This is a genomic window from Streptomyces sp. NPDC012508, assembly GCF_042902595.1.
Lineage (GTDB): Bacteria > Actinomycetota > Actinomycetes > Streptomycetales > Streptomycetaceae > Streptomyces.
Genome location: NZ_JBIBEO010000006.1, coordinates 451234 through 506768, shown reverse-complemented (window position 1 = coordinate 506768; position 55535 = coordinate 451234). Strand labels below are relative to the sequence as shown.

Annotated in this window: 52 protein-coding genes (2 of these 52 only partly in view); 18 read left to right on the top strand and 34 right to left on the bottom strand. The window is 72.5% G+C overall.

Features of this window, described 5'->3' with window-relative positions; translation table 11 throughout:
• On the top strand, window positions 1–41 hold the end of the coding sequence (pulA, locus tag ACFY8U_RS22995; RefSeq protein ID WP_389573283.1) for a pullulanase-type alpha-1,6-glucosidase. It extends 5266 nt beyond the left edge of the window; the window shows 41 of its 5307 coding nt (coding positions 5267–5307); the start codon falls outside the window, past its left edge; it ends in the stop codon at window positions 39–41.
• On the opposite strand, the gene ACFY8U_RS22990 is transcribed toward pulA, so the two are convergent.
• On the bottom strand, window positions 28–546 hold the full coding sequence (locus ACFY8U_RS22990; RefSeq protein ID WP_389572981.1) for a GNAT family N-acetyltransferase: 519 nt from the start codon (window positions 544–546) through the stop codon (window positions 28–30). The two genes, pulA and ACFY8U_RS22990, sit on opposite strands and share 14 nt — an antisense overlap.
• A 52-nt stretch (window positions 547–598) precedes the next feature.
• Here ACFY8U_RS22990 and ACFY8U_RS22985 point away from each other — a divergent pair, with 52 nt between their 5' ends.
• Window positions 599–931 carry a 5-carboxymethyl-2-hydroxymuconate Delta-isomerase gene (locus ACFY8U_RS22985; protein WP_389572978.1) on the top strand — a complete coding sequence of 111 codons (333 nt, stop codon included), beginning with the start codon at window positions 599–601 and terminating at the stop codon, window positions 929–931.
• Here the strand turns inward: ACFY8U_RS22985 and ACFY8U_RS22980 are convergent.
• Complete coding sequence (locus tag ACFY8U_RS22980) at window positions 916–1638, bottom strand: TetR/AcrR family transcriptional regulator (RefSeq protein WP_389572975.1); 723 nt, start codon at window positions 1636–1638, stop codon at window positions 916–918. The two genes, ACFY8U_RS22985 and ACFY8U_RS22980, sit on opposite strands and share 16 nt — an antisense overlap.
• Window positions 1639–1676: 38 nt before the next feature.
• Between ACFY8U_RS22980 and ACFY8U_RS22975 the strand changes: the two genes are divergently transcribed.
• Window positions 1677–1943 carry a hypothetical protein gene (locus ACFY8U_RS22975; protein WP_260226591.1) on the top strand — a complete coding sequence of 89 codons (267 nt, stop codon included), beginning with the start codon at window positions 1677–1679 and terminating at the stop codon, window positions 1941–1943.
• 19 nt (window positions 1944–1962) lie between these two features.
• Here ACFY8U_RS22975 and ACFY8U_RS22970 read toward each other — a convergent pair whose 3' ends face one another.
• The 4 genes from ACFY8U_RS22970 to ACFY8U_RS22955 form a co-directional block, all read right to left on the bottom strand.
• Window positions 1963–3054 (bottom strand): PDR/VanB family oxidoreductase, encoded by a 1092-nt coding sequence (locus tag ACFY8U_RS22970; RefSeq protein ID WP_389572973.1) that lies wholly within the window; start codon window positions 3052–3054, stop codon window positions 1963–1965.
• Window positions 3055–3056: 2 nt separating this feature from the next.
• A complete protein-coding gene (locus ACFY8U_RS22965; protein ID WP_361754384.1) occupies window positions 3057–3941 on the bottom strand; it encodes a metal-dependent hydrolase in 885 nt (294 codons plus the stop codon).
• Between the two features lie 79 nt (window positions 3942–4020).
• A complete protein-coding gene (locus ACFY8U_RS22960; RefSeq protein ID WP_389573280.1) occupies window positions 4021–5961 on the bottom strand; it encodes a hypothetical protein in 1941 nt (646 codons plus the stop codon).
• Between the two features lie 60 nt (window positions 5962–6021).
• Window positions 6022–6822, bottom strand: a complete 801-nt coding sequence (locus tag ACFY8U_RS22955) for a tyrosine-protein phosphatase (RefSeq protein ID WP_389572970.1) — start codon at window positions 6820–6822, stop codon at window positions 6022–6024.
• Between the two features lie 111 nt (window positions 6823–6933).
• Here ACFY8U_RS22955 and ACFY8U_RS22950 point away from each other — a divergent pair, with 111 nt between their 5' ends.
• Complete coding sequence (locus ACFY8U_RS22950; protein ID WP_361593379.1) at window positions 6934–7419, top strand: hypothetical protein; 486 nt, start codon at window positions 6934–6936, stop codon at window positions 7417–7419.
• Here the strand turns inward: ACFY8U_RS22950 and ACFY8U_RS22945 are convergent.
• Both ACFY8U_RS22945 and ACFY8U_RS22940 read right to left on the bottom strand, forming a co-directional pair.
• Window positions 7416–8861, bottom strand: coding sequence for a DUF1996 domain-containing protein (locus tag ACFY8U_RS22945; protein ID WP_389572968.1), 1446 nt, complete (start codon window positions 8859–8861; stop codon window positions 7416–7418). The two genes, ACFY8U_RS22950 and ACFY8U_RS22945, sit on opposite strands and share 4 nt — an antisense overlap.
• A 53-nt stretch (window positions 8862–8914) precedes the next feature.
• Complete coding sequence (locus ACFY8U_RS22940; RefSeq protein WP_389572965.1) at window positions 8915–9910, bottom strand: NAD-dependent epimerase/dehydratase family protein; 996 nt, start codon at window positions 9908–9910, stop codon at window positions 8915–8917.
• A gap of 197 nt (window positions 9911–10107) precedes the next feature.
• Between ACFY8U_RS22940 and ACFY8U_RS22935 the strand changes: the two genes are divergently transcribed.
• Together ACFY8U_RS22935 and ACFY8U_RS22930 are read left to right on the top strand one after the other, a co-directional pair.
• Entirely contained in the window at window positions 10108–10731 is a 624-nt protein-coding gene (locus ACFY8U_RS22935; RefSeq protein ID WP_389572963.1) for a hypothetical protein, read from the top strand.
• 45 nt (window positions 10732–10776) lie between these two features.
• Window positions 10777–12213 (top strand): PepSY-associated TM helix domain-containing protein, encoded by a 1437-nt coding sequence (locus ACFY8U_RS22930; protein ID WP_389572961.1) that lies wholly within the window; start codon window positions 10777–10779, stop codon window positions 12211–12213.
• Here ACFY8U_RS22930 and ACFY8U_RS22925 read toward each other — a convergent pair whose 3' ends face one another.
• The 4 genes from ACFY8U_RS22925 to ACFY8U_RS22910 form a co-directional block, all read right to left on the bottom strand.
• A complete protein-coding gene (locus ACFY8U_RS22925; protein ID WP_389572959.1) occupies window positions 12214–12753 on the bottom strand; it encodes a winged helix-turn-helix domain-containing protein in 540 nt (179 codons plus the stop codon). It abuts the gene before it with no gap.
• 359 nt (window positions 12754–13112) lie between these two features.
• The gene (gene glnII / locus ACFY8U_RS22920) at window positions 13113–14144 is read right to left on the bottom strand and encodes a glutamine synthetase (protein WP_389572955.1); all 1032 of its coding nucleotides are present in this window, start codon (window positions 14142–14144) and stop codon (window positions 13113–13115) included.
• A gap of 137 nt (window positions 14145–14281) precedes the next feature.
• Complete coding sequence (locus tag ACFY8U_RS22915) at window positions 14282–15451, bottom strand: hypothetical protein (RefSeq protein ID WP_389572953.1); 1170 nt, start codon at window positions 15449–15451, stop codon at window positions 14282–14284.
• On the bottom strand, window positions 15448–16875 hold the full coding sequence (locus ACFY8U_RS22910) for a hypothetical protein (protein ID WP_389572950.1): 1428 nt from the start codon (window positions 16873–16875) through the stop codon (window positions 15448–15450). The genes ACFY8U_RS22915 and ACFY8U_RS22910 overlap by 4 nt, the downstream gene beginning before the upstream one ends.
• A 191-nt stretch (window positions 16876–17066) precedes the next feature.
• Here ACFY8U_RS22910 and ACFY8U_RS22905 point away from each other — a divergent pair, with 191 nt between their 5' ends.
• Window positions 17067–17987 carry a Gfo/Idh/MocA family protein gene (locus ACFY8U_RS22905; RefSeq protein WP_389572948.1) on the top strand — a complete coding sequence of 307 codons (921 nt, stop codon included), beginning with the start codon at window positions 17067–17069 and terminating at the stop codon, window positions 17985–17987.
• 12 nt (window positions 17988–17999) lie between these two features.
• Here ACFY8U_RS22905 and ACFY8U_RS22900 read toward each other — a convergent pair whose 3' ends face one another.
• The 3 genes from ACFY8U_RS22900 to ACFY8U_RS22890 all read right to left on the bottom strand — a co-directional run bounded on the left by ACFY8U_RS22900 (window position 18000) and on the right by ACFY8U_RS22890 (window position 20629).
• Entirely contained in the window at window positions 18000–18674 is a 675-nt protein-coding gene (locus ACFY8U_RS22900; RefSeq protein ID WP_389572945.1) for a hypothetical protein, read from the bottom strand.
• Between the two features lie 116 nt (window positions 18675–18790).
• Window positions 18791–20176, bottom strand: coding sequence for a Mucin-2 (locus ACFY8U_RS22895; RefSeq protein WP_389572942.1), 1386 nt, complete (start codon window positions 20174–20176; stop codon window positions 18791–18793).
• Window positions 20177–20269: 93 nt separating this feature from the next.
• Window positions 20270–20629 carry an arsenate reductase family protein gene (locus ACFY8U_RS22890; RefSeq protein ID WP_389572939.1) on the bottom strand — a complete coding sequence of 120 codons (360 nt, stop codon included), beginning with the start codon at window positions 20627–20629 and terminating at the stop codon, window positions 20270–20272.
• Between the two features lie 159 nt (window positions 20630–20788).
• Between ACFY8U_RS22890 and ACFY8U_RS22885 the strand changes: the two genes are divergently transcribed.
• On the top strand, window positions 20789–21052 hold the full coding sequence (locus ACFY8U_RS22885; protein WP_361433559.1) for a hypothetical protein: 264 nt from the start codon (window positions 20789–20791) through the stop codon (window positions 21050–21052).
• A 131-nt stretch (window positions 21053–21183) separates the two neighbouring features.
• On the opposite strand, the gene glnA is transcribed toward ACFY8U_RS22885, so the two are convergent.
• The gene (gene glnA / locus ACFY8U_RS22880; RefSeq protein ID WP_361433289.1) at window positions 21184–22593 is read right to left on the bottom strand and encodes a type I glutamate--ammonia ligase; all 1410 of its coding nucleotides are present in this window, start codon (window positions 22591–22593) and stop codon (window positions 21184–21186) included.
• Between the two features lie 221 nt (window positions 22594–22814).
• Here glnA and ACFY8U_RS22875 point away from each other — a divergent pair, with 221 nt between their 5' ends.
• Window positions 22815–23282 carry an RDD family protein gene (locus ACFY8U_RS22875; RefSeq protein WP_361593353.1) on the top strand — a complete coding sequence of 156 codons (468 nt, stop codon included), beginning with the start codon at window positions 22815–22817 and terminating at the stop codon, window positions 23280–23282.
• A gap of 116 nt (window positions 23283–23398) precedes the next feature.
• Here the strand turns inward: ACFY8U_RS22875 and ACFY8U_RS22870 are convergent, their stop codons facing one another.
• The 4 genes from ACFY8U_RS22870 to lipB form a co-directional block, all read right to left on the bottom strand.
• Window positions 23399–24103, bottom strand: a complete 705-nt coding sequence (locus ACFY8U_RS22870; RefSeq protein WP_361593351.1) for a DUF4191 domain-containing protein — start codon at window positions 24101–24103, stop codon at window positions 23399–23401.
• Window positions 24104–24113: 10 nt separating this feature from the next.
• Window positions 24114–24326 carry a hypothetical protein gene (locus ACFY8U_RS22865; RefSeq protein ID WP_361433281.1) on the bottom strand — a complete coding sequence of 71 codons (213 nt, stop codon included), beginning with the start codon at window positions 24324–24326 and terminating at the stop codon, window positions 24114–24116.
• A 317-nt stretch (window positions 24327–24643) separates the two neighbouring features.
• Window positions 24644–25612, bottom strand: a complete 969-nt coding sequence (lipA, locus tag ACFY8U_RS22860; RefSeq protein ID WP_361433279.1) for a lipoyl synthase — start codon at window positions 25610–25612, stop codon at window positions 24644–24646.
• A 118-nt stretch (window positions 25613–25730) separates the two neighbouring features.
• Entirely contained in the window at window positions 25731–26540 is an 810-nt protein-coding gene (lipB, locus tag ACFY8U_RS22855) for a lipoyl(octanoyl) transferase LipB (protein ID WP_389572936.1), read from the bottom strand.
• Between the two features lie 298 nt (window positions 26541–26838).
• Here lipB and ACFY8U_RS22850 point away from each other — a divergent pair, with 298 nt between their 5' ends.
• A complete protein-coding gene (locus ACFY8U_RS22850; protein ID WP_389572933.1) occupies window positions 26839–28317 on the top strand; it encodes a regulator in 1479 nt (492 codons plus the stop codon).
• Window positions 28318–28401: 84 nt separating this feature from the next.
• On the opposite strand, the gene ACFY8U_RS22845 is transcribed toward ACFY8U_RS22850, so the two are convergent.
• Both ACFY8U_RS22845 and ACFY8U_RS22840 read right to left on the bottom strand, forming a co-directional pair.
• Window positions 28402–29757: an NAD(P)/FAD-dependent oxidoreductase gene (locus ACFY8U_RS22845; RefSeq protein WP_389572931.1), complete on the bottom strand. Its 1356-nt coding sequence runs from the start codon at window positions 29755–29757 to the stop codon at window positions 28402–28404.
• A 164-nt stretch (window positions 29758–29921) separates the two neighbouring features.
• The gene (locus ACFY8U_RS22840) at window positions 29922–30818 is read right to left on the bottom strand and encodes a TIGR01777 family oxidoreductase (RefSeq protein ID WP_389572928.1); all 897 of its coding nucleotides are present in this window, start codon (window positions 30816–30818) and stop codon (window positions 29922–29924) included.
• A 47-nt stretch (window positions 30819–30865) separates the two neighbouring features.
• Between ACFY8U_RS22840 and ACFY8U_RS22835 the strand changes: the two genes are divergently transcribed.
• Window positions 30866–31366 (top strand): GNAT family N-acetyltransferase, encoded by a 501-nt coding sequence (locus ACFY8U_RS22835; protein ID WP_361754444.1) that lies wholly within the window; start codon window positions 30866–30868, stop codon window positions 31364–31366.
• Here the strand turns inward: ACFY8U_RS22835 and ACFY8U_RS22830 are convergent.
• The gene (locus ACFY8U_RS22830; RefSeq protein ID WP_389572925.1) at window positions 31363–32076 is read right to left on the bottom strand and encodes a TetR/AcrR family transcriptional regulator; all 714 of its coding nucleotides are present in this window, start codon (window positions 32074–32076) and stop codon (window positions 31363–31365) included. The genes ACFY8U_RS22835 and ACFY8U_RS22830 overlap by 4 nt on opposite strands.
• An 89-nt stretch (window positions 32077–32165) precedes the next feature.
• On the opposite strand from ACFY8U_RS22830, the gene ACFY8U_RS22825 reads away from it, so the two are divergent.
• Window positions 32166–32951 carry an SDR family NAD(P)-dependent oxidoreductase gene (locus ACFY8U_RS22825; protein ID WP_389572922.1) on the top strand — a complete coding sequence of 262 codons (786 nt, stop codon included), beginning with the start codon at window positions 32166–32168 and terminating at the stop codon, window positions 32949–32951.
• A gap of 112 nt (window positions 32952–33063) precedes the next feature.
• Here the strand turns inward: ACFY8U_RS22825 and ACFY8U_RS22820 are convergent, their stop codons facing one another.
• Complete coding sequence (locus tag ACFY8U_RS22820) at window positions 33064–33582, bottom strand: DUF4240 domain-containing protein (protein WP_389573277.1); 519 nt, start codon at window positions 33580–33582, stop codon at window positions 33064–33066.
• 99 nt (window positions 33583–33681) lie between these two features.
• Between ACFY8U_RS22820 and ACFY8U_RS22815 the strand changes: the two genes are divergently transcribed.
• Window positions 33682–34599, top strand: a complete 918-nt coding sequence (locus ACFY8U_RS22815) for an SDR family oxidoreductase (protein WP_389572920.1) — start codon at window positions 33682–33684, stop codon at window positions 34597–34599.
• 38 nt (window positions 34600–34637) lie between these two features.
• Here the strand turns inward: ACFY8U_RS22815 and ACFY8U_RS22810 are convergent, their stop codons facing one another.
• The 6 genes from ACFY8U_RS22810 to ACFY8U_RS22785 all read right to left on the bottom strand — a co-directional run bounded on the left by ACFY8U_RS22810 (window position 34638) and on the right by ACFY8U_RS22785 (window position 44486).
• Complete coding sequence (locus ACFY8U_RS22810; protein ID WP_389572917.1) at window positions 34638–35600, bottom strand: helix-turn-helix transcriptional regulator; 963 nt, start codon at window positions 35598–35600, stop codon at window positions 34638–34640.
• A gap of 31 nt (window positions 35601–35631) precedes the next feature.
• Window positions 35632–38328: a pyruvate dehydrogenase (acetyl-transferring), homodimeric type gene (aceE, locus tag ACFY8U_RS22805; protein ID WP_389572914.1), complete on the bottom strand. Its 2697-nt coding sequence runs from the start codon at window positions 38326–38328 to the stop codon at window positions 35632–35634.
• Between the two features lie 327 nt (window positions 38329–38655).
• Entirely contained in the window at window positions 38656–39279 is a 624-nt protein-coding gene (locus ACFY8U_RS22800; RefSeq protein WP_361754462.1) for a GntR family transcriptional regulator, read from the bottom strand.
• Window positions 39280–39399: 120 nt separating this feature from the next.
• Window positions 39400–41181: a 2-oxoglutarate dehydrogenase, E2 component, dihydrolipoamide succinyltransferase gene (sucB, locus tag ACFY8U_RS22795; protein ID WP_389572910.1), complete on the bottom strand. Its 1782-nt coding sequence runs from the start codon at window positions 41179–41181 to the stop codon at window positions 39400–39402.
• Window positions 41182–41242: 61 nt separating this feature from the next.
• Window positions 41243–42631 (bottom strand): dihydrolipoyl dehydrogenase, encoded by a 1389-nt coding sequence (gene lpdA / locus ACFY8U_RS22790; protein ID WP_329121381.1) that lies wholly within the window; start codon window positions 42629–42631, stop codon window positions 41243–41245.
• Window positions 42632–42971: 340 nt separating this feature from the next.
• Complete coding sequence (locus ACFY8U_RS22785; protein ID WP_361433248.1) at window positions 42972–44486, bottom strand: leucyl aminopeptidase; 1515 nt, start codon at window positions 44484–44486, stop codon at window positions 42972–42974.
• 304 nt (window positions 44487–44790) lie between these two features.
• Here ACFY8U_RS22785 and ACFY8U_RS22780 point away from each other — a divergent pair, with 304 nt between their 5' ends.
• The 4 genes from ACFY8U_RS22780 to ACFY8U_RS22765 are packed head-to-tail and all read left to right on the top strand — an operon-like array spanning window position 44791 to window position 50507.
• Window positions 44791–46872: a hypothetical protein gene (locus ACFY8U_RS22780; RefSeq protein ID WP_389572907.1), complete on the top strand. Its 2082-nt coding sequence runs from the start codon at window positions 44791–44793 to the stop codon at window positions 46870–46872.
• A gap of 57 nt (window positions 46873–46929) precedes the next feature.
• Window positions 46930–48444: a GT4 family glycosyltransferase PelF gene (gene pelF, locus ACFY8U_RS22775; protein ID WP_389572905.1), complete on the top strand. Its 1515-nt coding sequence runs from the start codon at window positions 46930–46932 to the stop codon at window positions 48442–48444.
• The gene (locus ACFY8U_RS22770) at window positions 48441–49835 is read left to right on the top strand and encodes a hypothetical protein (protein WP_389572903.1); all 1395 of its coding nucleotides are present in this window, start codon (window positions 48441–48443) and stop codon (window positions 49833–49835) included. Before pelF ends, ACFY8U_RS22770 begins: the two co-directional genes overlap by 4 nt.
• Window positions 49836–49844: 9 nt before the next feature.
• Window positions 49845–50507, top strand: a complete 663-nt coding sequence (locus ACFY8U_RS22765; RefSeq protein ID WP_389572900.1) for a spherulation-specific family 4 protein — start codon at window positions 49845–49847, stop codon at window positions 50505–50507.
• A 20-nt stretch (window positions 50508–50527) separates the two neighbouring features.
• On the opposite strand, the gene cobS is transcribed toward ACFY8U_RS22765, so the two are convergent.
• Window positions 50528–51310, bottom strand: coding sequence for an adenosylcobinamide-GDP ribazoletransferase (gene cobS, locus ACFY8U_RS22760; protein ID WP_389572898.1), 783 nt, complete (start codon window positions 51308–51310; stop codon window positions 50528–50530).
• Window positions 51311–51386: 76 nt separating this feature from the next.
• On the opposite strand from cobS, the gene ACFY8U_RS22755 reads away from it, so the two are divergent.
• Window positions 51387–52169, top strand: a complete 783-nt coding sequence (locus ACFY8U_RS22755) for a hypothetical protein (protein WP_389572895.1) — start codon at window positions 51387–51389, stop codon at window positions 52167–52169.
• Here ACFY8U_RS22755 and ACFY8U_RS22750 read toward each other — a convergent pair.
• From ACFY8U_RS22750 to cobT, 3 genes are all read right to left on the bottom strand, one after another.
• Window positions 52094–52819: a hypothetical protein gene (locus ACFY8U_RS22750; RefSeq protein WP_389572892.1), complete on the bottom strand. Its 726-nt coding sequence runs from the start codon at window positions 52817–52819 to the stop codon at window positions 52094–52096. The genes ACFY8U_RS22755 and ACFY8U_RS22750 overlap by 76 nt on opposite strands.
• Complete coding sequence (locus ACFY8U_RS22745) at window positions 52816–54576, bottom strand: phosphatidylglycerol lysyltransferase domain-containing protein (protein WP_389572890.1); 1761 nt, start codon at window positions 54574–54576, stop codon at window positions 52816–52818. The genes ACFY8U_RS22750 and ACFY8U_RS22745 overlap by 4 nt, the downstream gene beginning before the upstream one ends.
• Before the next feature lie 116 nt (window positions 54577–54692).
• On the bottom strand, window positions 54693–55535 hold the 3' portion of the coding sequence (gene cobT / locus ACFY8U_RS22740) for a nicotinate-nucleotide--dimethylbenzimidazole phosphoribosyltransferase (protein ID WP_389572887.1). Its footprint extends 246 nt past the window's final position; the window shows 843 of its 1089 coding nt (coding positions 247–1089); its start codon lies off the right edge, out of view; its stop codon occupies window positions 54693–54695.

Genomic DNA, 55535 nt, shown 5'->3' with positions numbered 1-55535 from the left:
CGGTCCCGGCCCGCACGGTGGCCGTGTTCAGGGCCGGGTGAGCGCCTTCTCGAGCAGCGTGACCCCGTAACGCGTGCCGTCGGCGGCGAGCTTGCCGAGCTCCTCGCCGACGGCCGTGTAGCCCGCGGCTTCGTAGTACGTACGGAGCCGCGGGTTGCCCGTCACACAGTCCAGCCGGGCCACCGCCCTCCCACCGGCCGCGATCCGCTCCTCGGCATGCGCCAGGAGCGCGCGGCCGGCTCCGGCGGGGGCGGTCTCGCGGTCGGTCATCAGCCGGTGGACATAGCCCGCGACCGGGGGCTGCGGGCCCCACGCGGGCTCGTCCTCCCACCACAGCTCGTACGCCCCGACGGCCCGGCCCGCACGGCACATGAGCCACACCTCGCCGGCGGCCATCCGGGCCCGGAAGTGCTCGGCGCTCTTGTCGCCCGGCTTCCACTGGTCGATCCCGTTGCGGACCATCCAGCCCGCGGCCCCGTCGAACAACCCCACCAGCCGGTCCAGATCGCGGTCGTCCGCCTGCCGGAAGGTCACTTGTGCGTCCATGACGATCACCGTAAGGGTGTGGTCAGTCATCCTCACGACCGGGAGAGCCCTCATGCCGCAGATCACCGTGGACCACTCCGCGCCGCTCGACCGGCGCGGCTTCGCGCTCGCGCTGCACCCGCTCGTGGTGGAGAACGTCGACACGCGGATCGAGAACTGCAAGACCCGCTTCCGCGCGGTCGAGGAGGCCGTCGTCGGGGACGGTACGGGCGACGACGTCGTCGTCCATGTGGAGATCGCGGTGCTGCCCGGCCGCACGGACGAGACGAAGGCCCGTCTCGCGGAGGCCGTGGTCGCGCTCCTGCCCGCGTACATCAAGGAGCCGGGTTCCGCACGGCTCTCCGCCGAGGTACGCGACCTCGAACCCTCCTACCGCAAGGTCTGACCGCCCTGGGCCGACACCCGCGGCACCAGCGCCATGAGCCGGCCGACCAGCTCGCCGAACGGGCCGTCCGCCGGCTCGTCGGCGAGGATGCGGGTCAGGATGTCCGCCATCTCCGTGTCGTACGCCGCGCTCACCGCCGCGAGCGCCGCGAAGTCGTGCACCAGCTGCAGCTCCAGCTCCGCGCGGGGCACCCGGCGCCCGTCCAGCCAGATCAGCGCCGTCGACTCCGCCAGCGACACCCAGGAGCGGACGACCAGTTCGAGCCGGGCCGAGGGGCGCTCGACATCCAGATGGGCCAGGATCTGCTCGTAGGCGGCCTGCCGCACCTCGTCGATCATCGCGTTCGTCGTCGAGGAACCCACCGCGGGCCCGCCCCGCATCAGCGCCGCGAAACCCGGCCCGTGATCGTCGACGAAGTCGAAGAACCGGCCCATCACCCGCAGCAGCCGGGCGCCCAGCGGGCCCTGCGGCGGCTCGAGGAACCGGGCCGCCAGCTCGTCCGCGGCCCGTCGCAGCGCCGCCTCGTACAGGCTCTGCTTGCCGGGGAAGTAGTGGTAGACCAGCGGCCGCGAGATCCCCGCGGCCGCGGCGATCTCGTCGATGGACACCTCGTCGGGGGAGCGGTGGCTGAACAGCTCCAGGGCCACCCCGATCAGCTGCTGCTTGCGCTCCTCGACGCCCATCCTGCGGCGTACCCCGGTCGTCATGCGAACAGCCTAACGGGCGTCCGATACGCTCCCACGACATGAGCACCAACGGTTTGAGCCCGAAGCAGGCCCGCCAACTGCGGATAGCCGCCGCGTCCGTGCTGCTGGTCGCCATGGCGGCCGTGCTGGTGATCCGGCTGGCCAGTCGTACGTCCGTGCTCGTCGTCGGTGTGTACGGACTGGCCATGATCCTCTGCGGCGTCGTGATCGAGCTCTCCCGCAACGGCCGCACCCGCCTGGGCACGTGGCTCCTGGTGGGCGGCCTGGCCGCCGCGCTCGCCTTCGACTGGCTGATCCTCCCCTGAGGCAGGATCCGGCCCCCTTCTAGAGGTCGAGGACCAGCCGTTCCCCGGCGCAGCGGGAGACGCAGATCAGCATCGACCCGCCGCGCTCGGCGTCGGTGAGAAGCTCGTCCCTGTGGTCGATCTCGCCCTCGAGGACGCGCTGTTGGCAGGTCCCGCAGAAGCCCTGCTCGCAGGAGTACGCGACGCCCGGCAGCTCGGAACGGACCGCGGCGAGCAGCGACTGGTCCGCCGCCACCGTCACCGTTCGCCCGGTGCGGCGCAGTTCGACCTCGAAGGAGCCGCCGCCCGTCGTGGCGGCGGGGGAGAAGCGCTCCAGATGCGGGGTCCGGCCCGCGGGCATCGCGGCGGTCACCGCGTCCATCAGCCCGTCCGGACCGCAGCAGTACACCGCCGTCTCCTCCGGCACCTCGGCGAGGAAGCCGAGCTGCGGGCGGCCCGACTCGTCCTCGGTGACCACCGTCACCCTGCCCCGGCCTTCGGCCGGGGGGACCCCCGTCTCGCTGCGCTCCCCGCCGAGCTTCTCGATCTCGTCGAGGTACGGCAGCGTCGCGCGGCTGCGCCCGCAGTAGAGCAGCCGCCAGTCGGCGCCCGCCGCCTCCGCCGCGCGCAGCATCGGCAGCACGGGGGTGATGCCGATGCCTCCCGCCACGAAGACGTACGAGGGCGCGTCGACCAGCGGGAAGCGGTTCCGCGGCCCGCGGATCTCGATCTCCGTGCCCTCGTGGAGCTGTTCGTGCACCTCGCGCGAGCCGCCCCGGCCGTCCTCGATCAGGCGGGTCGCCACGGTGTACGTGTCGGTGTCGGCCGGGTCCCCGCAGAGCGAGTACGGGCGCACCAGACCGGACGGCAGCACCAGGTCGACATGGGCGCCCGGCTGCCAGGCGGGCAGGCCGGTGCCTTCGAGCCGGAGCCGTACGACGCCGTCGGCGGGCTCGGTGCGCTCGGTGACCAGGACCTTCCGGGTGACGGTCGCGAGCCGGCCGCGGCCCGAGACCGGCTCGTCGAGGGCGGGCATCGGCCACAGCGGGGCTGCCGTGATCCGGCGGCGCATGGCGCGCCTGGCGAGGACCGCTGCCCCGGCGATCAGGACGACGGTGAGCGGACGGGGCATGGTCAGCGGCCTCCGTTGGCGCCGGGGGAGTTGGCCAGATACGCGACGGCCTGGGCCGTGTTCCCCTCCTGGGAGGGGTGGTAGCCGCGGCTGAGATAGCGCGGGACCGCCCGGAGCAGGTCGGGCGTGGACGGCAGCACGCCCTCCCGGCCCTTGCGGACGAGCTGGCCGACCGAGGCCCTGCCGTCGATGAGGGTGGGGTCGTTCTCCATGAAGAAGCGGGTGCCGCGCTGCCAGAGGAAGACCATCGCGGTGAAGGCGGTGGCCCAGGTGCGGGCGCGGCGCCGGTAGCCGCCGTCGAGGTGCATGAACAGCTCGAAGGCGACGGAGCGGTGCTCGACCTCCTCGGCGCCGTGCCAGCGCAGCAGGTCCAGCATCGTCGGGTCCGCTCCCCGCCGGTCCAACTCCTCGGCGTTGAGGACCCAGTTGCCGAGGAACGCCGTGTAGTGCTCGATGGCGGCGATCAGCGCGACCCGCTCCATCAGCCACCACCGGCGCGCCCGGCCGGGCGGCAGCGTCCGGTCGCCGAGCAGCTTCTCGAAGAACCAGTCCACCTGGGCCGTGTAGGGCGTGGGGTCCAGGCCGAGCTTCTTGAGGTGCGGCAGCACGTCGTCGTGTGCCTGGGAGTGGACGGCCTCCTGGCCGATGAAGCCGATGACGTCGTCACGCAGCCGGTCGTCGGTGATGAACGGGAGCACCTGCTTGTAGACGTGCACGAACCAGCGTTCGCCCGCCGGGAGCAGCAGGTGCAGCACGTTGATGGTGTGGGTCGTGAAGGGATCCCCGGGAACCCAGTGGAGCGGGGTCTCCTCCCAGTCGAAGGAGACCTTCCGGGCCTTGAGTTCGATGTGCTCCGACGCCACCGGTGCAGGCTGCGTATTAGACATGACGTCAATGTACTGAGGGGTAAGCAGTTGGCAACAGACTCGTGCAGGAGATTTCACGGAGGCGTCCGGCGCCCGTGCCTCATCGCAGCGCGCCCACGCGCGCGCCGTTCCTCAGGGTGCCCACGAGGTCGGCCCGGGCACCGGCCTTCGCCCGCACCGCGAGCAGCGGGCCGTCCGCCTCACCCTTCACCCCGCCCGTGGTCCGCAGCGCCACGAACTCCCCGCTCCCCGCCGCCAGGACGTACCACCGACCGCTCTTCGCCTGCCAGAGCACCCCCGCGAGAACCCGGGGTTCCCGCACCCCGCAGGCCGGGGACTCCTCGGCCTGCGCCACGACCGCCGCGGCCACCCCCGGGGCAGGGACCTGGAACTGGGCGAGGACCCGGCTGCCCGTGCCCCGCCAGGTCTCCGCCCGTGCGCACACCCAGGCCGCCCGGCCCCCGTCCTCCGGCAGCCGCTGCTCGGCGAACGGCCAGGCGTTCACCGACCGCACCCCGTGCGAGCGGACCGCCGTCAGCCGGCAGGCCGCACGCTCCCACAGCGACCGCGCCGCCTTCCCCGTCACGTCCTGGGGCGCCCCCGGCGGTCCCGAGGTCAGCCGGGCAGGCGCCAGCTCGCCCAGATCGGCAAGGAGACGCACCCCCGTCGCGTCCCGCACCTGGAGCGTGTTCCACGCCGTGCATCCCCGGGCCTGGGCGGGGCTGAGCAGCGGCTGGGTGACACCGTGCGCGTCCCGCTCGAGCCGCCAGGGCTCCTTCGCCGGCGCCAACAGGTCCCGTACGGCCGTCTCCCGCACCCAAGGGGCCGTCACATAGCGGACGTTGGCCGTCGTACGGGAGAGGACGAGGGCCGCGGAGCCGACCACGTCCGCCCCGTCCGTCCGCGCGAAGTCCAGCGCCGCGCCGGCCGTCCCCGCCGACGGCTCCGCGTACCGCACCGCCCGCAGCCCGTCGTGGAACAGCACCACCCGCGAGCCGTCCACCTCGCCCGCGTACAGCAGCTGCGGCGAACCCATCGGCGGCCCCACCGGCGTCCCCGGCGTCGCCGAGGACCGCACCGAACCGCCGGGCCGCGCCCACACGGCGAGCGCCCGCCGCAGCAGCGCCCGGTCGCCCACCAGGGCGCCCCGGGCCGGCCAGACCGAGAAGTCCGTCCGTGCCGAGCGCTGCCAGAAGCCGGCGGGGACGCGTCTCAGCTTCCCCGGGTCCAGCGCCGCCTCGGCGGCCGGATTGCGCGCGTACGAGGGGGCGGCGGCGCCGCCCGGCCCCCAGCCCTCACCGGGCAGCCCGAGCAGCGTCCCGCACACCAGGACGGCCGCCGCCGCGGCGAGCGCCGCGCGGCCGTGCTGACGGCGGCGCATCAGATCCGTCGGCCGGGCCTGGAGCGAGCACGGGTCGAACTCGGGCGAGTCGAGCAGGCCCGCCGCCCCGATGCCCAGCGCGGCCTCCACCCCGTCGGCCTCCACGAGCGCCGCCTCCGCGTCCGGTTCGGCCACCCCGGCCGCCGCGAGCACCCGCAGCACCTCCGGATCCCCCTGCCGCTCCAGCCACCGCAGCACGTACACCGCGCGCCCCGGTCCGGTCAGGGCGGAGAGCCGTTGATCCAGGGCCAGTTCGTCGGCACCCCCCGCGCGCGGGAACAGCCGCAACCCCCACACGTGCGGCAGCAGCGGGGGGAACTGTGCCCGCCGCGGCAGCGCCCGGCGCCGCAGCGGCAGCCCCGCGATCAGCGCCTGCCTGAGCACCTCCACCCGGACGTACGCGTACCCGGCGTCGACCGCGTCCTCGGAGCGCTGCGGCCCCGGAATCCCGGCCCCGGACGTCCGCCGCGCAGGCAACGACCGCTGGACGAGCGCGTGCGCCGTCAGCACCCGCCGATTGCGCCCCAGCGAGGGCGGCAGCACGAGGTACGCGATCCGGACCAGCCGCGGGTAGTGCTCGACGAGCGCGGCCTCGGCCTGTTCGACGTCGACCGGGCCGAAGGGGGAGGAGGCGAGTTCCTGGGTGCTCACGTTCAGCAGAACGAGCGAATCATCCGATGGTCACCCCGGCGGACGGCCGCCCGCGCGGCACCGCCGCCTTCACGCCTCGTACACCGTCAGCCGTTCGCGGATCACGTCCGTCACCTCGTCGGGAACGCCGAGGCCGTCCCGTACGTACCGCTCCATCGAGCCGTGCCGGGCCGCCACCTCGTCCAGTGCCGCCTGGAGGTACTCCGGTACGACCCCGATGAGGGCCAGCGCCAGTTCCGGGTCGCCGCCCTGGGCCGTGAACCCCTCGATCATCGGCGCGAACGCCTGCCGTACCGCCGGATTGACCGACAGATACTCCTCCAGGACCGTCTTCTCGTCCGCGCCGAGCAGCGACAGCACGATCGCGGCCGCCCAGCCCGTACGGTCCTTGCCCGCCGTGCAGTGGAAGAGCAGCGGACCGCCGCGAGGATCGCCCAGTTCGGTGAGGAAGACCCGGTAGGCGACGCGGGCGGAGTCGCTCGACACGAAGGCCCGGTACGTCCGCGCGAAGGCCCCCTGGGCGCGGCCCCCGCCGAGGGCCTGCTCGGCCAGCATCGGGTTGGTGAGCAGGGTCTTCAGCCGGGCCGCGGGCGGCAGGCCGCTGGAGGCCAGATGATCGGCGAGCACGTCCGCGACGAGCAGCCGCACGTCGGCCGGAACCAGGTCGGGCCGCTCCGCCCGCTCCTGCGCCGTACGGAAGTCGACGACCGTACGGATGCCGAGCGCGGCCACCACCGGGTCCGCCGGATCGAGCCGGTCGAGCTGCGCGGACCGGAAGAGCCGCCCCGAGCGGACGCTGCGCCCCTCACCGAGGGCGAGCGTGCCCAGGTCGCGGAGGTTGGCGACGGTGGCGGCGGGGATGGCGGGCATGGCGTCGACTCCTCCGTATCGGTACGTCTTCGGGACGTATCCCACCAAACCGTAACCGATCGGATTCCGGTCACCCTGGCGCGACCGGGCGGGCAGGATGGGCGGATGCTGATGCGTACGCGACGAACGACGACGGTGGCCCTGGTCCTTCTGGCGGCGGCGGCCGCCGTGACGGGGTGCCAGTCGCAGGCGGAGGCGCCCGAGGAGGCGAGCGGCACCCTGGAGCAGATCGCGGAGCGCGCCGGCTGCGCCCCGGACCTCCAGACGGACGCGGCCGAGCTGCGCCAGGCGAAGTGCGCGACGGACGACGGCACGTACGTCCTGACCACCTTCGCCACCGACCGCGGACAGCGCGAGTGGCTCAACCAGGCCAAGGACTACGGCGGTTCGTATCTCGTCGGCCGCAAGTGGGCCGTGTCGGCCGACGCCGGCACGGTGAAGCAGGTACGCGAACGGCTCGGTGGTCAGGTCGAGACCACCGAGCCGCACGCGCCGCACGCGTCGCAATCGTCGGGACATGGGTCGGAACACGGGGCAGAGCATGGATCGGACCACGGGTCGGACCACGGGGCGGGACACGGGTCCGAGGGCCACTAGGAACAGCGGCGCCCCTCGTTGATGCAGCTCACCACCCTCCGCATCAGCCGCTGGTCGAAGACGTTGATGAAGTCGCCGTGATCGGTGATCGGTTTGTGCAGCTGCTCCGGGAACGAGTCGACCGCGAACCCGGGGCCGGGCGGCACGTCGTAGACGATCCGCTGGACCAGCTGCGGGATGGCCCGGAAGCCGTTGCCGCAGCGCCCGCTCGCCGGGTCGGCGAAGGCCACATGGGTGCGGTGGTTGGCGCTGTCGGTGTTCTGTCCGTCCCAGCAGCTCTGGAAGCGGAAGGTCCGCACCACCTTGCTGCCCTCGGGGCAGATCGGGTACTTGTCCTTCAGCTGACGGTTCTCGAAACCGGTGCAGGACCAGGACGCGTTGGCGTTCGCGTCGCCGTTGGTGAAGGCCTTCGCGTCGCCCGTGATGATCCGCAGGAAGCGGGGCATCGCGGTGACCTTGGAGACCGGACTGCCGACGAAGTTCAGGGTGACCTGCGCGGGTGTCTGGATCTCGCCGACGTTCTGGTCCTTGCCGCCGCCGTCCGCCTGCGCGTCGTCCTCCGCCTGCCCGTTCTGGAGCCGGAGCACGGGCCAGTAGTACGTCGAACGGTCGCCCTGGTTGCGGCAGGTGGTCCGGCCCCTTGCCAGGTCGTCGTCACTGGCGAAGGCGTCGTTGGCCTGGTTCCCGACGTAGTCGTGCATGTGGTGGGCGCCGTTGCTCACTCCCGGCGCGACGATGACGTTGTCCGGGTTGAACTTGCCGTTCTGGTTCGTGCCGCAGTTGGTGGCGAACGAGCCGCGCGAGGCGCCGCGGCGCTGCTGCGGACGGTTCACGTTCGGCTCGACGGTGGTGATGTCGACGAAGTCCGAGGCCTCGGGCCCGTTCCCCGCCTGGCCCTGGTCCTGGTCGTCGTCGCCCTCGTTCCCCGGCTCCTCCGGGTCCCCCTCGCCGCCGCCCGACTCCTCGCCGCCCGGCTCCTCACCCGCCGGCTCCTCGTCGTCCGCGCGCAGGGTGCACGGTGCGAGGCTCTGGAGCGGCTGACCGACCATCTGCTCGATCCGCTGGAGGATGTTGAGCCGCTCGTTCCTGAGAGGGGTCAGGATCTGCTGCTCGGCGAAGGCCGGGTCGCTCTCCACCCGTTGCTTGTTGTCGGCGAGGCGCTGGTACGCGACGGTGATCTGACTGTCCAGCGTGGCGAGTTCACGGTCCACCGCGACCCGCGCGGAGTCCGGAACCTGGGTCAGCTCCTCGCCGACATCGGGACAGTCGATCGTCGAGACCGCGTTCTGCCGGTCGGGCGGCGGCTGCGGCCGATCGCCCCAGCCCTGGCCGGCCGAGGCATAGACATTGGCGGCGATCAGGCCGCCCCCGCCCAGAATCAGGGCGACGGAGGCGGCCACCGCTCGTTTCGCGCGTGTCGAACGTTTTCTTGTGCGTCGCATGGGACTTGATACGGACGACACGCGCCCTGCGTTCAGCCGAACCGATGCGGATATCAGTCCGACAGGAGCGCGGCCTCCCGCTCCGGGGCGAGACCCAGCGGCGGCCGGTCCGCGCGCTGCGGAGCCGCTCCGCCGATCGACCGGAGCCAGGCCCAGGTGTCCGCGACCGTCTCGGACGCCGGGCGGCAACGCAGCCCCGTCGCCAGCGCCTTGGAGACATCGGCGGTGTGCATTCCGTCGTACAGCTCGCCCGGCGGAATCCAGATCGGCAGGTCGGACCAGGGCTCGACCCCGGCGGCGAGAAGCGTCTCCGGGTCGGTCCAGCGCAGTTCGGCGTCCGAGCCGGTCGCCCGCACACAGGCGTCGAGCAGCTCGTCCGTCGTGGTGTGCCCGGGCGGCGAGACCAGGTTGTACGGGCCGGCGAGCCCGGCCGCCGCCGCGTCGAGCGTCCACTCGGCGAGGTCGCGGACGTCGATGTACTGGAGCGGCAGCGCACGCGGTCCGGGCGCGAGGACCGGGCCGCCCCGGGCGATCCGGCCCAGCCACCAGGGCAGCCGGCCCACGTTCTCGTACGGGCCGATGATCAGCCCCGCGCGGACGAAGAGGGTGCGGTCCGGGCCGAACGCCTCGACTGCCGCCAGCTCGCCGCCCCGCTTGGCCTCGGCGTACGGCACGTCGCCGGCGTCCGGCGAGCCCTCGACCAGCGGCCCGTCCTCGGCCAGACCCGCCGCCTGCGGCCAGGCGTACACCGAGCGGCTCGACACATAGACGAAGCGCCCCACGCGGTCCGCCAGCAGCCGGGCCGCGTCGCGGACGGCCGAGGGCGCCGCCGACCAGGTGTCCACGACCGCGTCCCAGGAGGAGTTCTCGTCGGAGGTGAGGGCGGCGAGCCCGCCCGGGGCCGTGCGGTCGCCGATCAACGAGACGGCCCCGGCCGGGGCCTCGTGACGACCACGGTGGAAGACCGTCACCTCCCAGCCTCGCGCGAGCGCCGTCTCGGCCACCGCGCGTCCTACGAACTCGGTACCGCCCAAGATCAGAAGTCTCATGCCACGACTGTGCATCGGAGGGCGGGCCCGCGCCCAACGATTCCTCCACGGGTGAAACGGGAGGCGGTCTCCCGCTCCTGGCGATCGGATGTCACCATGGCCGAATCATGACGGATGCCCGCTCGCCGATACGCGCCCTGCGAGCCGCCCTCTTCGCGGCTGTGTGCGTGACATTGGCAGCTGTGGGGCATTCGTCCATGTCTGCACACTCGATCCCCGTCGGATCGCTGTACGCCGCCTTCGCCGTCACCGGCGGTCTCGCCTGGCTGGCCGGCGGCCGGCGACGAGGCGCGTGCGCGATCGCCGGTGGACTCGCGGCCGTACAGACGGGCCTGCACCTGATCTTCTCGGCGGGTGAGGGACGCGGCGGCACCATCGACCACGCGGCGACGGACCCCCTGGCGACGGCGGACCACGCGGCCATGGCGGACCACATGGCGACGGCCGACCACGCGACCATGGGACGCCTGGCCATGGACCCGGAGACGATGTCGGCGATGGCCCCGGTCATGGAGACCGCGACCGGCCACTCCTCCGCCGGCATGCTCGCCGCCCACGCCCTCGCCGCCCTCGTCTGCGGCCTCTGGCTGGCCAGGGGCGAGGCCGCGCTCTTCGCGCTCGCCCGGACCGTCGGAGCGCTCGCCTTCACCCCGCTCCGGCTGCTGCTCGCCGTCGTCCGCGTACCCGAACTCCCGCACCCCGTAAGCCCGCGCCCGCACACCCGCCGGCTGCACGGCGTCGTCCTCGCGCACACCCTCTCCCGGCGCGGCCCGCCCCGGCTGTCCGTACCCCGCGCCACCGCCCTCGGAGCACACGTCTGACCCGGGGGCCCCTTCCCCCTGTCGACACCGACTCCTAGGACAGTCATGACCATCGACGATCCCGCACGCCCGGACACGGCGGAAGCGCCCACCACTCCCGACAGAACCAGCGGGAGCGGCGACGCGAAGGGGACCTGGAGCGCCCTGCGCCCCCTCGTCCTGCGCCTGCACTTCTACGCCGGCGTCCTCATCGCCCCCTTCCTGCTGATCGCCGCCGCGAGCGGCCTGCTCTACGCGCTCTCCTTCCAGGCCGAGAAGGTCGTCTACGCGCACGAGCTGAAAGTCCCCGTCGGGGACAAGGTCCTGCCGCTCTCGCAGCAGGTCCACGCCGCCACCAAGGTGAACCCCAACGGCACCGTCACCGCCGTCTGGCCCTCCTCCGAGGACGGCGCCACCACCCGCGTCCTCATGGCCGACCCGGACGTCGAGGAAGGCACCTCCCTCGCCGTCTTCGTCGACCCGTACACCGCCGAGGTACGGGGCCAGCTCCCCAGCTACGGCAGCTCCGGCGCGCTTCCGCTGCGCACCTGGATCGACGGACTCCACCGCGATCTGCACCTGGGCGACCTCGGCCGCAACTACAGCGAGCTGGCCGCCAGCTGGCTGTGGGTGATAGCCCTCGGCGGACTGCTCCTCTGGATCGGCCGCCGCAGGAAGAACCGCCGCGCCCTCTTCGTCCCCGAGCGCGGCCCGAAGTCCCGCCGCCGCACCCTGTCCTGGCACGGCACGGTCGGCCTGTGGGCGGTGGCCGGTCTGGTCATGCTCTCCGCCACCGGTCTGACCTGGTCGCGGTACGCCGGTGAGAACATCGGCGCGGTCCAAGACCAGCTCGGCGGCGCCACCCCGACCGTCTCCGCCACCCTCGAAGGTGCCGCCGCCGGCGGCTCGTCGGAGCACGCGGGCCACGGCGCCGGCCACGAGGCCCCGGCCGCGAAGGGCCCGGACGTCGGCATCGACGCGGTGGTCGAGGCGGCCCGCGCGAAGGGTGTCGAGGGCAAGGTGTCCGTCGTCCTGCCCGCCGAGGGCACGGGCTATGTCGTCAAGGAGACCGACGCGCAGTTCCCGGTCCACCTGGACTCGGTGGCGGTGAACCCGGCCGACGGCACGGTCATGGACGAGCTCCGCTTCGCCGACTACCCGGTGCTCGCCCAGCTGACCCGCTTCGGCATCGACATGCACATGGGCGTGACCTTCGGCCTGGTCAACCAGCTGGCGCTCGCCGCCCTCGCCCTCGCGCTCGTCCTGCTGATCGTCTGGGGCTACCGGATGTGGTGGCTGCGCCGCCCCGGGCGTCCGGTGGCGCGAGGCACGTGGCGGAGGATCCCGCCGACGATGCTGCTGCCGCTGCTCGCGGCGACGGCGGTCGTGGGCTGGTTCGTCCCTATGCTCGGACTCAGCCTGGTGGCGTTCCTGCTCGTGGACCTCGCCCTCTCCCTGGTGGCCAGGGTACGGGCGAGGTCCCAGGGGTCCCGGACGGCCTGATCAGGGCGTGTACTTGTAGCCGACCCGCCGCACGGTCTGGATCGTGTGGCGGTGCTCGGCGCCCAGCTTGCGGCGCAGCCGCGCCACATGCACGTCGACCGTCCGCCCGTCGCCCACATGCCCGTACCCCCACACCGTCGTGACCAACTGGTCGCGGGTGTGGACCCGGTGAGGGTGGGCGACGAGATGGGCGAGCAGCTCGAACTCGAGGTACGTGAGATCGAGCGGCTGCCCGTCCACGACCGCGATCCGCCGGTCGCCGTCGATCACCACGGGCCCCTGCACCTCGGCCACGGGGCCGGGTGCGGGTGTGGGCTGCTGCTGGTCGACGGGGACCAGCACGAGGTACCCGACCATCGGCGGCCGCCCGGGCAATGTGGGCAGGGCGTGCGGCGGCGCGGGCAGCAGCGTGGCACCGGGCGGCAGGAAGTCCGCGACCCGCGCGAGGTCGACGACCTCGTCGGGATCGACGGCCCGAAGGCGGGGCCGAGGTGGACGGACGGCGGTCAGGGACGCGGTACCGGTCTGGGTGTGGGCCATGAAAGCTCAGCTCTTTCGCGCGAGTCGGAGACGTACGACGTCGTTCGCGCATCGGCCGAAGGCCGCGGGACCGGTCTCGTACCGGTCGGGGCTTTAGAGGGCCGATGCGTTCTTCACGCGCCGACAGCACCGGTCGAAGTCATGGTGCTGCCGGGAAGGCCAGAACGGCTCGAGGTCGAGTCGACCTGTCGCGAATCCGTTCCGAGTGAGAGCCATATCCCTAGTGCACTACTCGGGAATACGGGGGACGACCCCCTGTCCACGTCACCCTCGGTCCATGCTCCCGCGCCCCGGGGGAGCAACGCCGAAGGGGCGCCCGCCGGTTGTCGGCGGGCGCCCCTTCGGGGAAAACGGGCGGATCAGACCTGGCCGGCCTTCTCCAGGGCCTCGCAGCAGGTGTCCACCAGGAGGCGGGTCACCGTGTACGGGTCCACGTTCGCGTTCGGGCGGCGGTCCTCGATGTAGCCCTTCTGGTCCTGCTCGACCTGCCACGGGATACGGACCGAGGCGCCGCGGTCGGAGACGCCGTAGGAGTACTGGTCCCACGGGGCGGTCTCGTGCAGACCCGTCAGGCGGTCGTCGATGCCGGCGCCGTAGTTCTTGACGTGGTCGAGCGGCTTCGAACCCTCGCCCAGGGACTCGCACGCGGTGATGATCGCGTCGTAGCCCTCACGCATCGCCTTCGTCGAGAAGTTGGTGTGCGCGCCCGCGCCGTTCCAGTCACCCTTCACCGGCTTCGGGTCCAGCGTCGCCGAGACCTTGAAGTCCTCGGCCGTGCGGTAGAGCAGCCAGCGCGCCACCCACAGCTGGTCCGCGACCTCCAGCGGCGCCAGCGGGCCGACCTGGAACTCCCACTGGCCCGGCATGACCTCGGCGTTGATGCCGGAGATGCCCAGACCCGCCTTCAGGCAGTTCTCCAGGTGCGCCTCGACGATGTCACGGCCGAAGATCTCGTCGGCGCCGACACCGCAGTAGTAGCCACCCTGCGGGGCCGGGAAGCCGCCGACGGGGAAGCCGAGCGGACGCTCGCCGTCGAAGAAGGTGTACTCCTGCTCGATGCCGAAGATCGGCTCCTGGGCGGCGTACTTCGCGTAGACCTCGGCCAGCGCGGCACGCGTGTTGGACTCGTGCGGCGTCATATCCGTGTTGAGGACCTCGCACATCACGAGGATGTCGGCACCGCCGCGGATCGGGTCCGGGCAGACGAAGACCGGCTTGAGGACACGGTCCGAGGCGTGGCCCTTGGCCTGGTTCGTGCTGGATCCGTCGAAGCCCCAGATCGGCAGCTCCTCCAGGGTGGCGCCCGTGCCCGGCAGAATCTTCGTCTTGGAGCGAAGCTTGGCGGTCGGCTCGGTGCCGTCGATCCAGATGTACTCAGCCTTGAAGGTCACGGGGCCTCATCCTTTGGCGTGCTGCTGCGGGGTTCTTGCTGCGGCTCGCGACGCTGCGAGAGCTGCGTGATGTGTCTGCGCGCAGCTTCGCAACACGGGATTTCCCGCCCGTTGCCCGTTTGTGAACCCCGTGTTACTCAGCCTTCCCGGTCTTCGCGGAGTCGCCGTGCGACGACGTGGGCGTCGAGCAGGGCGCCGAGGCCGGCCGTCTCGATCCGCCGGACGAGTTCGGCGTACGTCGTGCCCAACGCCTCGGCCGTGCGGCCCAGGTGCCAGTCGGCGTCCGCGAGGCGCCGGAGGAGATGGCCCCGTCTGATCTGGCCCTCGGAGAGACGGAAGGTCTTCAGATAGAGCGTCCGGCCCTTGCGGTCGGCGATCAGCTCGCCGATGTGCTGTTCCTCACCCGACCGCCGGAACGGCGGGAGGAATCGGTACAGATCATAGGAATCCATCCGATATACCCGCTCGAAGGCGTACGACGTCTCCAGCAGATCCCGCGCCATCAGCCCGTCGTGCGCCTCCGCCCAGGACCGCTCCTGCGCCCGGGCCGCCGCCCGCAGATCCGCGAGCGTACGGACGGGGCCCGACTCGTCCCGGATGCGCGCCGCGAACTCCGGCACCGGGGCGCCGTAGTACGCGTACTGGTGGATCAGCTCCCCGTACAGGTCCTCGACCAGGGTGGGGTGGAGGGCGCGGTAGTCCTCCGGGTGGGGGACCACGAAGGCGGCGGCCAGGGAGTCGGAGACGTACAGCATGAGGCCGCACTGCCCCGGGTGGATCTCGAAGATCCGCAGCGCCTCCGCCATCCCCGGGACGCTCCACCCCGCGTACGCCGCCTCGGCGCGCGGCGACAGACCCCGGCGTACCGCCTGCTGGGACCACTCGTCCCAGACGACGGACGGGCCGCCGAAATGGAGCGCCAGATAACCCTCCAGGGCGAGGTGGAGAGGGAGGAAGCGGAGCCGCTTCTCCGCCCGTCCGTTCGTGTGCCGGCGCTTGGCGAGCCGGTGGTGGCGGCGCACGGGAACGGCGTCCGGCACCGCACCGCCGGCCGAGTCGTCCCCGAGTCGGGTGCCGTAGGCCGCCGACTCCCGCTCGTCGCCCGACCAGTCCGCGACGAAGCCGTGCGGGATGTACGAGGTGTAGGTCGTACGGTCCCCGAGGTCGACCGAGCCTCCACCCCCGTACACCTCACGGTGCAGCCGCAGCCCCTCCACCGGCTCGGCCCTGACGAGCGGTACGAGCCTGACACCGCCCCACACCTGGGCCGGCCGGACCTCCAGACCGGTCAGATCGATCCGGGTCATCGCGGCTCCCCCTTCAGAAACAGCTCCACCCTGCGGTCCAGATAGGCCAGAAGCTCCGCGAGCCCCGTCCGCCCCTCGGCGAACTGCGCGATCTCCACCAGCGCCGCCAGATCCTCCGCGTCCCTGATCCCGGCGGTCGGCACGCTCGGCGCGAGCCGGCGCACGTCGAAACCGTCCGCGTCGTATACGGGGTTCACATGAACGGCGCTCGTCCGCCGCTCCGGGTCGAGCCGGGTCCGCCAGACGCGCAGCACCTCGCCCGCGAGGCCGGGCGGCGCGTTGTCCCAGCCGTCCGAGACGATCACCAGCCGGTCGGGTGCGGGGCCCTCCAGGGCGTCCAGGATCCGGGTCCCGAGCGGGGTCGGTCCCCACGGCCGTACGAGCACCGGATCGGTGCCGCCCGAGGTCCAGTGCGCCGTGTACGCCCCCGGTGCGGCGAGCGCGCCGAGGAGGAAGTGGCAGCCGAGGGCGACCGCCAGCGGGCGGCGCCGCTTCACGGCCGAACCGGACGCGGAGTAGCTGTCGTCGAGGACCGCCGCGACCCGGCCCCAGGTCCCGGCGTACGGTCCCGCGACGCGGCGCGCGGCCGCCCGCAGGGCTGCTGTCAGCTCGACGCGACGCTCCACCCTCTCCCCGAAGGGGAGGGAGAGGACGTAGAGCGCGAGGCGGGTCAGCGGCATCACGGCCAGATCGCTCGCCCGCTCCGTCCGCAGCCGCTCCAGGCGGGTCATCCGGGGCGCGATCCGCTCAAGGAACACCGCCCGGGGTATACCGTGCCGCGCGGCGAACCCCTCGGCGACGGTGAACGGCAGCTCGTACAGCGCGCCCTGCTCGTGGTGGGCGCGGCGGTGGGCGTCCAGGAACGCGTGCTCGTAGCGGACCCGGCGGCCGGGAGAGAAGAGGAAGTCGCCCGATTCGGCGGCCGCGTCCGGGAAGGCGAGATGGCTGTGCCGGGCGGCGGTCTTCAGGCCGGCGCGGTACTTGACGGCGTCGTGCCCGAGGTCGCCGCGGCCGGCGAGCCAGTCGTGGACGATCGCGCGCGTGCGGCGGTTGTTGACCCTGGCCGCGCGCAGGGCGCGGAACAGCCGGTAGACCCGCTGCGGGGGCATCCGTGCGAGCCGCGCGGCGATCAGCTGCCCCTCGCCCCGCTTCTCGCCCGTCCCACCGGCCTCGTCGGCGGTCCGCAGCAGCTGCTCGACGATGATCGCCGCGTTGTGGTCGTTGATGTCGAGCGCGAGCGCGGCGGCGTACACGGGCCGGTAGTTGACCCGGACGTACTCGTGCAGAAACGTGAGGGAGAGCCGCTGCTCCCCGGCGGACGAGCGGAACTCCCGCTGGCCGGTGGCGGTGACGGCCGCGTTGACGAAGAGCAGGACGTCCTCGGCGGCGATGAGGTCGGAGATCGTCTCCGTCGGCGTCGTCATGGGTTCCCTCGCAGTGGCATGGGTGCCGGCCGGGGAATGGGGGCGCGAACAGCGAAAACGTTGCTTCAGAGGCAGGTCCCGGAAGTCGCACCGGAGTCCCGCGGCCGGCGGACGCAACGTAACACCGGGGGAGGGGAGGTCCGCCAGTCGATTTGGGGCCCCGTGTCGGTGGTGACCGGCAGACTGGGTGCATGACGACGCACCTGGGCGCGAAGCCCCGTATCGGACTCCTCGGCACCGGCCCCTGGGCCGAGCGGACCCACGCGCCCGCGCTCGCCGCGCACGACGGCGTCGAGTTCGCCGGGGTGTGGGGCCGACGGCCCGAGGCGGCCGCCGGGCTGGCCGCCTCCTTCGGCACGACCGCGTACGACGATGTCGACGCCCTCCTGGAGGTGAGCGACGCCGTCGCGTTCGCCCTGCCCCCGGACGTCCAGGCCCCGCTCGCGGTCCGGGCCGCGGCCGCCGGCTGCCATCTGCTCCTGGACAAGCCCGTGGCCACGACATCCGCTGCGGCGCGTGAGGTTGCCGAGGCGGCCGAGAAGTCCGGTGTCGCGTCCGTCGTCTTCTGCACGCTCCGCTTCGCGGAGCCCACGGCGCGCTGGATCGACGAACAGGCCGCCGCGAGCGGCTGGTTCCTGGGCGAGGCGCACTGGCTGGGCTCGCTCTACGGCCCGGGGTCCCGGAGCGCGTACGCGGCCTCGCCGTGGCGGCGCGAGAAGGGCGGCCTGTGGGACGTCGGCCCGCACGTGCTCTCCGTGTACCTCCCGGTGCTCGGCGACGTCACCGACGTGACGGCGGTACGGGGCCCCGCGGACACGCACCACCTCGTCCTGCGTCACACCTCGGGCGCGAGCAGCACGGCGACGCTGACGCTCTCCGCGCCGCCGGAGGCGGCGGAGGCCGCGCTCTCGCTGCACGGCGAGCGGGGCCGGGCGGTCCTGCCGGCGTGGGACGGCGCGGCGGACGCCTTCGGCCAGGCGGTCGACGCGCTCCTGGAGTCGGCCCGCACGGGCGTGCCGCACGCGTGCGACGCCCGCTTCGGCGCACGGATCACGGAGATCCTCACCCTCGCGGAGCAGGCGGCGGGCCCGGGGGAAGGGCCCGCCGCCTGAGGCGGGGCGGCCTCAGCCCACGCGCTCGATACGGGCCTTCCGGATCAGGAACTTGCCGGGTTCGCGGACCTGCTCGAAGGCCGCGTCGTTGAGCAGGACGCAGCTGCCGGAGGTGGAGGTGACCTCGACGGTGGTCGACTTGGCGTTGTCGAGGTTGGTCACCTTGAGGCGCGTGCCGAGCGGGAACTGGTTGCTGGACGCGGCCGGGGCGCCGGCCTCGCCGGAGAGCGTGACGGTCGAACCGGCGCAGACCACATCCCCGGAGCCGCCCGCTCCGTCGCCGCCGCCCGCAGGCGGAGCGGGCTCGGCGGGCTGAGCAGGCGGGGCCGGCTGCGCCTGGGGTGGTGCCGGTTGCGTGGCCGGGGCGGCGGGGGCGGCGGGGGCGGCGGGGGCGGCGGGGGCGGCCGCCCCGGTATCACCCCCGCACCCCGAAGCCGCCTGCTGGAGCCGGATCTGGGCGATCACCGCTTCCCGGTTGGCGATCCGCGCCTGCGACTGGGCGTCCGGGTTGGCGCGCTGGTCCGCGATGAACCGCTCGTTGTTCGCGAGCGCCGTGGTCAGTCCGTCGCAGGCCACGGACGCCTGACTCGTGCCGGTCAGCACCACCGCCGTCCCCCCGGCGAGGACGAGGGCACCAGCGACCAGTGCGATCTTCTTCTTCCGGCCGAGCGTTTTCCTGCGTGACACGTGAGGCTCCGTTCGTTTCCTGTCGGTTCCTGTGGCGTCAGATACGGGAAGCGCGCCGGTTCTGCTCAACGCTCAGCCGGTTCTGCTCGACGCGCAGCCGGGTACGCCCCGCCGGCTCAGCCGGGTACGCCCGCCCGGTCCAGGACCGCGGCCATCTCGGCCTCCGGGAGCGCGGGGTTGGCACCGGCGCTGGAGGCCAGTTCACGGACGTGGAGCGCCTCCAGGAGCCGGGGGAGCGGAAGGCGAGGGTCGCGGGCCGCCGCCTGGCCCGTCCAGACCGCGGAGTCATGGCTGAGCCGTTCGATCAGCGCGGGCGTGGCGGCCGGGTCCCGGACGGCCAGCCGGCGGTAGTTCCCGTCGGGGTGGTCCGCGAAGCGCGCGGCGAGGCCCTCGCGGGGGAAGCGGGGGTGCGTCTCCGCCATCCAGGCGGAGAACGTCCCGCCGAGCCGCGCGAACACCCGCATCAGGACCTCCTCCGGGGTGTCGGGGTGGTGGATGCCCAGAAGGTTCTCCACGATCGGGTCCTCGTCACGTGCCAGAAGGTCCAGGAGATCGGGCGGCAGATGGGGGCTCGCAGCGGCGGCGCGGCGGAGCAGCGCGTGGGCCGAGGTCGCGGCGCGGCGCAGCACGTCGGGGTCGGCGAGCCCGTCCCGTACCCAGTCCACGGTGCTCCGGTCGAACTCGCCCACCGTGAAGTCGATCGCCATGCGCCGTGCTTCGGTCAGTTCCGGCCTGAGCGAGACCGCGAACCGCACGTCCGCGTCGGGATCGACGGCCAGCCGCTCCACGAGGTCGGCGGGCAGCGACGGGTTCTCGGCGAGGGAGGCGAGGTGCGTGCGCTCGCCTACGCACCGTTCGGCGTCGGCGCGGTCGAGGAGCCCGCGCCGCAGCGCCTCGGCGGCGGCCTTCGGATCGGCGAGGAGGCCGGCGGTGAGGCGGGCGTCGTGGGGGCACTCGCGCAGTGCGGCGGCGCGGCGCACCTCGGGATCGGGGTCGGCCGTCAGCGCCGACCGCTCGCCCGGCGGCAGGGCGCCCCAGGCGCTCACCGCGAGACGGCGCGCCGCGGGATCGTGGTGCGTGGCCAGGGAGGCCACGAAGGACGGTGCCAGACGCGGCGATTCCAGGAGGGCCGCCCGTACGGAGGGTTCGGGGTCGTCGAGCAGCCGGGCGCACACGGCGTCCGGCAGCGGCGCGACGGTCGTACGGGGATGCCGTTCGGGTCCGTACGCGAGGGCGGCCCGCACCTTGGGCGAGGGGTCGTCCACGAGCCGCGCCCGCTGCGCCGGCTCCGCCCGGGGGCTGATCGCGAGGTCGATCCGGGCGTGCGGGTCCGGGTGCGCCAGGACGGCCGCGACGGCCGCCTCGGGAAGCCCGGCCCGGTCGAGGACGCAGGACGGGCCGTCGGCATTGCCGTAGAAGGCGATCAGGCGCAGCAGCAACGGTGTCGGCAGCGCCGGATTGCGGGCGACTCCGTCCAGCGCGGATGCGTGGTACGCGACCATGTCTTCCCTACCCCCGTGTGGTGCCCGGCTCGTCCGCGGCCATGATCTCCCGTACGCCCGACGGGTCGCCGTGAGGGGGCCGGCGCCGGGACGTCAGCGGGACATGGCGTCCCGCACGGCCTCCTCGGTCCGCCCCACCACCGCCGTGCCGTCCTCCGCGGTGATGATCGGCCGCTGGATCAGCTTGGGGTGCGCGGCGAGCGCCTCCACCCACCGGTCCCGGTTCGTCTCGTCCCGGGGCCAGTCCTTCAGCTCCAGCTCCTTGGCGACGGCCTCCCCGGTCCGCGTGATGTCCCACGGCTCAAGGCCGAGGCGCTCCAGGACGGCCCGGATCTCGTCGGGACTCGGCACGTCCTCCAGGTAGCGGCGCACGGTGTACTCGGCGCCCTCCGCGTCGAGCAGACTGATCGCGCTCCGGCACTTGGAACAGGCGGGATTGATCCAGATCTCCATGCGCCCCACGGTACCCCCTCGGCCTCTGCCCACCACCCCCCAAACCCGCTCTGGCCAGGGGCGATTGTCAGTGGGGGGCAGTAAAATCGTGGGTGAAGGTGAGGGTCCCGGGGAGGGCCCGCACCACCGTTCGTCAGGAGGTCGCCCGTGGCCGTAGCCATGATCCGGAAGCCGTCCCTCGAACCCTGGAAGCCCCTCCAGAAGCAGCCGCTCCCCGCGGGCCGCCCCCGCGAGTGGTACATCACGCACAACCGCCGCCTGAAGGCCATGCGGCTCGCGATCGTCCTCCTCGACGCGGGTGTGCACGACCCCGCGAAGGCCGGCAACGCGAAGATACGCACCACGGCCGAGCTTCTCGGCATCCACCCGCCCTCGGACACCACCTGTCACATGGTCCGCGCGCTGATCCGCTACGGCCGCTGACCCCGACCCACCGCACACACGGCTCCCGAACAGAAGGCGAGGGCCGCCACCCCCGATTCCGGGGTGGCGGCCCTCGCCGTCGTCCAGTCGTCCAGTCGGTCGGCCGTTCGGCCGGGCGACCTGTCCGCGATCTAGAGGTCGAAGTACAGCTCGAACTCGTGCGGGTGCGGACGCAGCTGGATCGGGGCGATCTCGTGCGTGCGCTTGTAGTCGATCCAGGTCTCGATCAGGTCGGAGGTGAAGACACCGCCCGCCTGCAGGTACTCGTTGTCCGCCTCGAGGGCGTCCAGGACCGCCGGGAGGGAGGTCGGGACCTGCTGGACGTTCGCGTGCTCCTCGGGAGCCAGCTCGTACAGGTCCTTGTCGATCGGCTCGGCCGGCTCGATCTTGTTCTTGATGCCGTCGAGGCCCGCGAGCAGCAGCGCCGAGAAGGCGAGGTACGGGTTCGAGGACGGGTCGGGCGCGCGGAACTCGACGCGCTTGGCCTTCGGGTTCGAGCCCGTGATCGGGATACGCATGGCGGCGGAGCGGTTGCGCTGCGAGTAGACCATGTTGACCGGGGCCTCGAAGCCGGGGACCAGGCGGTGGTACGAGTTCACCGTCGGGTTGGTGAAGGCCAGCAGCGACGGGGCGTGCTTCAGGATGCCGCCGATGTAGTAGCGGGCGGTGTCCGACAGGCCCGCGTAGCCCTGCTCGTCGTAGAAGAGCGGGTCGCCGTTGGACCAGAGCGACTGGTGGACGTGCATGCCCGAGCCGTTGTCGCCGAAGATCGGCTTCGGCATGAAGGTCGCGGTCTTGCCGTTGCGCCAGGCGACGTTCTTCACGATGTACTTGAAGAGCATCAGGTCGTCGGCCGCGGCCAGCAGCGTGTTGAACTTGTAGTTGATCTCGGCCTGGCCGGCGGTGCCGACCTCGTGGTGCTGGCGCTCGACCTGGAGGCCGACGTTCTCCAGCTCCAGGGAGATCTCCGCGCGCAGGTCGGCGAAGTGGTCGACCGGCGGGGCCGGGAAGTAGCCGCCCTTGTAGCGGACCTTGTAACCGCGGTTGTCCTCGATCGCGCCCGTGTTCCAGGCGCCGGCCTCGGAGTCGATGTGGTAGAAGCCCTCGTTGGCGGTGGTGTTGAAGCGCACCGAGTCGAAGACGTAGAACTCGGCCTCGGGGCCGAAGTACGCGGTGTCGGCGATGCCGGTGGAGGCGAGGTACGCCTCGGCCTTCTTCGCGATGTTGCGCGGGTCACGGCTGTACTGCTCGCCCGTGATCGGGTCGTGGATGAAGAAGTTGATGTTCAGCGTCTTGTCGCGGCGGAACGGGTCCAGGCGGGCCGTCGACAGGTCGGCGCGCAGTGCCATGTCGGACTCGTGGATGGCCTGGAAGCCGCGGATCGACGAACCGTCGAAGGCCAGCTCGTCGGCCGGGTCGAACGCCGTCGCCGGGATCGTGAAGTGCTGCATCACTCCCGGAAGGTCACAGAAACGGACGTCGACCATCTTGACGTCGTTGTCCTTGATGAACTTCTTGGCCTCGTCGGCGTTCTGGAACATCCAACTCCTCCTACTCCCGGCCCGGGGAGGGGCGGGGTTGCAGCTCGGTCGTGCGGCCAGTGCGGGGGCACACGCTGGACCCGACCATAGGCAGACGGGATTTCTCAAGCATGACCCATTTGTTTCACCCAAGTTAACCGGGCCGGGTGTCGCCCCGCTTCCCGACGCTCCTCGGCGACCCGGGCCGAAGTGATCAAAAACGGGCGCAGTACCGTTGTCGCGTGGACAACAGGCAAGCACTCGGATCATGGCTGTCCGGCCCCCGCGCGGCGGCCGAGGACGCAGGTGTCGACTTCGGTTACCGCGGTCAGCAGCTCGGGCTCCCCGAGGAGGGACCGGGTTCGATCGCCCGCCCCGGCCGCCGGATCGGCGCTCTCGCCGTGGACTGGGCACTGTGCATGGTGATCGCATACGGCCTCGTCACCGACGGCTACAGCCAGGCGACCGGGAACTGGGCGCTGCTCATCCTGCTCGTCGTGAGCGTCCTGACGGTCGGAACCATCGGCTCCACCCCCGGCAAGCGGATCTTCGGCCTCCGGGTCGCCTCGGTGAACGGCGGCCGGCTCGGCTTCCTCCGGGTCGTGGTCCGCAGCCTCCTCGTCTGCCTCGCCATCCCGGCCCTCATCTGGGACCGCGACGGCCGCGGCCTCCACGACCGCCTCTCCGGCGCCGTGCAGGTCCGGATCTGATCCCCGGAGCGGGACGGACACCACGCACGACGGACACCACGCACGACGAAGGGGCGCCCCCGAACCGATCGGTTCGGGGGCGCCCCTTCGTCGTGGAGGAGATCCTCGGTCGGAGGTCAGCGCATCTTTCCGCCGCGCGGCATCCGCATGCCCTTCGGCATGGGGCCCTTCGGCAGCGGCATGTTGCTCATCAGGTCGCCCATGGCCCGCAGCCGGTCGTTGGCCGCCGTCACCTGCGGGCCGGAGAGGACCCGCGGCAGCTTCAGCATGGTCGTGCGGACCTTCTTCAGCGGCACCTGGCCCTCGCCGTTGCCGACGACGATGTCGGTCACCGGCACGTCGACGACGATCCGGGCCATCCTCTTCTTCTCCGCCGCCAGCAGCGACTTCAGACTGTTCGGATTGCCCTCGCCGACCAGCACGATGCCCGCCCGGCCGACCGCGCGGTGCACGACGTCCCGGTTCTTGTTCATCGCGATCGCCGGGGTCGTCGTCCAGCCGCGCCCGATGTTGTCCAGCACCGCCGCCGCCGCGCCCGGCTGGCCCTCCATCTGACCGAAGGCCGCGCGCTCGGCGCGTCGTCCGAAGACGATCGCCATCGCGAGCAGCGCCAGGATGAAGCCCAGAATGCCCAGGTAGACCGGGTGCCCGATCAGGAAGCCGATCGCGAGGAGGACACCGAGTACGACGATGCCCACGCCCGCGACGACAAGCCCGACCTTGGGGTCAGCCTTTCGGGTCATCTTGTACGTGAGGGCGATCTGCTTCAGTCGCCCCTGGTTCGCAGCGTCACCGCTGCCCGTGTTTGCCTTCCTCGCCATGTCCTGAAGTTTACGTGGCCCGGGAAGCGCGGCCAGCCACGGCCTCCATCACATGCTGGGCCTCGACCCGGTCCTTGGCCCGGCGGCGGTCCTCCAGGACCGAGGTCCAGGCGTTCCGGCGGGCCGTCCGCTGCCCGCCGGCGAGCAGGAGCGACTCGACGGCCCTCAGGGCGTCGGTGACGGACGGGATGGCGGTGGCACGGACGTGTGTCGCGGCCTGCATGGCGGGGGTCCTCCCTCAAGCGTGGATGAGACGAGGTGGGGGGTGGAGCGAGTGCGGCGCTCACGACGGTGTGGCGGTGAGTGAAGCCAGGCTCACAGACTGGTGTTACCAGTGCGTGACCCGGTGGTCAAACACTGATGAAACGTTGATGCGGCCATCTGCACGCACCCGGAAACGTCGACGCGACCCGTACGGCCCCCTGACCTGCGGGGGCGCACGGGCCGCGCCGATTCGGCCACTACCGGCCGGTAACTGCTTGTGCGTGAATTCACACGCCGATCACGGGCTGACGATCACGCGCCGGTTCTCGCGGTGATTCACACGGCCTGGGTCGCGTTGTCGACCGCGCCGCGCTTCTCGATCGCCTGCTGGTACAGCCGGCCCGCGCGGTAGGAGGAGCGGACCAGCGGGCCCGACATCACGCCGGAGAAGCCGATCTCGTCGGCCTCCTCCTTCAGCTCGACGAACTCCTGCGGCTTCACCCAGCGCTCCACCGGGTGGTGCCGGACGGAGGGGCGCAGGTACTGCGTGATCGTGATGAGCTCGCAACCCGCCGCGTGCAGCTGCTGGAGCGCCTCGCTGATCTCCTCGCGGGTCTCGCCCATGCCGAGGATCAGGTTCGACTTCGTGATGAGACCGTAGTCACGGGCCTGGGTGATGACGTCCAGCGAGCGCTCGTACCGGAAGCCGGGGCGGATCCGCTTGAAGATCCGCGGCACCGTCTCGACGTTGTGCGCGAAGACCTCGGGGCGGGAGGCGAAGACCTCCGCCAGGAGCTCGGGCACCGCGTTGAAGTCGGGGGCGAGCAGCTCGACCTTCGTACGGCCGTCGGCGCGGCCCGCCGTCTGCTCGTGGATCTGGCGCACGGTCTCCGCGTACAGCCAGGCGCCGCCGTCCTCCAGGTCGTCGCGCGCGACGCCGGTGATGGTGGCGTAGTTCAGGTCCATCGTGACGACCGACTCACCGACGCGGCGGGGCTCGTCACGGTCCAGCGCCTCGGGCTTGCCCGTGTCGATCTGGCAGAAGTCGCAGCGCCGCGTGCACTGGTCACCGCCGATGAGGAAGGTGGCCTCGCGGTCCTCCCAGCATTCGAAGATGTTGGGACAGCCCGCCTCCTGGCAGACCGTGTGCAGACCCTCGCTCTTCACGAGACCCTGCATCTTCGTGTACTCGGGACCCATCTTCGCCCGGGTCTTGATCCACTCGGGCTTGCGCTCGATGGGGGTCTGGGCGTTACGGACCTCAAGGCGCAGCATCTTGCGTCCGTCGGGTGCGACTGCGGACACGACCGGCTCCCTGTAGCTTCGATTCTTCGGCGCACACCAGGGTACGCCCGTTGTTCGTACGGTTTTGTTTACGCCTGGGCAACCTGTGGCCAGAGCCCGGCATTCCCCACGCGGTTCCCTACGCGGAGGTGGCGGCCGTCTCCCGTTCGACCACGCGCGGCTTGAGCTCCGCGTTCTCCAGGACGGCGCGCAGGTGCTTCTCGACCACCGGCAGTACCTCCTCGATCGTGATGTCCCGGCCGAGCTCGCCCGCGAGCGAGGCCACGCCCGCGTCCCGGATCCCGCAGGGGATGATCCGGTCGAACCAGACGTTGTCCGGGTTCACGTTCAGGGCGAAGCCGTGCATCGTGACGCCCTTCGCGACCCGGATGCCGATCGCGGCCAGCTTGCGGTCCTCGCGGCGCTGGCCGGCGTTGGACGGGGCGTACTCCGGGCCGTTGAGCCGCGGATCGAACTCCGGGTCGGTCAGCCTCGGGTCGAAGTCCAGCGAGAGCCCGCCGAGCGACGGACGCTGCTCCACCGGGTCGCCGAGCACCCACACACCGCTGCGGCCCTCGATCCGGGTGGTCTCCACGCCGAACTCGGCGGCCGTACGGATCAGCGCCTCCTCCAGGCGGCGGACGTGCGCGACGACGTCGACCGGACGGGGCAGCTTCATGATCGGGTAGCCGACGAGCTGGCCCGGGCCGTGCCAGGTGATCTTTCCGCCGCGGTCCACGTCCACGACCGGGGTCCCGTCCAGCGGGCGCTCGCTCTCCTCCGTGCGCCGGCCCGCCGTGTACACGGGCGGGTGCTCCAGGAGCAGACAGGTGTCGGAGATCTCGTCGGCGAACCGGGCGGCGTGCACCTCGCGCTGCTTGTCCCAGGCCGCCTGGTACTCGACGGCGTCGTCGCCGAAGCCCAGACGGACGAATCGCAGCTCACTCACGGCAGTGCCTCCTCCTGGGTGCCGGGGCCGGGTTCCGGGGATCGTCCCGGGGCCGGCTCGGCACCATGCGTCATTCGCGCCCATGCCACTGTACGGCGGCGCCACGGATACCGGTCCGGCAGGTGCTGGGGCCCGGAGCGGGGGCTTCCCGTCAGCGGCAACCCCAATCCTCACACGATCGGATGAATGTGGGGCGAAGGAGGCGGTATAGGCCGTGAGGGCCGCTAAATTCACGCCGTTCCATGAGGGTCCACACGGGCTTCCACCCGGGCCCGGAAGGCAGGAGACCGCACAGCTGATGACGGAACGACCCCCGCAGCGCATCCCGAACCGCCGGCTCGCCGCGCTCATCGCCGAGGCCGGATTCTCCAACGCGGGCCTGGCGAGACGGGTGGACCAGCTCGGCCTGGAGCACGGACTCGACCTGCGGTACGACAAGACCTCCGTGACCCGCTGGCTGCGCGGTCAGCAGCCGCGCGGCACCACGCCCGCCCTGATCGCCGAGGTCTTCACCCGGCGCCTGGGCCGCCGCCTCTCCGCGCAGGACCTCGGTCTGGACGCCTGCGCCCCCGTGTACGCGGGTCTGGAGTTCGCGGCGACGCCCGAGGAGGCCGTCGACATCGTCAGCGGGCTGTGGCGGAAGGACTCCGGCAGCCACGCGGAGCTCCGCAAGATCGCCTTCACACCGGCGGGGCTCGTCGTCCCCAGCCGCGACTGGCTGATCGGCCGGGCCGACGACCGGGTGGCGCGGAGCGAGAGTTCGGCGCCGAACGGGCGGCTCGGCCCGGACGGCCGGCTCGCGCAGGACCCTCGTGTGCCGCCCCAGGGCCGGCTCTCGGTGCCCCGGCAGCGCGGCACGGACCGGGGGCCCGGGCAGCGGGTCTCCAGCGGCGACATCGCCGCGCTGCGCTCGGTCGGCGAGCTCTTCCGCACCCTCGACCACGCCTACGGCGGCGGCCACGCCCGCCAGGCCCTCGTGCGCTACCTGGAGCACGAGGCCGAGCCGATGCTGCGCGGCACGTACGGGGAGAGCGTCGGCCGCCGCCTGTTCGCCGCGGCGGCCGATCTGACGAGACTGGCGGGCTGGACCTCGTACGACATCGCGGCGCACGGACTCGCCCAGCGGTACTTCGTCCAGGCGCTGCGGCTCGCGCAGGCGGCGGGGGACCGGGCCTACGGCTCGTACGTCCTGATCACCATGAGCCGGCAGGCCGTCTACCTCGGCCACGGGCGCGAGGCCGTGCAGCTGGCCCGGGTCGCCCAGCAGGGCGTCGGCTCGGCGGCGCCCCCGGTCGTCCAGGCGCTGCTGCACTCCGTCGAGGCACGCGGGCACGGGGTGCTCGGTGAGGCCCGGGCGTGCGGCGCGGCGCTGGCCCGGGCCGAGCGGGCGCTCGAAGCGGCCAGACCCGGTGACGACGTGCCGTACTGGGCGCGCCCCTTCGACGAGGCCCAGCTCGCGGACGAGTTCGGGCACTGCCACCGCGACCTCCAGCAGTACCGGGCCGCGGCTCAGCACGCCGAACGCTCCCTCCAGCTCCGCGCCCCGGGCTTCGCGCGCAGCCGCCTCTTCTGCCGGGTGGTCCTCGCATCGGCCCGCCTCGGTCTCGGCGAACTCGACCAGGCGTGCGCCCTGGGCGCGGAAGCGGCGCAGCAGGCCTCCGAGATGCGCTCGGCGCGCGCGCTCGAGTACGTCCGCGACTTCGAACGCCGCCTGGAGCCCTACCGCGACGCGGCCGCGGTCCGTACCTACCGCGACCGCGTGGCGGCGATCGGCTGACGCCCGGGCGGCCCGCGCGCCCTTCCCTCCTGCCGGCCCTGCGCGGCCGGCCCGCGCTTCCGTCCTCCCGCTCGGCTCCCGTCTCTACGCCGCCGCCTCCGCCGGTGCGCTGTGCGGCACGCGGACGCCCAGGTCCGTGAGGAGCGCGTGCGCAGCGCGATGGGCAGAGGTCAGGGCCCCCTGAGGGGTGGACGTGTCGCGGTGGTCGCCGCAGACGTAGAGCCCGGCGAGCAGCCGGACCGGGCGGCGGGGGTCGTGCGGCGGCGGCATCGCGGGGATCGCCTCGGGGGTGTGGTGGAGCGCGAGGAGTTCCCATTCGTCCGTCGACGTCCCGTACAGGGTCGCGAGGTGCTTGCGGACCCGGCGCTCCGCGTCGTCGGGCGGGGTGCCCAGGATCGTCGAGGTGACCAGGGTCCGGCCCGCCGGCGCCCGCGTGGGGTCGACGGCGCTCATGACGGCCGTGTGCGCGACCGGGCCGCCCGGGTCGGACTCCAGAACCAGGACCGGGTCGGCCGCGGGCGCCTCGGGGGCGGTGTGGTGCAGCACGGTGACCGCGTGGAAGGCGGGCACGCGCAGCCCCGGCAGCAGCTCCGCCGCCGTGCAGGCGCCCGTCGCCAGCAGGACCGAGCGGCAGCCGAACACCCCGTGCTCGGCCGTCTCGACCCGGTTGATCGCGACATCCGTGACCCGGACCCCGGTCCGCACCGTCCCCGGCGGCAGCGCCGCCGCGAGCAGCTCGGGCAGCGAGCCGGACCCGCCCTCGGGGACACAGAGCCGCCCCCGCGCGAACGCGCGCAGCGCCAGGTCGGCGTAGCGGCTGGAGGTGGCCAGGTCGGGGTCGCCGAGCAGGGCCGCGACCAGGGGCCGTAGGACGCCCTGGACCGTACGGGCCGGCAGCCGGGACGTCAGGGCCTCACGGGCGGTCCGCTCCGGCCGGGCCAGCAGACGCTGCGCCGGCGTCGCCGCGAGCCGTGCCAGCGAGGCCCCCAGCCGCGCCTGGTCCAGCGAGGCGGCCGGATTCCGGGGGGCGCTCGCGAGGGCGCGCGCCACCGTGAAAGCTCCCCCTACGCGCCGGGGCGTGTGGGGCGACCCCCGCCCGACGCGCCAGGGCGCCTGCGGGAACGGTTCGCCGACCCGGGCGTACCGACCGTCGCTGTGCACCAGGGCCCCCGGCGCGAACGGTCGCAGCGCCACCCCTTCAAGGCCCCGGGTATGGAGCAGTTCGGCGTACGAGGTCGTGAGCAGCGGCCCGACCCGGTCGAGCCGGAAGCCGTCGACCTCGTCGGTGACCATCCGGCCGCCGACGCGCGGCCCGGCCTCCAGGACCGTGACCCCGAGCCCGGCGCTGGTCAGCCGGTGGGCGGCCGCGAGCCCCGCGATCCCGGCCCCGACAATGACGACGTCCGTGGCGACATCCGTGTGGCGTGCGGTACTGAGCACGTGCCCCTCCCCAGGTCGGCGCGGCTGGTGGGAGGCCTATGCCCCCAACCGGCCCCCGGAATGCCCGCATTCGCATTCAGGGCATGCCAGCCTGGGGCCTCGTCCGGGCCCGCGCCAGCGGCGCGCGCGGGGGTGCACGCAGCACGGGGTCGCACCGCGTGGCGTCAGGCCGCCGCCCGGATCGACTCGTCGATCGTCGGGAACGCGAAATCGAACCCCGACTCCAACAGACGGCCCGGCAGCACCCGCTGACTGCCCAGCACATCGACCGCGAATCCCCCGAGCGCCAGGCGCAGCGCCGGCGCCGGGACCGTGAGGAGCGTCGGGCGGCGCAGCACCCGGCCCATCGCCGCCGTCACCTCCCGGTTGGTGACCGGCTCGGGGGCCGTCAGGTTCACCGGACCCGCGAGGGAGTCCGTGTCGATCAGATGCCGCAGGGCGGCCACCTCGTCGTGCAGCGAGATGAAGCTCCAGTACTGCCGGCCGTCGCCGATCCGCCCGCCGACCCCGGCGCGGAAGAGCGGGAAGAGCCGCCCCCACGCCCCGCCCTCGGCGGCCACCACGAGGCCCGTGCGGGCGTACACGACCCGGATGCCGGCCTCCTCGGCGGGGGCCGCAGCCGCCTCCCACTCCACACAGACCGAGGGCAGGAAGCCCTCGCCCGCGGGCGCGCTCTCGTCCACCGCGCGCGAGCCCGTGTCGCCGTAGTAGCCCAGCGCCGTGCCGCACACCAGGACCTTCGGCGGGTCGGCCAGCGAGGCGAGGGCCTCGGCGATCGCGCGCGTGCCGAGGACGCGGCTGTCGCGGATCTCCTTCTTGTACGCGTCGGTCCAGCGGCGCTCGCCGACGCCCGCGCCCGCCAGGTGCACGACCGCGTCGACACCGACGAGTCCCGCCGCGTCCACGTACAGGCGTGCCGGGTCCCACTCGATCTCGTCCGCGGTCCTGGCGGGCCGTCGCACCAGGCGGGAGACGTGGTGGCCGTCGGCGCGCAGGGAGCGCACCAGGGCCGTGCCGATGAGTCCGGAGGCGCCGGTGACGGCGATACGCGAGCGTTGCATGGGGACCATCCTGCACTCCCGGGTCCGCACGTGGCACAGTGGCGGACATGATCGCGCCGGAGACGCACATACGACAGGCCCTCGCGGCCGACGGGGACGCCCTGGCGGAGCTGGACCGGGCCACCTGGTCGCCGCTGCACGCGGTGCTGCCTCCGCCGGAACCCCCGTACGAGCCGTTCTTCGACGACCGGCACCGGCCCGAGGACTATCTGGTCGCGCAGCGGGGACCGGAGGTCGTCGGATATCTGCGGCTCGTGCCGCCCACCCCGCTCGCCTGCAACGCGCACGTCCGCCAGATCCAGGGCCTCGCCGTCGCGGAGAGCGCCCGTGGTCTGGGCGTCGCCCGTGCGCTGCTGCGGGCCGCCTTCGAGGAGACCCGGCGCCAGGGCTGCACACGGATCACCCTGCGCGTCCTCGGCCACAACAAGCCCGCCCGCGCGCTCTACGCGTCCGAGGGCTTCGCGGTGGAGGGCGTCCTGCCCGGCGAGTTCTTCCTGGGCGGCGCGTACGTCGACGACGTCCTGATGGGCCGCTCGGTCGCGTCCTAGGGGGTGTCCGCGGCCCGTCCTCCCGAGGCGTCCGCGTCCGCGGCTTCGCGGGGTGTCAACGACCGCATCCCGCCCATCAGTTCACGCAGGCAGCGGACCGCCAGCTCGGCCGGCGCGCCCTTCCCGCGGACCGGTGCGTCCGTCTCCGCCCAGGCCTCCAGGGCGACCCGGATCGCGTCCGTGGCCGCCGCGGCCGCGAGCCGCACCTCCAGGGGGTCGGCGCCGGGACCGGCCAGCTGCGCCACCACGGCGAGCAGCTTCTCCTCCGACTCCTGGTTGACCCGGTACCAGACGGCCCGCAGCGCAGGGTCCTCGGCGGCCGCCCGCAGCAGCCCGCGCGTCCAGCGCAGCCCTTCGGCCGCCTCCTCGTCGGCGGCCGCGAGCGCCTCCGAGATCGACCGTTCCAGAGCGGCCGGCACCGTCGAACCCGGCTCCGCCGCGGACAGCGACTCGCGCCAGCGGTCCGCGCCGCCGGCGAGGAGCGGGGCGACGGCGTCCTGCTTGGAGCGGAAGTACCGGTAGAAGGTGCGCAGCGCGACCCCGGCGCGCAGGGCGATGTCCTCGGCCGTGGTGCCGTCCGGGCCGCGCTCGGTGAAGAGCTCGGCGGCGGCGCGCGCGATGTCGAGCTGGGTGGCCGCCTTGCGGCGCTCCGTGAGGGAGGGGGATCTGGTGCTCACCGTACGAAGGGTACGCCCGCCCCTGCCGACCATGCATTTCATGCAGCTATGGCAAAACGTGCCACCTGGGCGTACGGTGTCCGTGCATCGGGAGGAACCGTCGTCGAAGGGTCGGACAGGACATGAACCGCTACGAAGGACGCCGCGCACTGGTCACGGGTGGCGGCTCCGGCATCGGCCAGGCCACCGTGCTGCGCATGCTCGCCGAGGGCGGCCGCGTCGTCGCCGCCGACATCAGCGAGGACGGCCTCAAGGACACGGTCGCCAAGGCCGGCGCCGACGCCGACCGGCTGACCACCCTCGTCGTGGACATCGCCGACGAGACCTCGGTACGTGCCGGTGTCACCGCCGCCGTCGAGGCGCTGGGCGGCCTGGACGTGCTGGTCAACGCGGCGGGGATCCTGCGCTCCTCGCACACCCACGAGACGACCCTCGACGCCTTCGAACAGGTCGTCCGGATCAACCTGACCGGTACCTTCCTGGTGATCCGCGAGGCGATACCGGCCCTCCTGGAGGGCAACGGCTCCGCCGTCGTGAACTTCTCCTCCACCTCGGCGATGTTCGCCCACCCGTACATGGCCGCCTACGCGGCCAGCAAGGGCGGCATCCAGTCCATGACTCACGCGCTCGCCGCCGAGTACGCCAAGCAGGGCATCCGCTTCACCGCCGTCCAGCCCGGCTCCATCTCCTCCGGCATGACCGACGGCTCCGGCGTCAGCCGCCGGTCCACCGGCCCCGGCCTGCCCGAGGACACCGACTGGTCCCTGTTCGCCAAGCTCGCCCCGGCCATCGGCGAGGGCTTCGCCGGCCCCGAGACGGTGGCCGGTGTCGTCGCGATGCTCGCCTCCGAGGACGGGAGGTTCATCACCGGCACCGAGGTCCGCATCGACGGCGGGACCCATTTCTGACGACCGCCCGTGCGCGGACGCGCTCCACGGTCGGACAGGGACCGGTACGGACCCGGGGGAGGGACGGCCCCCGGTCCGTACCTCTTCCTCCGTACGGGTCGAGGCGCGGAGACTAGGAGCCGAAGCGCTCCCACAGCCGGGGGAAGCGCTCCGCGAGCCCCGTGTCGTCCTCCAGGTCGAAGGCGACACCCTCCGGCTCCGCCGGCTGGGGCGGAATCCCCAGGTCCGGTGCCTCCGCGCCGGTGAGCTGCTCGTACGCCTCGTCGGCGGCGAACCCCAGCTCCTCGCCGTCCCCGTCGATCTCCTCGTCGAACTCGTCGAGCAGCTCGGCGAGCGCGTCCGGTTCGTGCACCGCGCCCTCGAAGACCTCCCGGCCCTGGCCGATCAGCCAGCAGCGGAAGTAGTCGAAGGCGTCGTCACCCGCCCCGCCGAGCAGCACCGCCGCCGCGCCCCACAGGTCCCAGCGGTACGCGCGGTTGTAGCGGGCCTCGAAATGGCGGGCGAAGTCGAGCACGGAGTCGGGGTCGAGCTGCAGCAGCCGCTCGACGAGCAGGTCGGCGTGTTCCTCGGGGTCGCCCTCGGCGGCCTCGCGGGTGGAGTCGATGATCTCCCAGAACTCCGTCTCGTCCATCACGGACCAAGCATCGACCTTGGGGGAGGGCGACGCACCCGGAAACAGCCAAAATCAAACCGGACAGAAGGTGTCGTACTTTCCTGTCACGCTCGTTCCATGGAGACCGAAACGAAGCCGCTCAGCGGCAGGATCGCACTGGTCGCGGGCGCCACGCGGGGCGCCGGACGGGCCATCGCCGTGGCGCTCGGCACGGCGGGCGCCACCGTGTACGTGACCGGGCGCACCACCCGGGACAAGGTCAGCGAGGTCGGCCGGACGACCGAGACCATCGAGCAGACGGCCGAGCTGGTGACGGCGGCGGGCGGCGAGGGCATCGCCGTTCCCACCGACCACCTGGAGACCGACCAGGTCCAGGCGCTCGTCGAACGGATCGACACGGAGCAGGGACGGCTCGACATCCTGGTGAACGACGTCTGGGGAGGTGAGCATCTGGTCGAGTTCGACAAGAAGATCTGGGAGACGGATCTGACGGGCGGCCTGCGGATGCTGGAGCTCGGCGTGCGCACCCACGCGATCACCTCCCGCCTCGCGGTGCCGCTGCTGATCAGGCACCCCGGCGGCCTGGTCGTCGAGATGACCGACGGGACGGCCGAGTACAACACCCGCTTCCGGCTCAACTTCTTCTACGACCTCGTGAAGAACGCTCCCCTCCGGATGGCGTTCGCGCTCGCCCACGACCTCGAAGGCGTGGGAGGCACGGCCGTCGCGCTCACCCCGGGCTGGCTGCGCTCCGAGCAGATGCTGGCCGCGTTCGGGGTCACGGAGGAGAACTGGCGGGACGCGATCGAGAAGATCCCCGGCTTCGAGATCGCCGAGTCGCCGACGTACGTCGGCCGGGCGGTGGCGGCGCTCGCCGCCGACCCCGACCGGGCACGCTGGAACGGCCGGTCGCTCTCCAGCGGCGCGCTGGCGAAGGAGTACGGCTTCACGGACGTCGACGGCTCACGTCCGGACGCCTGGGGCTACATGATCGCGGGCGAGACGGGCAAGCCCTCTGTGGAGGACTACCGCTAGACACCCGCCCGGCCCCAGGCCGGTCCCGCCCGCCCGCGTCAGCCGTAGAGCGTCCCGAGTGCCCGGGCCGCCTCCCTGAAGCGGGCCCGCAGGGGCTCGGGGGAGAGGATCTCCGCCTCCGGGCCCAGGGAGAGCAGCTGGCTGAAGGCGACGTCCTCGTTCTCCACGCGGAGTGTCGCCGTCAGCCGGCCCTCGGCGTCCGTCGAGCCGGCCGCCAGCGCCTCCTCGGCCGCCGCCCGGTCCGTCAGGTACGGCAGTCGGCGCGCCCCCGCCTCGGAGAGCCGCAGGACGACCTCGGCGCGCAGGATCGAGCGGGCGAACTCCGCGGCCCGCTCCGCCCAGAACGCGGGCAGGTCGAACTCCTCGTCCCGCTCGAACCGCTCCTCGCCGACGGCCACGGCCGCGAAACGGTCCACCCGGTACGTACGGAAGGCCGTACCGGAACGCGCGCACAGGTACCAGACGCCCGCCTTCAGGACGAGCCCGTACGGGGCCAGCTCGCGCTCCACCTCGGCGTCCCCGCGCCGGTAGCGGGCCGAGATCGTCCGGTCGTCCCAGACCGCCTCCGCGATCGGCGGCAGCAACTCCGGTGTCTCCGGCTCCTGGTACCAGCCCGGCGCGTCGAGCAGGAAGCGCTGCGCCGCCGAGTCCGGCGCGTCCCGCAGCGAGGGCAGCAGCGCCGCGGACACCTTCAGCCGGGCCGCCGACGCCGCGTCCTCCAGGCCCATGTCCCGGAGCGCACCGGGCAGTCCGGACAGGAACAGCGCCTCGGCCTCACCGCGCGCGAGGCCGGTGAGCCGCGTGCGGTACCCGCCGATCAGCCGGTACCCGCCGGCCCGGCCCCGGTCCGCATACACCGGAACCCCCGCCTCCGAGAGGGCGAGGGCATCACGGGTGACGGTCCGTTCGGACACCTCCAGCTCCGCGGCGAGTTCGGCCGCCGTCATCGACGGACGTGACTGGAGCAGAAGAACCATCTTGATCAGCCGGGCAGCGCGCATGACGCGCATTCTGCCCGGCCGGCCATCGGCCTTACAGACCGTAGCGCTCGCGCGCCTCCTTCACCGCCGAGGCCGGGACCTCGCCGCGGCGGGCGAGCTGGGCGAGGGCGGCGACGACGATCGACTGCGCGTCGACACCGAAGTGACGACGGGCCGCGTCACGCGTGTCCGACAGCCCGAAGCCGTCCGCGCCGAGCGAGGACCAGTCCTGCTCGACCCACTGCGCGATCTGGTCCGGGACCTGACGCATGTAGTCCGAGACGGCGAGGACCGGGGAGTCCACACCCTCCAGCGCCTTGCGGATGTACGGAATCCGCTCCTCGCCGCGCAGCAGCGCCGCGTCGGCGTCCAGCGCGTCGCGCCGCAGCTCCGTCCAGGACGTCGCGGACCACACGTCGGCGCCCACGCCCCACTCGGCGGCGAGCAGCTTCTGCGCCTCCAGGGCCCAGTGGATGGCCGTACCGGAGGAGAGCAGCTGGATCCGCGAGGCGTTCGCGGGGAGCTCCAGGCCGGCCGACTCCGCCGTGTTGAAGCGGTACAGGCCCTTGATGATGCCCTCGTCGACCCCGGCGGGCCGGGCCGGCTGCGGCATCGGCTCGTTGTAGACCGTGAGGTAGTAGAAGACGTCCCGGTCCTCGCCCTCGGCGGCCTCGCCGTACATCCGGCGCAGACCCTCCTTGACGATCGTCGCGACCTCGTAGGCGAACGCCGGGTCGTACGTCAGGGCGGCCGGGTTGGTCGCCGCGATCACCGGCGAGTGGCCGTCGGCGTGCTGGAGGCCCTCACCGGTCAGGGTCGTCCGGCCCGCGGTGGCGCCGACGAGGAAGCCGCGGCCGAGCTGGTCGCCGAGCTGCCACATCTGGTCGGCGGTGCGCTGCCAGCCGAACATCGAGTAGAAGATGTAGAACGGGATCATCGCCTCACCGTGCGTGGAGTACGCGGTGGACGCGGCGATGAAGTCGGCCATCGAGCCGGCCTCGGTGATCCCCTCGTTGAGGATCTGGCCGTTGACGGCCTCCTTGTAGTACATCAGCTGGTCGCGGTCGACCGGCTCGTACGTCTGGCCCTTCGGCGAGTAGATGCCGAGCGACGGGAACAGCGACTCCATACCGAATGTACGGGCCTCGTCCGGGACGATCGGGACCCAGCGCTTGCCGGTCTCCTTGTCGCGGATCAGGTCCTTGACCAGACGGACGAAGGCCATCGTGGTCGCCATCGACTGCGTGCCGGAGCCCTTGTCGAAGGCGGCGAACGCCTTCTCGGCCGGGGCCGCCAGCGGGGCGAGCGCGTGCGTACGGCGGGCCGGGGCCGGGCCGCCGAGGGCCGCGCGGCGCTCCTGGAGGTAGCGGACCTCGGCGGAGTCGGCGCCGGGGTGGCCGTACGGCACGACGCCGTCGACGAACTGCGCGTCGGAGATCGGCAGGTCGAGCAGGTCACGCATGGACTTGAACTCGTCCGTGCTGAGCTTCTTCATCTGGTGGTTCGCGTTCTTCGACGCGAAGCCCTCACCCAGGGTGAAGCCCTTCACGGTCTGCGCGAGGATCACCGTCGGGGCGCCCTTGAACTCCAGGGCGGCCTTGTACGCGGCGTACACCTTGCGCGGCTCGTGGCCACCGCGCGAGAGGTGGAAGCACTCGAGGATCTTGTCGTCGCTCAGCAGCTGCGCCATCGCGACGAGCGCCGGGTCCTTGCCGAAGAAGTCCTCGCGGATGTAGGCGGCGTCGCGGGTCTGGTACGTCTGGACCTGCGCGTCCGGGACCTCGCGGAGGCGGCGGACGAGGGCGCCGGTGGTGTCGAGCGCGAACAGCTCGTCCCAGGCGTTGCCCCACAGCGACTTCACGACGTTCCAGCCGGCGCCGCGGAACTGGGCCTCCAGCTCCTGCACGATCTTGAAGTTGGCACGGACCGGGCCGTCGAGGCGCTGGAGGTTGCAGTTGATGACGAAGGTCAGGTTGTCCAGACCCTCGCGGGAGGCGAGGGCGAGTGCCGCCGTCGACTCGGGCTCGTCCATCTCGCCGTCACCGAGGAACGCCCACACGTGCGAGGACGAGACGTCCTTGATGCCGCGGTTGGTGAGGTAACGGTTGAAGCGCGCCTGGTAGATGGCGGAGAGCGGGCCCAGACCCATGGAGACGGTCGGGAACTCCCACAGCCAGGGGAGGCGGCGCGGGTGGGGGTAGGAGGGCAGACCGTTGCCGCCGGACTCCTGCCGGAAGTTGTCGAGGTGGGCCTCGTTGAGACGTCCGTCGAGGAACGCGCGGGCGTAGATGCCCGGGGAGGCGTGGCCCTGGATGTAGAGCTGGTCGCCGGAACCGTCGGCTTCCTTGCCCTTGAAGAAGTGGTTGAAGCCGGTCTCGTAGAGCCAGGCGGCCGAGGCGAAGGTGGCGATGTGGCCGCCGACCCCGTGCTTGGCACCGCGGGTCACCATGGCGGCGGCGTTCCAGCGGTTCCAGGCGGTGATCCTGCGCTCCATCTCCTCGTCGCCGTCGATGACGGGCTCCGAGGAGGTGGGGATGGTGTTGACGTAGTCCGTCTCCAGCAGCTTGGGCAGGGCCAGGCCCGCGCCCTCGGCGTGCTGGAGCGTGCGGCGCATCAGGTAGGCGGCCCGGTGGGGGCCGGCGGCCTTGGTGACGGCGTCCAGGGAGGCCGCCCACTCGGCGGTCTCCTCGGTGTCACGGTCCGGGAGCTGGTCGAGCTCACTCGGAATCTTGCCTACGGGATCGGTCATGATCGCCGCCTTCCGGACAGATGGGGGTGGAGAAGGGGTGCCTTGTCTGGCAGGACAGGGCGAAGGGCCGGGTAGCGGCCCGCCGAAGACTGTAAGCCGCCGATCGATGATCGATCAAAGGGTTGCCGGGGAAAACCGCTCCAGATCGACAAAGTCGGCACAGAGTGCCGCGAAAATGGGCACCGGGTGCCTTGTTTTCGCAGGTGAGGCCGCGGATGAGAGACGCCTCGCACGAATGAGCGGGCCCCCTCGGGGGCCCGCTCATCACGTACGAAGGGGGTTCAGGCACCGCGCGGATCCGCTCTCGGAAGGCCCGGCCCCGGAGTGTCAGGCCCTCGGGGCGCAGCCGAGGACGTGGGCCTTGACCAGACTGCCGATGTTCGGGTCGCCGCGCCGGAAGGCCTCCACGAGCTCTTGGTGCTCCTCCGCGTACGACTTCTGGACCGTGCCGAGCCAGCGGATCGACAGCGCGGTGAAGACCTCGATGCCCAGGCCCTCCCAGGTGTGCAGCAGCACGCTGTTCCCGGCCGCCTTCACCAGCTCACGGTGGAAGCCCACCGTGTGCCGCACCTGCGCCGTCCCGTCGGCCACCCGGTCCGCGTCGTACAGCGCCGCCACATGCGGCTCCAGGGCCGAGCAGTCGGCCGCGAGGCGGGTCGCCGCCAGCTCCGCCGCGATCTGCTCCAGACCGGCCCGGACCGGGTAGCTCTCCTCCAGGTCGGCCGCGGTCAGATTCCGTACCCGTACGCCCTTGTTGGGGGAGGACTCGATCAGCCGCAGCGACTCCAGCTCGCGCAGCGCCTCGCGGACCGGCGTCTGGCTGACCTCCAGCTCGGTCGCGATCCGGCGCTCCACGATCCGCTCGCCCGGCTTCCAGCGGCCGCTGACGATGCCCTCCACGATGTGCTCGCGGATCTGTTCGCGCAGCGAGTGGACGACGGGCACGCTCATGAAGCCGCTCCTTAAGGGACGCGTTGACACTCAAGACAATACGGCGGCGCCCCCGCCCGGAAACACTTCCGGGCGGGGGCGCCGCAGGTGAGGCTTGTTACGTTGCCAATCCGGCCTCGCCTACAGGCCGAGGTCGACCTCGAACTCGCCGGCCTCCAGGATCGCCTTGACGGCCGTCAGGTAGCGGGCCGCGTCGGCGCCGTCCACCAGACGGTGGTCGTAGGAGAGCGTCAGGTACGTCATGTCACGGATGCCGATGACGGTGCCCTCGGCGGTCTCGATGACGGCCGGACGCTTGACCGTGGCACCGATGCCCAGGATGGCGACCTGGTTCGGCGGCACGATGATCGTGTCGAACAGCGCACCGCGCGAACCGGTGTTGCTGATGGTGAAGGTCGCACCGGCCAGCTCGTCCGGGGTGATCTTGTTGCCGCGGACCTTGCCGGCCAGGTCGGCCGTGGCCTTGGAGATACCGGCGATGTTCAGGTCGCCCGCACCCTTGATGACCGGGGTCATCAGACCCTTCTCGGAATCCACGGCGATGCCGATGTTCTCCGAGTCGAAGTACGTGATGGTGCCCTCGTCCTCGTTGATCCGGGCGTTGATGACCGGGTGGGCCTTCAGCGCCTGGGCCGCCGCCTTGACGAAGAACGGCATCGGGGACAGCTTGACGCCCTCACGGGCGGCGAACGCGTCCTTGGCACGGGCGCGCAGCTTCATCAGCTTGGTGATGTCGACCTCGACGACCGAGGACAGCTGGGCCTGGCCGTGCAGCGCCTTCATCATGTTGTCGCCGATGACCTTGCGCATGCGGGTCATCTTGACGGTCTGACCGCGCAGCGGGGAGGCCTCCAGGGCCGGGGCCTTCGGCGCGGCGACCGGAGCGGCAGCGGCGGCGGGGGCCGGGGCGGCCTTCTTGGCCTCGGCGGCCGAGAGGACGTCCTGCTTGCGGATACGGCCGCCGACGCCGGTGCCCTTGACGGACGCCAGGTCGATGCCGTTCTCGGAGGCCAGCTTGCGGACCAGCGGCGTCACGTAGGCGCCGTCGTCCGCCGGCTGTGCGGCGGCGGGGGCGGGCGCGGCCGGGGCCGGGGTGACCGGGGCCGGAGCGGCGGGCGCGGCCGGAGCCGGAGCGGCGGCCGGAGCCGGAGCGGCGGCCGGAGCCGGAGCCGGAGCGGCGGGCGCGGCCTGAGCCGGGGCAGCCGGAGCCGGGGCGGCCGGAGCCGGAGCGGCCTGGGCCGGAGCCGGGGCGGCGGCGGGGGCCGGGGCGGCCTGGGCCGGAGCGGCACCCGCGGCACCGATGACGGCCAGCTTGGCGCCGACCTCGGCGGTCTCGTCCTCGCCGACGACGATCTCCAGGAGGACACCGGAGGCCGGGGCCGGGATCTCGGTGTCGACCTTGTCCGTGGAGACCTCGAGCAGCGGCTCGTCGGCCTCGACGGTCTCGCCGACCGACTTCAGCCAGCGGGTGACGGTGCCCTCGGTGACGGACTCGCCGAGCGCCGGCAGGACGACGTCCGTACCGGTGGCGCCACCGGCGGGGGCCTCGGCAGGGGCCTCGGCGGCGGGCGCCGGGGCCGGAGCGGCCGGAGCCTCGGCCGCGGGGGCCGGGGCGGCGGGGGCCTCGGCGGCGGCCGGGGCCGGGGCGGCGGCCGGCGCACCGGAGCCGTCGTCGATGATCGCGAGCTCGGCGCCGACCTCGACGGTCTCGTCCTCGGCGACCTTGATGGAGGCGAGGATGCCCGACGCGGGGGCGGGGATCTCGGTGTCGACCTTGTCGGTCGAGACCTCGAGCAGCGGCTCGTCGGCCTCGACACGCTCACCCTCGGCCTTGAGCCAGCGGGTGACGGTGCCCTCGGTGACGCTCTCGCCGAGCGCCGGCAGGGTTACGGAAACCGACATGGTTTCAGTTGCTCCTAACGAATTGCGGGAAGTGGTCGTCGCGCCCGTGATGACGTGAGCGTCAGTCGTGGGAGTGCAGAGGCTTGCCGGCAAGCGCCAGGTGCGCCTCGCCGAGCGCCTCGTTCTGCGTCGGGTGGGCGTGGATGAGCTGCGCTACCTCGGCCGGCAGCGCCTCCCAGTTGTAGATCAGCTGCGCTTCGCCGACCTGCTCGCCCATGCGGTCACCGACCATGTGGACGCCGACCACGGCACCGTCCTTGACCTGGACGAGCTTGATCTCGCCCGCGGTCTTCAGGATCTTGCTCTTGCCGTTGCCCGCCAGGTTGTACTTCAGGGCGACGACCTTGTCCGCGCCGTAGATCTCCTTGGCCTTGGCCTCGGTGATACCGACGGAGGCGACCTCGGGGTGGCAGTACGTCACCCGGGGCACGCCGTCGTAGTCGATCGGAACGGTCTTCAGACCGGCCAGACGCTCCGCGACCAGGATGCCCTCGGCGAAGCCGACGTGGGCCAGCTGCAGGGTCGGGACGAGGTCGCCGACCGCCGAGATCGTGGGCACGTTGGTCCGCATGTACTCGTCGACGAGGACGTAGCCGCGGTCCATCGCGACACCCTGCTCCTCGTAGCCGAGACCGGCCGAGACCGGCCCGCGGCCGATGGCGACGAGCAGGACCTCGGCCTCGAAGGTCTTGCCGTCGGCGAGGGTGACCTTGACACCGCTGTCGGTGTACTCGGCGGACTGGAAGAACGTGCCGAGGTTGAACTTGATGCCGCGCTTGCGGAAGGCGCGCTCAAGAAGCTTGGAGCTGTTCTCGTCCTCGACCGGGACCAGGTGCTTCAGGCCCTCGATGACCGTGACGTCGGTGCCGAAGGACTTCCACGCGGAGGCGAACTCGACGCCGATGACACCGCCGCCGAGGATGATCGCGGACTCCGGGACGCGGTCCAGGGTCAGCGCGTGGTCCGAGGAGATGATCCGGTTGCCGTCGATCTCCAGGCCCGGCAGCGACTTCGGTACGGAACCGGTGGCGAGGAGGACGTGACGACCCTCGACGCGGCGGCCGTCCACATCGACGGAGGTCGGGGAGGAGAGCCGGCCGTGGCCCTCGATGTACGTCACCTTGCGGGAGGCGACGAGACCCTGGAGACCCTTGTACAGGCCCGAGATCACGTCGTCCTTGTACTTGTGGACGGCCTTGATGTCGATGCCCTCGAAGGAGGCCTTGACACCGAACTGCTCCGCCTCGCGGGTCTGGTCGGCGACCTCACCGGCGTGGAGCAGGGCCTTCGTCGGGATGCAGCCGTTGTGCAGGCAGGTGCCGCCGAGCTTGTTCTTCTCGATCAGTGCGACGTCCAGGCCCAGCTGCGCTCCGCGCAGCGCCGCGGCGTAACCGCCGCTACCGCCGCCGAGGATCACTAGGTCGAAAACGGTGCTGGCGTCGTTCGCCACGTCACGTCCTCCATGCATGTGCGCCGGGCGCCGGTCTCCGATGACCGGGCGGCGGCTGGTGTTCGGCCGCTTTTTCGTCGGCCCTGTGGTGGGGGCCCTGTCCTGCCGAGAACCCATCTTCGCACTTGTTGCCGGACGGCGGGACGCGGGGCCGGTGTGTGAGACCGGGCGATCGTCCGTACGGGCGGGTAACAGCGGCGTACGAACCTACGGATTTCGTCGAGAGCGCAACGGGCCCCAGGGGGACGGCGCCCCGACGGGCTCCACGCAGGACGGGAACGCCGCGGCCCCCGGGAGGATTCCCGGGGGCCGCGGCGGCCGGGGGTGACCCCGGGGACGGTCAGAGCTCGCCGTCGGCCGTGCGCTCGGCCAGCTTCACCAGCGTGCGGACCGCGGAGCCCGTGCCGCCCTTGGGGGTGTAGCCGTAGGGCGCGCCCTCGTGGAAGGCCGGGCCGGCGATGTCGAGGTGGGCCCAGGTGATGCCCTCGCCGACGAACTCCTGGAGGAAGAGACCGGCGACCAGGCCGCCGCCCATCCGCTCGCCCATGTTCGCGATGTCCGCGGTGGGGGAGTCCATGCCCTTGCGCAGGTCCGCCGGGAGCGGCATCGGCCAGGACTGCTCGCCGACCTGCTCGGCGATCTCGTGGATCGCGGTGCGGTAGTCGTCGTCGTTGGCCATGATGCCGAAGGTCCGGTTGCCCAGGGCCAGCACCATCGCGCCGGTCAGGGTCGCCACGTCGACGATCGCGTCCGGGTTCTCCTCCGACGCCCTGGTCAGGGCGTCAGCGAGGACGAGCCGGCCCTCGGCGTCGGTGTTGAGGACCTCGACGGTCTTGCCGCTGTACATGCGCAGGACGTCGCCGGGGCGGGTGGCGGAGCCCGAGGGCATGTTCTCGGCGAGCGCCAGCCAGCCGGTCACGTTGACGGCCAGACCGAGGCGGGAGGCGGCGACGACCGCGGCGAAGACGGCGGCCGCGCCGCTCATGTCGCACTTCATCGTCTCGTTGTGGCCGGCCGGCTTCAGGGAGATGCCGCCCGAGTCGTAGGTGATGCCCTTGCCGACCAGGGCGAGGGTCTTCTCCGCCTTCGGGTGGGTGTAGGCGACGCGGACCAGGCGCGGGCCGCGGACGGCGCCCTTGCCGACGCCGAGGATGCCGCCGTAGCCGCCCTTGTCGAGCGCCTTCTCGTCGAGCACCTGCACCTTGAGGCCGTGCTCCTTGCCCGCGGCGGTGACGACGGCGGCGAACGTCTCGGGGTAGAGGTCGTTCGGCGGCATGTTGATCAGGTCGCGGGCGCGGTTGATCTCTTCGGAGACCGCCTGCGCGCGCTCGGCGGCGGCCTTGAAGGCCTTGTCACGCGGCTTGGCGCCGAGCAGGGTCACCTCGGCCAGCGGCTTCTTCGCGTCCTTGCCGTTCTTGCTTTCCTGGTACGCGGTGTAGGCGTACGCACCGAGCAGCGCACCCTCGGCGATCGCCTCGGCGTCGTCGGTGGCCGTGATCGGCAGCGCGAACGCGGCCTTCTTGGCACCGTTCAGGGCGCGGGCAGCGGTGCCGGCGGCGCGGCGGAGCGTCTCGGCGCCGTACGCCGCGCCGTCCTCGGGGGCGGAGCCCAGGCCGACCGCGAGCACGACGGGGGTCTTCAGACCGGCGGGGGCGGGCAGCTTGATGGCCTCACCCTCGGCACCCGCGGCACCCAGGGTCTCCAGGACGGCGGCGAGCCTGCCGTCGAACGCCTTGTCCACGGCCTCGGCGCCGGGGGCGACGACCAGGCCCTTGCCGGACTTCGCGACACCGACGACGAGGGCGTCGGCGCGCAGCGTCGCGGCCCCGGCTGTGCTGAGAGTGAGAGCAGTCACGGTGGTGAAATCTCGCTTCCGTTGAGTTCTGTGGCGGTCGAGGGATGGGCCGACCGTGCCCGCCGCATCGTATTTCGGCCCGAGGAGCGCCGAGAACGAGCCTACGCTCGCTCTTCGTGTTCGCTCACGGCGACGGTGATTCACTCATCCGTGGTGTCTCTTTCACGTTTACCCCTCAAGGTCGGAGAGCTCGTCCACACTCGCCTCATTCGCGCAAGGGCGGCACCCGCCCCTTTGCACCATCCGCATCATCTCCACAGGTCCTCCGCACCCGGTAGGCCTGTCGAGGGGGGACACGACACCGATGGACTCTGCCGGATCCCGCACGCCCCGAACCTCCCCCAGGGCCTCTGGCCTGGGAGGTACTTCCAGGACCGCAGCCCTGATCGCGGCCGCGCTCCTCGCCACCGTCGTCCCGTCGGCGGGAGCGAGCGCCGCCACGCCGCCGGTCCCGCGGATCGACCTCGCCGTCCTGGTCGTCGACGACGGAGGCGGTGCGGTGGAGGCGATCACCGCCGAGCTGCGTTCCACCGGAGTCCCGTACCGCCGGGTCGATCTGGCCGATTCCGGCCGCCCGGTCATCGACGCCGCCTTCCTCAGCGACACGGTCTCGGGGCGCCCCCGCGCCAAGTACCAGGGTGTCGTCCTGCCCCACGAGTCCGCCTTCGGGCCCGACTCCGCCGAGCAGGCTGCGCTCGTGGCGTACGAGAAGACCTTCGGCATCCCGCAGGTCGATGCGTACACCTGGGCCCACCCCGGTGTCGGCCTCGACTACACCAGCGACGGCGGCTTCTCCGGTCCCCTCGACGGGGCCTCCGCCGCCGTCACCGCCGTCGGCAAGGCCGGCCCCTTCCGCTACCTGGACGGACCGGTGACCTTCGAGGACAACGATCCGTCGATCTCCGAGAGCTACGGCTACGCGGGCCGTCCGCGCGAGGGCTTCACCAGCCTCCTCGACATCCCCGTCGACGGCGGCGGACGGGCCAGCCTGATCGGCGAGTACGCCCACGACGGGCGGCGCGAACTGGTCGTCACCTTCGCCTACAACCAGTACCAGCGGCAGTTCCGGGCCCTCTCCCGCGGCATCGTCGAGTGGCTCACCCAGGGCGTCCACCTCGGGCAGAACCGGAACTACTTCTCCGTCCACGTCGACGACGTCTTCGCCCCCGACGCCCGCTGGGACACAGTCCGCGACTGCACCCCCGGCGACTTCGACTGCCCCGGCGGCGACGGCGAGGCCGGCGAGAACCCGATCCGGATGACCGCCGCCGACGCCACGTACGCCGCCGCCTGGCAGAAGTCCGCGGGCTTCACCCTGGACATGGTCTACAACGGCGGCCAGGGCGAGCAGTGGAAGACCGAGCACGGGGGCACCGACCCGCTCGCCGCGCGGCTGATCGCCGACCGCGCCCAGTACCGCTGGATCAACCACACCTACACCCACCCGTTCCTCGGCTGCGTGCAGGACAACTCCACCGTCCCCTGGCAGTGCGCGAAGAACGCGACCGGTGCGACGCTGTGGACGAGCCGCAGCGCGATCGCCGGACAGATCCGCGACAACCACAACTGGGCCGTCGCCAAGGGCATCTCGGTGGACCGCACCGAACTCGTCACCGGCGAGCACTCCGGCCTCAAGACCGCGCCGCAGCAGCCCGTCGACAACCCCAACCTGGCCGGCGCGCTCTCCGACAACGGCGTGAAGTGGATCGCGAGCGACAACTCCCGCGAGCCCCAGCAGCGTCCCGTCGGCGCCGCGAAGACCGTCCCGCGCCACCCCATGAACGTGTACTACAACGTGGGGACGGCCGCCGAGATGGCCGACGAGTACAACTGGGTCTACACCTCGCGGGCCGACGGCGGCAGCGGGATCTGCGAGTCCAACCCGGCCTCCACCTGCCTGCCCGCCCCGCTCGACACCGCCACCGGGTACGCCACCCACATCGTCCCGCAGGAGGCCCGCACGGCCCTCTCCCACGTGGTGGCGAACGACCCGCGCCCGCACTACGTCCACCAGTCGAACCTGGCCGAGGACCGCATCCTCTACCCCGTCCTCGACCGGGTCCTCGCCGACTACCGGGGGCTGTTCGCCGACAACACCCCGCTGGTGACCCCGCGTCAGCGTGACGTCGGCACCGAGCTGGACCGCCGCGCCGCCTGGGACCGGGCGCTCGCGGCCGGCCAGGTCACCGCGTACCGCATCGGCGCCACGGTCACCGTGAAGGCGCCCTCCGGGGTGACCGCCCCGGTCACCGTCCCCGAGGGCACGCGCAAGCAACTCCTTCTCGGCACCGGCGTGTTCGGGACGCCCTACGCCGGAGCGCGCTCGGCCTGGACCGGCCCGGAGGCGCTGCAGTCCGCGATCACGCTCAAGCTCCCGACCGCCTGACCACCTGCCCGTACGTTCTGCCTGACCACTTGCCCGTACGTTCTGGGGGAAACGCACATGCCGAGCAGTGGCCGTCACGTCACCATGCTCACCGAAGGCACCTATCCGCACGTCCACGGGGGAGTGAGCACCTGGTGCGACCAGCTCGTCCGGGGCATGCCCGAGGTCGACTTCCAGATCCTCGCCCTCACCGGCAGCGGCCGCGAACCCGTGACCTGGGAGCTGCCGCCGAACATCTACCGGCACACCGCCTTCCCGCTCTGGGGCACCGCCCCGGAGCGGGGGCGGCCCCCACGGGGCCGTGAGCGCCGCCGCTTCATCGACACCTACGAGCGCTTCCTGCTCTCCATCCTCGACCCCGGCTCGGGCTGCGACTTCGGCGACAGCCTCTACGCCCTCGCCGAACTGGCCCGGCGCGGCGGCCTCACCGCCGCCCTGCGCTCCGAGCGCGTGCTGCGCTCGCTGATGTGGATCTGGACCATGCCGCATCTGCCGACGGCGGCCGCCCGGCCCACCGTCCACGACGCGCTCACCGCCACCGACCTGCTCGAACACGCGCTGCGCCCGCTCGCCGCCCGGATACCCGACGACAGCGTCGCGCACGCGGTCTCCAGCGGACTGGCGACCCTGCCGGCCCTGGCGGCCCAGCACTTCGAAGGAGTGCCCTTCCTGCTGACCGAACACGGCATCTATCTGCGCGAGCGCTACCTCGGCTACCGCACCGAGGCCCAGCGCTGGCCGGTCAAGGCCCTGATGCTCGGCTTCTACCGCGAGCTCAACACCCTCGGCTACCGCAAGGCCGACCTCATCACCCCTTGCAACCAGTACAACCGGCGCTGGGAGGAGCGCGGCGGCGCTCCCGCCGACCGCATCCGGACCGTCTACAACGGCGTCGACCCGGCGGCGTTCCCCGACGCGGGCCCCGAGCCGGAGGTCCCCACGCTCAGCTGGTGCGGCCGGGTCGACCCCATCAAGGACCTGGAGACGCTGATCCGGGCGTACGCCATCACCCGTGCCGAACTGCCGGAGCTGCGGCTGCGGTTGTTCGGACCGGTCCCGGCGGGCAACGAGGACTACCTCACCCGCCTGGAGAAGCTCGCCGCCGAGCTGGGCGTGACCGACGGCATCACCTTCGAGGGGCGGGTCTCCGACGTGGCCCGCGCCTATGCGGCCGGGAGCGTGGTGATGCTCTCCTCCATCAGCGAGGGCTTTCCGTTCTCCCTGATCGAGGCGATGTCCTGCGGCCGGGCCACCGTCTCCACGGACGTCGGCGGCGTACGGGAGGCCGTGGGTGACACCGGACTCGTCGTCCCGCCGCGCGAGCCCGCGGTGATGGCCGCGGCGGTCACGGAACTGCTGCGGGACGGGGAGCGGCGGGCCGAACTGGGACGAAGAGCCCGGCAGCGGGTCGTCGACCGGTTCACCCTGCACCGCTCGGTGGACGGCTTCCGCCGGATCTACCGCGAACTCGCCGGCCGGCCCCTCCACGCCGTGCCGGAGGCGGAGGACTGGACGGCGCTCCTCACCGACCCCTGGCGCCAGGAACTCGTCGGTGGAGGCTCCCTGTCATGAGCGGCTCCCTCTGGCTCAAGAACGGCACGATGCGCGACACCCTGCCCGTGATCCCCCGGCAGCGCGTGGCCGCCGCCCCGCACGGCACGGTCTGTGCCGACGATCCCCTCGACCAACTCGCCGACCGGCTCAGCGCGTTGGCGGCCGACGCCGTGCATCCGGACGAGATAGCCGCGATCCTGGAGTCCGACGGCATGACGGACGACCACATACGGCTCACCTACGGGCGCGCCGACTCCTTCGCCCTCGCCGAGGACCTCTACGCGCGCGTGGAGCGCCACCACCCCCAGCCCGAGGCCGCCCCCGCCGGGCCGTGGCACCTCGGGCTGACGGGCTGTCTGCTGCGCGGTCTCGTCTTCGCCCTGCCCGGGCTCGCCTACGTCCTGGGGGCGCCGCTCCTCGGCGGGCCGAGCACGGCCCCGCTGCTCGCGGGGGCCGTGGCCGGGTGGGTGTGGAACCAGGCCCTGGCCCATCGCGCGTACTCCTGGCTCGGTCTCGGCGACCCGACGGCGGCCGCCCGCGCCCTGCTCGTCGGCGCCCCGGCGGGCGCGCTCCTCGGCGCGGCGGTCGCGTTCGCGGCCGCGGGCCCCGGCGAGTGGCCCGTCGTGGTGTTCGCGGCGGGGCAGGCCCTCTATCTGGGCGCCGCGACCGTCCTGCTCGTCCTCGGCCGTGAACGCGCGCTGCTCTGCGCGCTGACACCGCTCCTCGGAGCCGTACCCGCGTTCTGGTACGACCTCCCCGACCCGGTCAGGGCCGGGCTGCCGGCCCTCTCCCTGGGGGCCGCGGTCGCCTTCGCGGCCACGGTGCTGCGCCCGGGCCGGAACGCACGCCGGCCCCGCTCGGGGCCCCCGCTCGCCGCCTCTCTTCCGTACGGCGCGTTCGGCCTCGGGACCGGACTGCTCGTGCTGTACGCGGGGACCGGCGACGCCCTTGTGACGGGCGCCGGACCCGTGGTCGCGCTCACGCTCTCGATGGGGCCGGCCGAGTGGCTGCTGCATCGTTTCCGCAGGGTGAGCCTCGCCGAGATGCGGACGCTCACCACCGCCCGCGCCTTCCGGCGGGCGGCGGCCGGGACGCTCGTCCGCTGCCTCGGTGCCTATCTCGCCGTCCTCCTCGTCCTGGCCACCGCGGGCACCCTGCTGTGGCCCGGCGCGGAGGCGCTGGGCGGCGCACGGCTGCTCGGGCTGCTGTTCGTCGGGGTCGTGCTCTGGCTCGGGCTGCTCCTCCAGGCGTTCGGCGCGGTGCGCAGCGCGGCCGTCGTCTGCGTGGCCGCCGCCGCCACCCAGACCCTCGCCCCGAGTTCGGGCCCGGCCGTCTCCGCCGTGGCCGCGCTCGTACTCGCCGTCCTGACGTGCGCGCTGCTCGTCCGCCCGACCGCCCACCGCGTCTGAGGAAGGCCCGTGAACCACCCCTCCCTCCTCCTGCCCTTCTACGAGCATCCCGCCGACCGCCCCGAAGCCTGGGACGCCGTGGTCGAGGCGGCGCCGTCGCTGTACGGCGTCGTCCTCAACCCCGCGAACGGCGCGGGGGCCGCCCCCGACCCGGCCTTCGCCGCCGTCGCCGAACGGCTCCGCGCCGCGGGGACCCGCGTCCTCGGCTACACCGACACCGCCTACGGGCGCCGCCCGCACGGTGAGGTCGTCGCCGAACTGCTGCGCCACCGCGACTGGTACGGGGCGGACGGCGCCTTCCTCGACCAGGTGCCGACCTCCCCCGAGGCCCTCGCCCACGTCCGCCGGATCGGCGTCGCCGCCCGCGCGGCGGGTGCCCGCACCCTGGTCCTCAACCACGGCGCGCACCCCGACCCGGGGTACGCCGAACTCGCCGACCTGCTGGTCACCTTCGAAGGGCCCTGGGACTCCTACCGGGGCCTCGACCTGCCGCTCGCCGACCACTACTGCCATCTGGTCTACGCGGCCCCGCGCGACGCGCTCCCGACGACGCGCGTCCACTGCGCGGTCCCCGGACCGGGCCCCCACCCGTGGGGCACGCTCCCGCACGCCCTGACCCGGGAGCCCCTCCGGACGGCGTCCGGCCAGGCGGCCGGTCGAGCGGCCGGCTAGGCGGCCGGTCGAGCGGCCGGCTAGGCGGCCGGCTGGACCGTGCCCAGCGTCAGAGCCACGAGCACCACGGTGGCCGTCACTTCCTCCACCGCTCCGAACACATCGCCCGTCACCCCGCCGAACCTCCGCACGCAGCGGCGCAGCAGCAGCGCCGCCGCGGCGAGGCCCGCGCCGGCCGCGAGGACATGGCGCAGGGCGTCGTACGGGGAGAACAGCGCCCCCGCCGCGGCGCACGTCACCAGGACGGCCGCGGTGACCAGGGACGCGGCGCGGGCCGGGACGGTGGCGGCGACCATCGCGCCCAGGCCCTCGGGGCGGGCGGCCGGGATCCCCTCGCGGGAGGCGTGGGTGAGGGCGAGCCGGGCGACGGTCGCGGCGAGGACGGCGCCGACCGCGCCGTAGGCCCAGCCCTCCTCGTACAGCCTGTACAGCGCGGCGACCTGGGCGAGCAGGACGAAGAGCAGCACGATCACACCGAACGGGCCGATGTCCGACTGCTTCATGATGCGCAGCGCGTCCTCGGCCGGCTTCGCGCTGCCGAGCCCGTCCGCCGTGTCCGCGAGTCCGTCCAGGTGCAGACCGCGGGTCAGCAGCGCTGGTACGGCCGCCGTGGCGACCGCGGCGAGCAGCGGACCGGAGCCGAGCAGCAGGAGCACCCCGCCGAGCGCGGCCGCGAGCAGGCCGACGACGAGGCCCGCCAGCGGGGCCCAGAGCATGCCGGCCCGCGCCGCGTCCCTGTCCCAGCGGGTGATGCGGGCGGGGAGCACGGTGAGGGTGCCGAAGGCGAAACGCAGGCCGTCCATCCGGGCAGGGTAAGGCAGCGCCCTACCCTGTAAATTGCGCATAACGCGTAAACGGCGCATATCTGAAGCGGGTGGCATGGGTCACTGGTTCTACCGCAACTTCGTCGAGCCGGGGAAGCTCCCGCTGCTCATCGCCCTGTTCTCGTTCGTGGTGACCTTCCTGGTCACGCGGATGATCGTGCGGATGATCCGGGCGGGGAAGGGCCCGTTCGGCAATGTGAAGTCCGCCGGCGGGCTGCACATCCACCACGTCGTGCCGGGCGTCGTCCTCGTCGTCGCCGGCGGTTTCGGGGCGGTCGCCAGCGGCCGGGAGGGGGTCACCGCCTGTGTCTTCGCGGCGATCTTCGGGGTCGGCGCGGGGCTCGTCCTGGACGAGTTCGCGCTGATCCTCCATCTCGACGACGTCTACTGGAGCGACCAGGGGCGCAAGAGCGTCGAGGTCGTCGTCCTCACCGCCGCCCTGGTGGTGCTCGTCCTCGGCGGCTTCTCGCCGCTCGGCGTCAACGAACTGACACCGGACGAGCGGCAGAACCGGGCCGTCTTCGTCCTCACGCTGCTCGTCAACTTCCTCTTCGTCCTGATCGCCCTGGTGAAGGGGAAGTTCCGGCTGGCGGTGGTCGGGACCCTGGTGCCCTTCGTGGCGGTCGTCGCGGCGGCCCGCCTCGCCCGGCCCGGCTCCTGGTGGTCCCGGCAGTTCTACCGCCGCCGCCACAAGGCCCGCGCCCGCTCCCGGCTGCGCACCTACCGGCACGACCGGCGCTGGGACAAGGTGCGCCGCAGGCTTCAGGACGCGATCGGCGGTTTCCAGGAACGGGTGCCGGGCCGTACCCCCGGCTCGGGCTCCGGCGGTGGCGGCTGACGCCGCTCGCGCCAGGCCACGACCGCGATGAGCACCAGCACGGCGGCGATCGCCGCGAGATGCTCCTTGCCCGCCAGGTTGGGCTTGACCAGCACCTCCACCACCATCGCGACGACCACGAGCGTGCCGGTCCACCGGGCCCGGTGGCGCCAACAGACGTACACGGCCAGGCCGACCACGGCCGCCGACGGGCCGGTGTCGACGACCTGGGCGTCGGAGGCGGGCAGCCCCAGCGGCCCGTCCGGACCGAGCGCGATGCCCACGCGCGCGTACAGCGTCCCGGCCAGCGTCGCCAGATAGGCGATGACGAGGGTCCGCCACCGCCCCAGACAGATCTCGGCCATGCCGAAGACCAGCAGGATCTGCGCGAGCGCGCCCCACACGGGCAGGTCGAGCGCCGGTACGAAGAGGGAGAGCGGGGTACGCAGCAGCGCGAGCCACAGCGGGTCCTCGGCGCGCACCGAGCCGATGTTCTGGACCGGCTGATAGCCCCAGTCCTGGTTCTGGACGAGCTGGAAGAGCGCCGTGAGGCAGACCGCGCCCAGCGTCATCGGGACGGCCCTCCACCGCCGGGTGACGAGCGCGGTGCGCACGGCGGTCCAGAGGGGCCCCCACTCGCGGCGGGCGAAGTCCTTGAGCGCGGACCTCACCGCTTGCCCTCCAGGTGTTTGCGGTGCATCCACTTCGGCAGGCCGGGGGCCTCCAGGAAGCCCTCGGCGCGGCCGGCGGCGAGGCCGATGCGCAGCAGGTCGGCGCTCTTCTCGAAGAGCATGAAGCGGGGCTCCCAGATCGGTCGGTACTTGGCGTTGGCGCGGTACAGCGACTCGATCTGCCACCAGCGGGAGAAGAAGCTGAGGAGTGAACGCCACATCCGCAGCACGGGACCCGCCCCGAGCTTCGAGCCACGTTCGAAGACGGACCGGAACATGGCGAAGTTGAGCGAGACCTGCGTGATCCCGATCTCCTTGGCGCGCTGGAGGAGCTCGATGACCATGAACTCCATCAGGCCGTTCTCGGCGTCCCGGTCACGGCGCATCAGGTCCAGGGAGAGCCCCTTCGGGCCCCAGGGGACGAAGGAGAGCACCGCCCGCAGCTCGCCCGACTCGTCCGAGCACTCCAGCATCACGCACCGCCCGTCCAGAGGGTCGCCCAGCCGGCCGAGCGCCATCGAGAAGCCGCGCTCGGTGGCGCCGTCGCGCCAGTCGTCGGCCTTGCGGACCAGTGCGTCCATCTCGTCGGCGGGGATGTCCTCGTGGCGCCGGATCCGGACCTCGTACCCGGCCCGCTTCACCCGGTTGTACGCCTGCCGGACGGTCCGCATGGCGCGGCCGTCGAGGGTGAACTCGTCGGTCTCCACGATCGCCTCGTCGCCCAGCTCCAGAGCGTCCAGGCCGTGCCGGGCGTAGACGGTGCCGGCCTCCTCGCTCGCACCCATCACGGCCGGGATCCAGCCGTGCTCGCGGGCCTCGGCCAGCCACGGCTCGATGGCACCGGGCCATGCCTCCGGGTCGCCGATCGGGTCGCCCGAGGCGAGCGAGACCCCGCCGACGACCCGGTAGGTGATGGCGGCCTTCTCGCTGGGGGACCACACCACGCTCTTCTCGCGGCGCAGCGCGAAGTAGCCGAGCGAGTCGCGCTCGCCCTGCTTCTCCAGGATGAGCCGCAGCCTTTCCTCGTCGGCGTCCGTCAGCGGGTCGACGGCCCGGCGCGAGCGGAACGCGGCGTAGAGCACGGCGATGATCAGGAGCGTGGACAGCACGTTGATGGTGACATCGACCCAGCCGGGGGTGGCGATCCCGTCGTAACGGGAGTCGTCGGCGGCCAGGGTGATCAGCCGCATCACGCCGTACCGCCACCGCTCGAGGAACGTGGAGGTGCCCGTCGAGGTGTTGGTGACGGTGACCAGGAACGCGGCCAGGAGCGAGGTGACCAGGAGGCCGCCGACCGCGACGGCGGTGGCGAGCAGCGGGTTGGAGCGGTCACCCTTGGCGTAGAACTCCTTGCGGCCGAGGATCAGCGCGAGGACGAACGCGGCGGTCAGGACGAGCGAGATCCAGTTCTGCGCGTGCTGCCGGATCTCCGGGAACGCCATGGCGAGGGCGAAGAGCAGCAGGAAGAGACCGCTGAGGACGATGTTGAGGATCCACGCGGCGCGCTTGCGGCGGCGCATGGTGATCGCCAGGAAGAGCGTGAAGACGCCCGAGGCGAAGCCCGCGGTCAGCAGGTACGGCGTGAAGTAGTCGTCCGTGTTGTGCCGACGGAGGTCCTGGCCCAGCGCGACCCAGACGGCGCTCAGGAAGTTGATGAACGTGACGGCGCGCAGGTACCAGACGGCGAACGCGGCGCTGCGCCGCGAGCGGACGGTGCCCCGGGGCGTTCCTTCGGTGGACAAACGGACCTCTCCCATGAAAAGCGATCATATGGGGCATCGCTTGCCATGGCGGGGCGACGGAAGCGGTGGTTCCCGCGATGGGCCCCCAGGGTGAGTCCTGGGGGAGGGACCGCTTCCGGCGCCTGATCCGTCTAGCTCTCCTCGTCGGGCGCGCCCTCCGGCGCGTCCTCCGGAATGGTCGGTTCCGGCCGCTCGGGCAGCTCCGCCGCCAGTGCGGCGGCGGCCTGGACGAGAGGAAGAGCGAGCAATGCCCCGGTTCCCTCGCCCACAGTGACGCCGTGATCGAGCAGCGGGTTGAGTGCCATCCGGTCCAGCGCCTTCGTCTGAGCCGGCTCCCCGCTCACCTGGCCCGCCAGCCACCAGTCCGGCGCGCGGAACGCGGCCCGCTGCGCCACCAGCGCACAGGCGGCCGCCACCACACCGTCCAGGACCACCGGCATCCGGCGGACGGCGCTCTGCAGCAGGAAGCCCGTCATCGCCGCCAGATCCGCCCCGCCCACCGCGGCCAGCAGCTCCACCTGGTCACCCAGGACCGGCCGCGCGCGCCGCAGCGCGTCCCGGACCGCCGCGCACTTGCGCATCCACGCCAGATCGTCGATGCCCGTGCCGCCACGCCCGGTGACCACCGAGGCGTCCGTCCCGCACAGGGCGGCGATCAGGGTCGAGGCCGGTGTCGTGCCGCCCACGCTGAGATCGCCGAGCACGACCAGATCGGTGCCCGAGTCGGCCTCCTCGTCGGCGATCGCCATGCCGAGCCGGAGCGCCGCCTCGGTCTCCTCGGTGGTCAGCGCGTTCTCGATGTCGATCCGGCCGCTGCCGCGCCGCACCCGGTGCCGTACGACCTCGGCGGGCAGCAGCTCCGCGTCGCAGTCCAGACCGGCGTCCACGACCCGTACCGGCACCCGTGCGCTGCGGGCCAGCACCGCCACCGGGCTCGCCCCGTCGAGCACCGAGCGGACCAGCTCGTGCGCGGT

Bases quoted from the DNA above. Each gene is read 5' to 3' on its own strand.
- pelF (WP_389572905.1), top strand. From the start codon at position 46,930: ATGCCGAGCAGTGGCCGTCACGTCACCATGCTCACCGAAGGCACCTAT.
- ACFY8U_RS22745 (WP_389572890.1), bottom strand. From the start codon at position 54,576: ATGGGAGAGGTCCGTTTGTCCACCGAAGGAACGCCCCGGGGCACCGTC.
- ACFY8U_RS22850 (WP_389572933.1), top strand. From the start codon at position 26,839: ATGACGGAACGACCCCCGCAGCGCATCCCGAACCGCCGGCTCGCCGCG.
- ACFY8U_RS22820 (WP_389573277.1), bottom strand. From the start codon at position 33,582: ATGGACGAGACGGAGTTCTGGGAGATCATCGACTCCACCCGCGAGGCC.
- ACFY8U_RS22770 (WP_389572903.1), top strand. From the start codon at position 48,441: ATGAGCGGCTCCCTCTGGCTCAAGAACGGCACGATGCGCGACACCCTG.
- ACFY8U_RS22780 (WP_389572907.1), top strand. From the start codon at position 44,791: ATGGACTCTGCCGGATCCCGCACGCCCCGAACCTCCCCCAGGGCCTCT.
- ACFY8U_RS22810 (WP_389572917.1), bottom strand. From the start codon at position 35,600: ATGCGCGCTGCCCGGCTGATCAAGATGGTTCTTCTGCTCCAGTCACGT.
- ACFY8U_RS22985 (WP_389572978.1), top strand. From the start codon at position 599: ATGCCGCAGATCACCGTGGACCACTCCGCGCCGCTCGACCGGCGCGGC.
- glnA (WP_361433289.1), bottom strand. From the start codon at position 22,593: ATGTTCCAGAACGCCGACGAGGCCAAGAAGTTCATCAAGGACAACGAC.
- ACFY8U_RS22830 (WP_389572925.1), bottom strand. From the start codon at position 32,076: ATGGTCGGCAGGGGCGGGCGTACCCTTCGTACGGTGAGCACCAGATCC.
- ACFY8U_RS22925 (WP_389572959.1), bottom strand. From the start codon at position 12,753: ATGGCCCACACCCAGACCGGTACCGCGTCCCTGACCGCCGTCCGTCCA.
- ACFY8U_RS22935 (WP_389572963.1), top strand. From the start codon at position 10,108: ATGTCTGCACACTCGATCCCCGTCGGATCGCTGTACGCCGCCTTCGCC.
- ACFY8U_RS22835 (WP_361754444.1), top strand. From the start codon at position 30,866: ATGATCGCGCCGGAGACGCACATACGACAGGCCCTCGCGGCCGACGGG.
- ACFY8U_RS22825 (WP_389572922.1), top strand. From the start codon at position 32,166: ATGAACCGCTACGAAGGACGCCGCGCACTGGTCACGGGTGGCGGCTCC.
- ACFY8U_RS22965 (WP_361754384.1), bottom strand. From the start codon at position 3,941: ATGTCTAATACGCAGCCTGCACCGGTGGCGTCGGAGCACATCGAACTC.
- ACFY8U_RS22890 (WP_389572939.1), bottom strand. From the start codon at position 20,629: ATGGAGATCTGGATCAATCCCGCCTGTTCCAAGTGCCGGAGCGCGATC.
- ACFY8U_RS22980 (WP_389572975.1), bottom strand. From the start codon at position 1,638: ATGACGACCGGGGTACGCCGCAGGATGGGCGTCGAGGAGCGCAAGCAG.
- ACFY8U_RS22885 (WP_361433559.1), top strand. From the start codon at position 20,789: ATGATCCGGAAGCCGTCCCTCGAACCCTGGAAGCCCCTCCAGAAGCAG.
- ACFY8U_RS22915 (WP_389572953.1), bottom strand. From the start codon at position 15,451: ATGACCCGGATCGATCTGACCGGTCTGGAGGTCCGGCCGGCCCAGGTG.
- ACFY8U_RS22955 (WP_389572970.1), bottom strand. From the start codon at position 6,822: ATGCCCGCCATCCCCGCCGCCACCGTCGCCAACCTCCGCGACCTGGGC.
- ACFY8U_RS22975 (WP_260226591.1), top strand. From the start codon at position 1,677: ATGAGCACCAACGGTTTGAGCCCGAAGCAGGCCCGCCAACTGCGGATA.
- ACFY8U_RS22945 (WP_389572968.1), bottom strand. From the start codon at position 8,861: ATGCGACGCACAAGAAAACGTTCGACACGCGCGAAACGAGCGGTGGCC.
- ACFY8U_RS22815 (WP_389572920.1), top strand. From the start codon at position 33,682: ATGGAGACCGAAACGAAGCCGCTCAGCGGCAGGATCGCACTGGTCGCG.
- ACFY8U_RS22905 (WP_389572948.1), top strand. From the start codon at position 17,067: ATGACGACGCACCTGGGCGCGAAGCCCCGTATCGGACTCCTCGGCACC.
- ACFY8U_RS22895 (WP_389572942.1), bottom strand. From the start codon at position 20,176: ATGGTCGCGTACCACGCATCCGCGCTGGACGGAGTCGCCCGCAATCCG.
- aceE (WP_389572914.1), bottom strand. From the start codon at position 38,328: ATGACCGATCCCGTAGGCAAGATTCCGAGTGAGCTCGACCAGCTCCCG.
- ACFY8U_RS22870 (WP_361593351.1), bottom strand. From the start codon at position 24,103: ATGGCGAGGAAGGCAAACACGGGCAGCGGTGACGCTGCGAACCAGGGG.
- ACFY8U_RS22940 (WP_389572965.1), bottom strand. From the start codon at position 9,910: ATGAGACTTCTGATCTTGGGCGGTACCGAGTTCGTAGGACGCGCGGTG.
- cobS (WP_389572898.1), bottom strand. From the start codon at position 51,310: ATGGACGGCCTGCGTTTCGCCTTCGGCACCCTCACCGTGCTCCCCGCC.
- ACFY8U_RS22970 (WP_389572973.1), bottom strand. From the start codon at position 3,054: ATGCCCCGTCCGCTCACCGTCGTCCTGATCGCCGGGGCAGCGGTCCTC.
- ACFY8U_RS22755 (WP_389572895.1), top strand. From the start codon at position 51,387: ATGGGTCACTGGTTCTACCGCAACTTCGTCGAGCCGGGGAAGCTCCCG.
- ACFY8U_RS22950 (WP_361593379.1), top strand. From the start codon at position 6,934: ATGCGTACGCGACGAACGACGACGGTGGCCCTGGTCCTTCTGGCGGCG.
- ACFY8U_RS22910 (WP_389572950.1), bottom strand. From the start codon at position 16,875: ATGACGACGCCGACGGAGACGATCTCCGACCTCATCGCCGCCGAGGAC.
- ACFY8U_RS22865 (WP_361433281.1), bottom strand. From the start codon at position 24,326: ATGCAGGCCGCGACACACGTCCGTGCCACCGCCATCCCGTCCGTCACC.
- ACFY8U_RS22800 (WP_361754462.1), bottom strand. From the start codon at position 39,279: ATGAGCGTGCCCGTCGTCCACTCGCTGCGCGAACAGATCCGCGAGCAC.
- ACFY8U_RS22990 (WP_389572981.1), bottom strand. From the start codon at position 546: ATGGACGCACAAGTGACCTTCCGGCAGGCGGACGACCGCGATCTGGAC.
- ACFY8U_RS22930 (WP_389572961.1), top strand. From the start codon at position 10,777: ATGACCATCGACGATCCCGCACGCCCGGACACGGCGGAAGCGCCCACC.
- sucB (WP_389572910.1), bottom strand. From the start codon at position 41,181: ATGTCGGTTTCCGTAACCCTGCCGGCGCTCGGCGAGAGCGTCACCGAG.
- ACFY8U_RS22840 (WP_389572928.1), bottom strand. From the start codon at position 30,818: ATGCAACGCTCGCGTATCGCCGTCACCGGCGCCTCCGGACTCATCGGC.